The sequence below is a fragment of the Paenibacillus sp. J22R232 genome (genome assembly GCF_056269165.1).
In genome coordinates this window covers 115343-173013 of sequence record NZ_JBWDNK010000010.1, presented here as the reverse complement: position 1 = coordinate 173013, position 57671 = coordinate 115343, and the positions used below count along the sequence as shown (strand labels likewise).

The 57671-nt window shown below is 50.4% G+C and carries 42 protein-coding genes and 5 pseudogenes (2 of these 47 running past the window's edge); 9 read left to right on the top strand and 38 right to left on the bottom strand.

Going from position 1 to position 57671, the window contains the following annotated elements; genetic code table 11:
- The 13 genes from AC0YN3_RS24305 to AC0YN3_RS24245 form a co-directional block, all read right to left on the bottom strand.
- Nucleotides 1-1731, bottom strand: partial view of a sensor histidine kinase gene (locus AC0YN3_RS24305; protein WP_475777520.1) — the 5' portion only. Its footprint begins 72 nt before the window's first position; the window shows 1731 of its 1803 coding nt (coding positions 1-1731); it begins with the start codon at nt 1729-1731; the stop codon falls past the left edge of the window.
- 299 nt (nt 1732-2030) lie between these two features.
- Complete coding sequence (locus tag AC0YN3_RS24300) at nt 2031-3047, bottom strand: HD-GYP domain-containing protein (RefSeq protein ID WP_475777519.1); 1017 nt, start codon at nt 3045-3047, stop codon at nt 2031-2033.
- 104 nt (nt 3048-3151) lie between these two features.
- Entirely contained in the window at nt 3152-5083 is a 1932-nt protein-coding gene (gene abc-f, locus AC0YN3_RS24295) for a ribosomal protection-like ABC-F family protein (protein WP_475777518.1), read from the bottom strand.
- A gap of 233 nt (nt 5084-5316) precedes the next feature.
- A complete protein-coding gene (locus tag AC0YN3_RS24290; RefSeq protein WP_475777517.1) occupies nt 5317-5460 on the bottom strand; it encodes an RAxF-45 family protein in 144 nt (47 codons plus the stop codon).
- An 87-nt stretch (nt 5461-5547) separates the two neighbouring features.
- Entirely contained in the window at nt 5548-7107 is a 1560-nt protein-coding gene (locus AC0YN3_RS24285; RefSeq protein WP_475777516.1) for an SMI1/KNR4 family protein, read from the bottom strand.
- A gap of 278 nt (nt 7108-7385) precedes the next feature.
- Nucleotides 7386-8414: a glycoside hydrolase family 88/105 protein gene (locus AC0YN3_RS24280; RefSeq protein WP_475777515.1), complete on the bottom strand. Its 1029-nt coding sequence runs from the start codon at nt 8412-8414 to the stop codon at nt 7386-7388.
- A gap of 17 nt (nt 8415-8431) precedes the next feature.
- Nucleotides 8432-9331, bottom strand: a complete 900-nt coding sequence (locus AC0YN3_RS24275) for an alpha/beta hydrolase (RefSeq protein ID WP_475777514.1) — start codon at nt 9329-9331, stop codon at nt 8432-8434.
- A gap of 38 nt (nt 9332-9369) precedes the next feature.
- Nucleotides 9370-13143: a fibronectin type III domain-containing protein gene (locus AC0YN3_RS24270; RefSeq protein ID WP_475777513.1), complete on the bottom strand. Its 3774-nt coding sequence runs from the start codon at nt 13141-13143 to the stop codon at nt 9370-9372.
- 72 nt (nt 13144-13215) lie between these two features.
- Entirely contained in the window at nt 13216-14814 is a 1599-nt protein-coding gene (locus tag AC0YN3_RS24265; RefSeq protein WP_475777512.1) for a type 2 periplasmic-binding domain-containing protein, read from the bottom strand.
- 77 nt (nt 14815-14891) lie between these two features.
- Nucleotides 14892-15764, bottom strand: a complete 873-nt coding sequence (locus AC0YN3_RS24260) for a carbohydrate ABC transporter permease (RefSeq protein ID WP_475777511.1) — start codon at nt 15762-15764, stop codon at nt 14892-14894.
- A gap of 12 nt (nt 15765-15776) precedes the next feature.
- Nucleotides 15777-16727 carry an ABC transporter permease gene (locus AC0YN3_RS24255; protein ID WP_475777510.1) on the bottom strand — a complete coding sequence of 317 codons (951 nt, stop codon included), beginning with the start codon at nt 16725-16727 and terminating at the stop codon, nt 15777-15779.
- A gap of 140 nt (nt 16728-16867) precedes the next feature.
- Entirely contained in the window at nt 16868-19213 is a 2346-nt protein-coding gene (locus AC0YN3_RS24250) for a helix-turn-helix domain-containing protein (protein ID WP_475777509.1), read from the bottom strand.
- 163 nt (nt 19214-19376) lie between these two features.
- The gene (locus AC0YN3_RS24245; RefSeq protein WP_475777508.1) at nt 19377-23024 is read right to left on the bottom strand and encodes a glycosyl hydrolase family 28-related protein; all 3648 of its coding nucleotides are present in this window, start codon (nt 23022-23024) and stop codon (nt 19377-19379) included.
- Nucleotides 23025-23393: 369 nt separating this feature from the next.
- Between AC0YN3_RS24245 and AC0YN3_RS24240 the strand changes: the two genes are divergently transcribed.
- Both AC0YN3_RS24240 and AC0YN3_RS24235 read left to right on the top strand, forming a co-directional pair.
- Nucleotides 23394-23921 carry a superoxide dismutase family protein gene (locus AC0YN3_RS24240; RefSeq protein ID WP_475777507.1) on the top strand — a complete coding sequence of 176 codons (528 nt, stop codon included), beginning with the start codon at nt 23394-23396 and terminating at the stop codon, nt 23919-23921.
- A gap of 138 nt (nt 23922-24059) precedes the next feature.
- Complete coding sequence (locus AC0YN3_RS24235) at nt 24060-25160, top strand: GerAB/ArcD/ProY family transporter (RefSeq protein WP_475777570.1); 1101 nt, start codon at nt 24060-24062, stop codon at nt 25158-25160.
- Here the strand turns inward: AC0YN3_RS24235 and AC0YN3_RS24230 are convergent.
- From AC0YN3_RS24230 to AC0YN3_RS24220, 3 genes are read right to left on the bottom strand one after another with little or no spacing between them, the layout of a single operon-like run.
- Nucleotides 25149-25379 (bottom strand): hypothetical protein, encoded by a 231-nt coding sequence (locus tag AC0YN3_RS24230; protein ID WP_475777506.1) that lies wholly within the window; start codon nt 25377-25379, stop codon nt 25149-25151. The genes AC0YN3_RS24235 and AC0YN3_RS24230 overlap by 12 nt on opposite strands.
- Nucleotides 25376-26557: a Ger(x)C family spore germination protein gene (locus AC0YN3_RS24225; protein WP_475777505.1), complete on the bottom strand. Its 1182-nt coding sequence runs from the start codon at nt 26555-26557 to the stop codon at nt 25376-25378. Before AC0YN3_RS24225 ends, AC0YN3_RS24230 begins: the two co-directional genes overlap by 4 nt.
- A 33-nt stretch (nt 26558-26590) precedes the next feature.
- Nucleotides 26591-28162 (bottom strand): spore germination protein, encoded by a 1572-nt coding sequence (locus AC0YN3_RS24220; RefSeq protein WP_475777569.1) that lies wholly within the window; start codon nt 28160-28162, stop codon nt 26591-26593.
- Between the two features lie 590 nt (nt 28163-28752).
- Between AC0YN3_RS24220 and AC0YN3_RS24215 the strand changes: the two genes are divergently transcribed.
- Entirely contained in the window at nt 28753-29139 is a 387-nt protein-coding gene (locus AC0YN3_RS24215; protein ID WP_475777504.1) for a hypothetical protein, read from the top strand.
- A gap of 280 nt (nt 29140-29419) precedes the next feature.
- On the opposite strand, the gene AC0YN3_RS24210 is transcribed toward AC0YN3_RS24215, so the two are convergent.
- The 11 genes and pseudogenes from AC0YN3_RS24210 to AC0YN3_RS24160 form a co-directional block, all read right to left on the bottom strand.
- Nucleotides 29420-29845, bottom strand: coding sequence for an SRPBCC family protein (locus AC0YN3_RS24210; protein WP_475777503.1), 426 nt, complete (start codon nt 29843-29845; stop codon nt 29420-29422).
- A gap of 66 nt (nt 29846-29911) precedes the next feature.
- Nucleotides 29912-30874 (bottom strand): annotated as a pseudogene (locus tag AC0YN3_RS24205) (sigma-70 family RNA polymerase sigma factor); the annotation flags it as partial.
- A 105-nt stretch (nt 30875-30979) separates the two neighbouring features.
- Nucleotides 30980-31357: a hypothetical protein gene (locus AC0YN3_RS24200; protein ID WP_475777502.1), complete on the bottom strand. Its 378-nt coding sequence runs from the start codon at nt 31355-31357 to the stop codon at nt 30980-30982.
- Between the two features lie 316 nt (nt 31358-31673).
- The gene (locus AC0YN3_RS24195) at nt 31674-32504 is read right to left on the bottom strand and encodes an SDR family oxidoreductase (RefSeq protein WP_475777501.1); all 831 of its coding nucleotides are present in this window, start codon (nt 32502-32504) and stop codon (nt 31674-31676) included.
- 99 nt (nt 32505-32603) lie between these two features.
- Nucleotides 32604-33638 (bottom strand): zinc-binding dehydrogenase, encoded by a 1035-nt coding sequence (locus tag AC0YN3_RS24190; RefSeq protein WP_475777500.1) that lies wholly within the window; start codon nt 33636-33638, stop codon nt 32604-32606.
- 34 nt (nt 33639-33672) lie between these two features.
- The gene (locus AC0YN3_RS24185; protein ID WP_475777499.1) at nt 33673-34653 is read right to left on the bottom strand and encodes an aldo/keto reductase; all 981 of its coding nucleotides are present in this window, start codon (nt 34651-34653) and stop codon (nt 33673-33675) included.
- A gap of 12 nt (nt 34654-34665) precedes the next feature.
- Nucleotides 34666-35061: a cupin domain-containing protein gene (locus AC0YN3_RS24180; RefSeq protein ID WP_475777498.1), complete on the bottom strand. Its 396-nt coding sequence runs from the start codon at nt 35059-35061 to the stop codon at nt 34666-34668.
- Between the two features lie 47 nt (nt 35062-35108).
- Complete coding sequence (locus AC0YN3_RS24175) at nt 35109-35858, bottom strand: carboxymuconolactone decarboxylase family protein (RefSeq protein ID WP_475777497.1); 750 nt, start codon at nt 35856-35858, stop codon at nt 35109-35111.
- A 25-nt stretch (nt 35859-35883) separates the two neighbouring features.
- Nucleotides 35884-35958: pseudogene (locus AC0YN3_RS24170) on the bottom strand (NADP-dependent alcohol dehydrogenase); the annotation flags it as partial.
- Nucleotides 35957-36052: pseudogene (locus AC0YN3_RS24165) on the bottom strand (hypothetical protein); the annotation flags it as partial. The pseudogenes AC0YN3_RS24165 and AC0YN3_RS24170, both read right to left, overlap by 2 nt.
- 35 nt (nt 36053-36087) lie before the next feature.
- Nucleotides 36088-36678, bottom strand: coding sequence for an NAD(P)H-binding protein (locus AC0YN3_RS24160; protein WP_475777496.1), 591 nt, complete (start codon nt 36676-36678; stop codon nt 36088-36090).
- Between the two features lie 206 nt (nt 36679-36884).
- On the opposite strand from AC0YN3_RS24160, the gene AC0YN3_RS24155 reads away from it, so the two are divergent.
- A complete protein-coding gene (locus AC0YN3_RS24155; protein ID WP_475777495.1) occupies nt 36885-37433 on the top strand; it encodes a TetR/AcrR family transcriptional regulator in 549 nt (182 codons plus the stop codon).
- A 208-nt stretch (nt 37434-37641) separates the two neighbouring features.
- Here AC0YN3_RS24155 and AC0YN3_RS24150 read toward each other — a convergent pair.
- The 9 genes and pseudogenes from AC0YN3_RS24150 to AC0YN3_RS24110 all read right to left on the bottom strand — a co-directional run.
- Nucleotides 37642-37772 (bottom strand): annotated as a pseudogene (locus tag AC0YN3_RS24150) (IS30 family transposase); the annotation flags it as partial.
- A 123-nt stretch (nt 37773-37895) separates the two neighbouring features.
- Nucleotides 37896-38127 (bottom strand): annotated as a pseudogene (locus AC0YN3_RS24145) (NADPH-dependent oxidoreductase); the annotation flags it as partial.
- Nucleotides 38128-38176: 49 nt separating this feature from the next.
- Complete coding sequence (locus tag AC0YN3_RS24140) at nt 38177-39280, bottom strand: Gfo/Idh/MocA family protein (RefSeq protein ID WP_475777494.1); 1104 nt, start codon at nt 39278-39280, stop codon at nt 38177-38179.
- Nucleotides 39273-40058, bottom strand: a complete 786-nt coding sequence (locus AC0YN3_RS24135; protein WP_475777493.1) for a sugar phosphate isomerase/epimerase family protein — start codon at nt 40056-40058, stop codon at nt 39273-39275. Before AC0YN3_RS24135 ends, AC0YN3_RS24140 begins: the two co-directional genes overlap by 8 nt.
- Nucleotides 40059-40424: 366 nt before the next feature.
- Nucleotides 40425-40679 carry a hypothetical protein gene (locus tag AC0YN3_RS24130; protein ID WP_475777492.1) on the bottom strand — a complete coding sequence of 85 codons (255 nt, stop codon included), beginning with the start codon at nt 40677-40679 and terminating at the stop codon, nt 40425-40427.
- Nucleotides 40680-40733: 54 nt separating this feature from the next.
- Nucleotides 40734-44447 carry a 3-keto-alpha-glucoside-1,2-lyase-like domain-containing protein gene (locus AC0YN3_RS24125; protein ID WP_475777491.1) on the bottom strand — a complete coding sequence of 1238 codons (3714 nt, stop codon included), beginning with the start codon at nt 44445-44447 and terminating at the stop codon, nt 40734-40736.
- A gap of 36 nt (nt 44448-44483) precedes the next feature.
- Nucleotides 44484-46127: a type 2 periplasmic-binding domain-containing protein gene (locus tag AC0YN3_RS24120; protein ID WP_475777490.1), complete on the bottom strand. Its 1644-nt coding sequence runs from the start codon at nt 46125-46127 to the stop codon at nt 44484-44486.
- 87 nt (nt 46128-46214) lie between these two features.
- Entirely contained in the window at nt 46215-47105 is an 891-nt protein-coding gene (locus tag AC0YN3_RS24115; RefSeq protein WP_475777489.1) for a carbohydrate ABC transporter permease, read from the bottom strand.
- 24 nt (nt 47106-47129) lie between these two features.
- Complete coding sequence (locus tag AC0YN3_RS24110) at nt 47130-48092, bottom strand: ABC transporter permease (RefSeq protein ID WP_475777488.1); 963 nt, start codon at nt 48090-48092, stop codon at nt 47130-47132.
- Nucleotides 48093-48340: 248 nt separating this feature from the next.
- Here AC0YN3_RS24110 and AC0YN3_RS24105 point away from each other — a divergent pair, with 248 nt between their 5' ends.
- Nucleotides 48341-50101 carry a cache domain-containing sensor histidine kinase gene (locus tag AC0YN3_RS24105; RefSeq protein WP_475777487.1) on the top strand — a complete coding sequence of 587 codons (1761 nt, stop codon included), beginning with the start codon at nt 48341-48343 and terminating at the stop codon, nt 50099-50101.
- On the top strand, nt 50076-51650 hold the full coding sequence (locus AC0YN3_RS24100; protein ID WP_475777486.1) for a helix-turn-helix domain-containing protein: 1575 nt from the start codon (nt 50076-50078) through the stop codon (nt 51648-51650). The genes AC0YN3_RS24105 and AC0YN3_RS24100 overlap by 26 nt, the downstream gene beginning before the upstream one ends.
- Before the next feature lie 64 nt (nt 51651-51714).
- Here AC0YN3_RS24100 and AC0YN3_RS24095 read toward each other — a convergent pair whose 3' ends face one another.
- Nucleotides 51715-54084, bottom strand: a complete 2370-nt coding sequence (locus AC0YN3_RS24095; protein WP_475777485.1) for an FAD-dependent oxidoreductase — start codon at nt 54082-54084, stop codon at nt 51715-51717.
- Nucleotides 54085-54740: 656 nt separating this feature from the next.
- Nucleotides 54741-55667, bottom strand: a complete 927-nt coding sequence (locus AC0YN3_RS24090) for a DMT family transporter (RefSeq protein WP_475777484.1) — start codon at nt 55665-55667, stop codon at nt 54741-54743.
- Between the two features lie 172 nt (nt 55668-55839).
- Here AC0YN3_RS24090 and AC0YN3_RS24085 point away from each other — a divergent pair, with 172 nt between their 5' ends.
- From AC0YN3_RS24085 to AC0YN3_RS24075, 3 genes are all read left to right on the top strand, one after another.
- Complete coding sequence (locus AC0YN3_RS24085) at nt 55840-56739, top strand: LysR family transcriptional regulator (RefSeq protein WP_475777483.1); 900 nt, start codon at nt 55840-55842, stop codon at nt 56737-56739.
- Between the two features lie 256 nt (nt 56740-56995).
- Entirely contained in the window at nt 56996-57289 is a 294-nt protein-coding gene (locus AC0YN3_RS24080; protein ID WP_475777482.1) for a Dabb family protein, read from the top strand.
- 20 nt (nt 57290-57309) lie between these two features.
- A protein-coding gene (locus AC0YN3_RS24075) for a penicillin-binding transpeptidase domain-containing protein (RefSeq protein ID WP_475777481.1) crosses the window boundary here: on the top strand, nt 57310-57671 show its 5' portion. Its footprint extends 88 nt past the window's final position; the window shows 362 of its 450 coding nt (coding positions 1-362); its start codon is at nt 57310-57312; the stop codon falls past the right edge of the window.

The following is a 57671-nucleotide window of genomic DNA, read 5'->3' as shown; positions in this document are numbered from 1 at the left end:
GCTCATTCCGTACATGTTGCCGAAATGGAGCTGGATCCGCTGGTGAATGTTCCGTATGCCGTACCCGGAAGCATGATCCGGCTTGTCGCTGCTTAGCAGCCGGTCCAGCGCGGTATAATCCACTTCCTTATGGCCGTTGTCCTCCACTTTTATCGTGACCCGCTCGCCTTCAACCACGGCGGATACATGGATTTCGCCATCCTCGCCCATGTACTTCACGCCATGAATTATGGCGTTTTCGATGAGCGGCTGCAGCGATATTTTGGGAATGAGAATGCTCCTCGCCGCATCAGGAATGCTCCACAGCACCTGGAACTCGTATTTGTAGCGCTTCTGCTGCAGGCTGACATAGGCCGAAGCGTGCTCCAGCTCCTCTTCGAGCGGGATTAGCTCCCGACCCCGGCTGAGACCGATTTTCATGAGCTTCGACAAATCCTTAATCATCTCCGCCGATTCCGTATTGCCCTCGAGCGAGCTTTTCCAATAGATGCTCTCAAGCGTGTTATAAAGCAGATGCGGGTTAATTTGTTGATAAAGCAGCTGTAGCTGCGACTCCTTCTGCTTAATATCCATATTGTATTTGTAATGGATGAGCACATTCAGCCTGCGGGCCATGTCGTATAAGGCGGCGAACAGCACGCCAATCTCATCGTTCCGCCCTTTGCCGGGCGTCTCCGGCACGAGCTTGCCCGGCTCGTACGTATGCACGAATTGGGCAAGCTTCTGGAGCGGCGTCATGAGCGATCGCCAGAAATAGACCATGACGATGCAGCCGAACAAAATATACGCAATCGAAATGAGCTGGATGACATTTTTAAGCTCGCTCTGCTGCTTCAATAGCGAGCTGACCGGGATTTGATAGACAAGCTTGTGACTCATGATGCGATTGTAGTTGACTACATAAATGAATTCGTCGGTCATAATGTCGAAGCTGCCCTCAGCCTCCATCGTATCCGCGATCGCCATCTCGGGCGGCAGATCGAGCTGCTTCCCCATCAGCTTGGAATCCGTCGCCGCAAGAACGCGGTTATTCCAGTCCGTGAACATAATTTTGCCGTCAGGCAATGAGACCGAACGAAGCGACTCCGCGATCTTCATATCCATTTTGGTCGCCACCAGCACGCCTATGATACCGTTTCCAACAGTGACGTTATTGACTGCTCGAATGTAGGCAAGCGTATTGATTCGCGAAAGGCCTACGTTCGTGTAGATGATATCCATATAGCCTTTGCTCCTGAGATCCACCGCCTTGTCGTACCAATCGGGCTTATCGACATCAGAGAAAAAATAGACGCCAGTCTGCATCAATTGGCGCTTCGGTGCAAAAAAGTAATAATCATTAGGATCATAAATGTATAACGAATAATACACCGCTTCCCCGCCGTTTAGCGGAATCGAGTTGCCCGCAAGAAGCTTATCGACCTTGTCGTATTTGCGTACCCGCTCAATAACCGGATCGCTCTCCAGCGGAATGAGCTGCTGCGTAATCGGATTCTGAATAATCGTTGTCGTAATTTTGCTTATCGTATCCATATCGCGTTTAATGACCGTATAGTTTTGCTTGCTCAGCTCCACGTACGCGCTCGTTACATGGTTTTTGAGCAAATGCTCTGCTTTCATGTTCCCATACCAATGAAGCAGAAAGATCGGACTTACCATTACAAGAAACAACAGAATCAATTGCTGCTTAACGTTTAGCTTCGTCATCGGATTGCTTAGACCCGTTCTCATGCTCGCACCTCCGGCTAATAACTGTACTATAGCAAAAATAACTGGCGAATCGTGTGGCTATTTCTACCCGTTTCGGCCGCTGCCGGAAGTCCAATCGTAGAAATGCACATACTTTTCGTTCAGATGCTCATTCACTCGCACAAGAAGAAACGGCTTCGTCTTCCTCTTCAAGAGGAGGATATCCGTTTCTCGTAGAAATAGAAGAATGCTTTGCTCCGTGAAACCTATAAAGTATTCTATATATAAAAAAAGCTGCTAATCAACGTATGTTGGTTAGCAGCGCTTCGGAGTTCCTACTTTCAAGCAATGACGGACTTGATATGAATTTCCCGCTCCTGGCTAAGATCCAGAAAATAATCGGCGAGCTTAATGAGCGGCGTCTCGATATTATGCGGGTTGAGATAAACGACTTCTCCGGCTCGGCCATCCGTCAGCAGTACTTGCCTGCCTACCAGCCGCTTCATCATATTCTCGATAAACACGGAAATGATCTGCGGGTTTAATGCGCCGAACTTTCCTTTGCTCATTTGGCTGACGATCTCATGAAAGGACAAGGGCTCATGGTAAGGCCGCTTGGACGACATCGCATGAAAAATATCGGCAACCGATACGATGGAGCTGAACAAATCTATGTTTTCTTTCTTTAATCCGAGCGGGTATCCGTTGCCGTCCTCGCGCTCATGGTGCTGCAGCGCTACCCTGGCAATGCGCAAGCTTAAACCGGTCGTTCCCTTAAGCAGCTCGTATCCGTAGATCGTATGCTTCTTAATGAGCTGAAACTCCATCTCGTTGAGCTTGCCCGGCTTATTCAGAACCTCCAGCGGAAGCTTCACCTTCCCGACATCATGCAGGGTTGCTGCAAGCGAGAGGATCGACAGCTCCGAATCATCCAGGTTGAGCCATCTGCCTATAAGCGTCGATATGACCCCAACGCCAACATTATGCTGATAGACGTAATCATCCTTTGCCTTGACCGCTTCGAACAATTCGAATATATCGGGGTTTTTGGAAAGCTGTAAAATCGCAGGCAGCACCTCGTTGCGAATTTCCATTAGCGGAACCTTGCGAGAAACGAGGATTGATTCGAACAATTCCTTCGAAACGCTGACCGTCTGCTGGACGAGCTCGCCGATTTGCATCGTTGTTTCTAGCATTGGTTTATGATGTTCAGCAATAACAATAGAGTCTAAGTCTATCCGATGATTGACCATAAGCTGTAGGGATTCTCTAGTTAGGATAGCGTTAGCCGGTACTATCGTAACGCCATATGCGTTCAAAATATCTTGTTTCATTATTTTCCCGATTAACTGCTCCATTGCTACACTCCCCCGGACTTGGCGCTTCCAACATTTAGTTTACCATATCTGAAACAGGAAGTAAGCGTTTATATGAGAAAAATGAAAGAAAGTGTAGAGCGATGCTATTCTTTTTCAGCGACACTCATCCACTTGTCGAGCAGCAGCTCAAGCCTCGCCTGATCCTGCTCCCAAAGCTCCCACAACTCATTTAGCAGCGCCGGATCATTGGCAGCGGCAAGCAGCTCCAGCTCTTGGCCGGCTGCCGCCATTTTCCGTTCCAGCTCTGCAATCGCAAGCTCTAGACCCTCGAGACTAAGCCGCGTCTCTGTTTCTTTAATCGCGATAGGCATGCTCTCATTCCGATCCCGCGTCATTGCGGCCGCTCTTGGTTTATCCGCAGCATGTTCTGCCGGAATAGCCTGGTTCCTATGCAGCTTTTCTTTGCAATCGTCATAATTGCCAAGATGGTTATGCAGTTGGCCCGCGCTTAACTCCCATACCCGTTCCGCGATTCGGTTGATGAAATAACGGTCATGCGAAATCGCGAGAATCGTCCCCTGGTATTGCTCCAAAGCCTCTTCCAGCGCCTCCCGCGAACGAATATCCAAATGGTTGGTAGGCTCGTCAAGCAGCAGAAGATTCGGCTTACTGCGAATAAGGAGCGCGAGGCGCAGGCGCGACCATTCCCCCCCGGACAAGGCATGAAGCGGCTTAAACACATCGGTGCCATAGAACAGATAGCTTGCGAGTATATGCCTTGCTTCGCCTTCCTCCAGCCTGCCCTCTGCTTTGAAATATTCGAGTACCGTCAGCTTCCGATCCTCTTCCTTTTCCTCCTGAGCCAAGTAGCCAATTGTCAGGCTTGCCCCTTGCATAAGCTCGCCGCTATCCGGCTTCAGCTGGCCGAGCAGCAGCTTGAATAAGGTCGTTTTTCCCGATCCGTTATCGCCCATCAGCACGACTTTCTCACCATACAGCAAGCTTCCAGCCGCATTATCCAGCAGCTTTCGTTCCCCGAATTGCTTCGTCACCTGCTCAAAGGAAATGACTCTGCGTCCGGAACGATCATGCTGCGAGAGCTCAAAGTCAGCTGTTTTCCGCTCTAGAATCGGCCGTTTAACCCGTTCCAGCTTTTCCAAGGCTTTGCGGATCGAAGCTGCCCGTTTGAAAAACTTTTCATTGGAGCCGATTCTTCCCCATTCTTCTAGCTGCTTGATCGTTTCCTTCATCTTCTTGATCTGCTTTTGCTGCTCTTGATAGTGGGCGAACTGCTGGAGCAGCAGCTCCTCCTTCTCCTTCACGTAACCGGTATAGCCCGTATGGAAAGTATAAGCCTCTCCGTCCTCCAGCTCTATCATTCGCGAACATGCGGCATCCAGAAAATAACGGTCATGCGATACGATCATGCACGCTCCTTCATACTGCCTAAGAAATTGCTCCAACCACTCGATGCCGCGTAGGTCTAGATGGTTCGTTGGCTCATCGAGCAGCAGCAGCGCCGGTCGGACAATCAACTGCGACGCGAGTGAAATACGGGTTTTCTCTCCTCCGGACAGGCTGCTGAACGCTCGAGCGTAGAGTGTTCGCTCGATTTGCAGGCCGGTTGCGACTTGATCAACGGCTGTATCGAGCACGTAGCCGCCGTCTCGCTCGAACCGCTCCTGCGTCTGCGCGTAATGGGTAAGCAAACGCTCCATTGCTTCTGGATTCGAGTTCACAGCAGGGTCAGACATTAGCTGCTCCATTTCGGACATTTGATTTTTGCTGCTGATCAATGCTTTGCAGCCGTAAGTCAAAACCTCGTAAACGGTGAGCTTGTCGAAGTCAGCTGGCACTTGCCGCAAATAACCGATCATAAGATCCTTCTTCACGGCCAGCATTCCTTCATCCGTATGCTCGGCACCCGAGATCATGCGAAGCAGCGTTGATTTGCCGCTTCCGTTGGCGCCGATGAGTCCAATCCGTTCTCCGTCGTGCACCTGAAGCGATAAGCCGTCGAACAGCAAATTGGCGCTGTAGTATTTTTTCACGTTCTGTATATTAACAATGATCATGTAAAGAGCCTCCTAATGGATGAAGACCCTAACTCCCCATTACCTTAAGCAGCATGACGGAACCGATTCCGGCATAATAAGAAGAAACGCCTCGCGGTGTTCTTTCTATAGCCGCCATCGTTTCGTCGAAACGTATAGAGAAAGGATGGGCAAGCTCATATCCTTTCCTGTACGTCAAAAAGGGCCGCAGCAACAAGCCTGCGACCCTTCGGAATGTAAGCAATCCGTAGTGGTTAAAGTAGGCGTCTTCTCGCGAATGGTTTAATCGTATGCGCATAATTGGACAGAGCTATCCCGTTCGCGGAAAATGCATGAACAATGCCAGCCATAGCAATCGGCAGCTGGCTAATACGGTTATTGGCCATTTCGTGATTCACCTACTTCACCTCCCTTATCGTTCGTTTTCTAAAAATAACATAAAAGGGCCTTTCTGCGCAACCGCAACCTCCCGTGCCTAGTAAACCTTATCGGCACGAGCTTAAATGCTGATGCCAAAGCTCCGACTGTTCGTCTGTCATTGGACCCGTGATACTGGAGAAATCCACTTGCTGCGCAAATTGGTTTTTAAGCAAGTCAAACTGTGCGTATGAGCCCGTAAACTTACGCAATGCAGGAAGCCTCGCTGCCGCAAGCAGCTCGCCTATCTGCTCGCTTCCTTGGAGTTCTAGGCTGCGAAGGCTGCCAAGCTCCGCGATTGCCGAGAAATCTGCTACAGACAATTGTTCCAGCTTCAATTGCTCCAATGCTCTACAGCCCTTCAGGAAGCGGAGATCTGGCAACTCTGCGCTTTTCAAATGCAAAACCTTCAGGCGGCCTAACGTTCCGATTGTATGCAGCTCCGACATTGCCGCTGCATCCATTCCTTCAATCGTCAGCTCTTGCAGCTGACGGATAGACGCCAATGCTCGAAGCTGCTCTGCACCAAGATCGGATACGGAGAGTATGCGAAGCGCCCTCATCCGGCTAAGGGGAGAATAATCTCGCACGGCTGTTCCCTCTAGCTGCAGCTCCTTCAGCTTCGGGAGCATTTCCAGCGGTGAAAGATCCACAACGCTCGTCTTGGCGATATTTAGAAACTGCAAATGCTGAAGACTGGCAAGCGGCTTAATATTCGATACCGGATTTCCTCCTAAATAAAGCACCTTCACTTGCTCGCAGCCGCTCAGCGGTTCGATATCACCGATATCATTTGCAGTCAGAACAAGCTCTCGCACTTCGGTGCACCGGCTAAGCGGAGCCGCGTCCGTTATGCCTTCACGGATCAGATAAAGCTGCTTTGCTTTGACGAAAGCTTCGATTGAAGCAGCTTTCTTGCTCATGCGCAATCGCCAGTCTTCGCTCAGCGACTGCTCCCATGCCTCAAGCTCCGTCTGCGAACCATGTGCCTGCTCTCGGGAATGATAGAGCGGCAAATTGAAGGAACGGACAGCATCCAAAAAATGGCCGACTCCCTGCTCGCCATACATCCAATAGACGTAATCCTCGTCGTTGTCTACCTTATAGTTGCCGGCCTTGACCGTGTCGCACATAAACCGGAGAAGATCCGCGAGACGGTGGGCAATCACATATTTCGTTTCCTCGTCTCGACCGAAATTAATGACCTGACCGCTGATCCCTTCAGCATCAGGGTCCACATCGATGCCAATATGATTGCCGCCGCCATCCTCGGCGATCGGCAGCCATCCGCGGTTCATATACTTCTCCTTGATCCATCCGGTAGGAACAGAGTAGTGATTCCCTTCCTCCCCATAGTCCGCCTCTAAATCAGCCCAAACCTGCCACTCCGCTGCAAGCTCATCCACGCTTAGAAAGCGAAGTCCAAAAAACAACCCGGCTCCCATGCGTTTCTCGCCGTTAAAAGCCAAATATAGCTGCCGAAGGTCCTCTGGAAAGGTTAAGCCAAGACGCTGCTCAGCCGCAGCCAATTCCAGCGGTGTTGCAGGCGGATTTAAGGAATCGGTTAACGAAGGGAGCTTTTCCTCCAATAAAGCTAAGAGCTCTTTCATATATGGCACGATCATCATCGTATTCCCCTTTCCCGATCAATAGAGTGAGTAGAACAGATCCTTTTAATCATCGCCTAATTCTAGCATTTGGAAATAAAAGCTTGGATGATACTGAATGTACCCAAAATAGCGGGCAGAAGCAAGTTTCGCCAGTAAGAAAAGCAGCTTCGTACATGCGATTGGAAAGCAAAAAGCGGTGATCGCCTTGGACTTCTGATAGAGTCCTAACCGATCACCGCAAAGCAATCTATCACGCAACCGCAGACGCAATGCTTTTCTTATTGTATTCCAATAACTTAGCCTAGCTTCTTTTCCATCCCGCATTGCTGTTCGGATAACAGCATCAGCAGCAAGCCTTGGCCGTACCCTTCCATCCGGTCCTGTGCAATGACATGATATTCGCCGGGATGCTTCTGTACGGCGGTTCCAGCGGATACTCCTTTAAGTGCGCCATTCCAATCGACGTAAGCAAGCACGCTGCGCGCAGCAGCCTCTCCCATTGCCTGTAAGCGCTGATCGGCAAACCCAAGCCTAATCCCCTTGGCAACTGCGAAGCCGATTCCTGCTGCAGCCGACGTTTCCAAATAAGTAGTCGGCTCCGTTATTACCGTCGACCAAAGGCCTGAAAGGTCTTGTACTTGCTGCAAACCGGCCAGTTGCTTGTTTAATACTTTTTTGATATAAGGCCTGATCGTATGGGTTTCCGGTAGCATCTCTAATAAATCAACGGAAACAACAGCAGCCCACGCGTTTCCGCGCGCCCATTGGCAGCCGATATTGCGGTCCGCATGCTCATCCCACCCATGGAAGAACAGGCCGTTTCCTGCTTGCAGCTTTTCTACATGGAGGACATACTGCCGCAGCCCCTCCTCGACAGCCTCCTGCCTGCCTAGCACGATCCCTGCTTTTACAAGAAATAACCCCGCCATGAACAACGTATCTACCCACATCTGTCCCCCGAATTCCGTTTCCAAAAGCGTATGCTCAAAAGCCCCGTTTCGAAGGCGCAACGCGTCATGAAGCAGATAGTCCACGCGTCCATTAACAATCCTTGCTTCATCCTCATTGCCGGTGAGCCCATATAGCTCGAGCAACGCGAAGCATGGGGCAGTCGCATTAATCGTGTTCGGGATTTGTCCGTTATGCAGGTGCCTATCGAGCCAGCTTCTTATAAAACGGATGATATGCTCCTCCTGCTTATCCCGTTTCCACACTGTCATTAATCCGTACAATGCGACGCCTTCGCTCCAATTCCATTCGGACAGCGGCATTCTCATCGTTTCCCCCGCGACGCGGTTCGTTATCCATTCCCAGCTGCGCGACATCCGTCATGCACCTCTCTTTACCTCTGATTATTATTGGTCAAAGCAGTCATTAATCGGTTGGCAACAAGAAAACGATCTATTTCGGCAAGCGCGGCTTCCACTTCCTCATCCGCTGCGGAATATCCGTATACAATAAAGGCATGGCGAAGGCCAGGAAATAATTTCAGCGATGCCGTGTTTCCCGCTTTTTGGTAAGCATCGCAGTAATGAACGGCGTCCTCGGGCATGACGGTAACGTCCAGTAGCCCATGCAGGATCAGCATCGGCGGCTGGCCGTTGGAGACTCGGTAAAGGGGGGACAGCCTTTTCGCGTATTCATGATGCTTCAGCCAACGATCCTGCTCGCTCACTATGTCCTTCTCTCCTGCGGTTTGTTGCACTGGAACGTAAGATTTCCACTTCCGGGTAAGATCGACAATGCCGTTGCAGTTGACGACTAGGTTAACCTGGGATGAAGGCTTTGCTTCTCCGAGCGGTTCCTTCAAGTCATTGGCCAAACCGAGACAAGCCGCGAGATAACCTCCCGCAGAATCGCCGGCCGCCACGATCCGATCCGCATGTATCCCGAGTTCCGCAGCATGCTTGCGAATATACCGGATGGCAGCCCTGCAATCTTCCACGCAGGTTTCAATCGTAGTTGCGCCCGCCTTTAATTCGCCTGCTGTTGGTGCCTGCTGCAGCAGGCGATATTGAACGCTGAATGCAACCGCTCCCCGCTCGGCATAATAGCGGCAATGGGGCAGAAAGAGCTCCGGCTCCCCGCGTTCCCAGCCCCCGCCATGAATCCATATGATTGCTGTTCTCTCCTCCCCGGCATGCCAGCCTCTCGGCTTCACGATTAAGAGGCGAAGCGCCTGACCGTTTATTTCAGCATAGGGCAAAACCTCATGCTGAAGGTTCCCATGCATAGTCGCCATGCCAATCACTCCCACCCGTTTTGCTTTCAAGCCATCAATTATTGCGGATAAGGATCGAGTACTGCGAGCCCGTCCTGAAGCATTGGATCATAGCCTGAAAAGCCATATTCGTGATTGCGAGGGTCGCGGCGAAATCCTTCATTCGGACGCGTATCCCAATCGATAAGTCCGCCATTTTCCGTGCTTCGAATAGAAGATCGTTTGCTCATTCCGATGCCGTTACCCGCAGCAACGCTGTATTCATAAATGTGCGCTAGCGAAACAGAGTCATCCAAGTAAGCCAAAGCCGGTCCTTCATAAACAAGCTCGAAATGCCTCTCGCCTGCTTGCTTGCGGTATAACAAGTAAAAACCCGCTCCGAGAACCTGCCCCCAGCTGAGCCCGTAGCCCCGCTTCGAGCGAACAATACGTAAACCCTCCGGCGCAGCTGGAGGAAGGTCCGTGCCATATACCGGATATTCCTCGCTCCAAGCACCCTCATGCTCCTTGTTGCATGCGCGCACCCTTGCCGTATATTTTGAACCTGCCGCTATGCCGGTTACCGTCATTGCCGAGCCATCCTTCACGACCGTTTCGCTCCGAGCCTCATGATCCAAGCAAGCAAGCTCCAAGACGTACCATTCCGCCGAAGCAGCTTGCTGCCACTCAAGACGGATTCCATCCTGCAAGGCCGTTGCCGATGTGATCTGTATGCTTCCGGGCACGGGCAGGCCGTTTGTCCATTCAAAATAATGATGCCCTGCCCTCATGGCAAGCACGAGCTCGTCACCGATTGTGGCAGGAGCAAAAACCTCAGCACCATCAACGTAAAGTGCATAGCTATGATCGTCGGCGTATAGCTCTCCAACCTTCAGCGCAACGACACAAGGCTGTTCAGCCTGCCACTCGCCGAAGATACGGTTTTTCTCGACTGTCATCGCAAACGCTGCCGTCTTCGGCAATTCAGTGCTTTCAACCGGCGTTATAACGGCAGCAATCTTCTTATAGCGGATAGACTCACCGGCAAATATAGCTAGCTCCGTCCTGTCGCTTTCTTCGCAGCGGCGTATGATGCCAGACTTCCCCGCAAACCCAATATCATGATCTTGATGACCAATCGTTCCAGCCTGACGAAACACATAATCGGTACGACCGCCTACTCGCACGACTGCTCCGAAATCCGCATTCTCTACCTGCAGCTCCTCGCTTCCCTTGTGACTAACCAAGGTTAAGAAATGGCCGTTTCCATCATAATATCGCCCCTTGGCTGGAGCTGGCGGATGATCGTAATCGGGCGAGCTGTCGCTAGGGATTCCTAAGCCCGCTTCCCTGTAAGGAACACCCGGTACAAGCTGCCGGATATTAGGAAAGTCATCGTCTTCATGAACGAACCAAGCGAACCTGCCCTTCGTCTGCCGATCCGCCACCTCGTCATATAGCATGATGTAGTCGCTGCCCGATACCGTCAAGCTGCGGGAACGGTATGGACGATGTTCTGCACGCTCGGCTCTGATAATGGAATGCTGGGCAAAGCCAAAATCATACACCGGCTCTGTCAGCTCGTTTGGCCCAATGCCGCGGAAATGGCGGTTGGCGACCACCGCAAAGCTTGTGCAGGCCTCCGCGTCTCCCCGGTTCAAATCGCCGACATCCTCCGGTCCGTTCCAGCTGTAGCGCTTTTCGGCTGCATAATAGTAGACAACGCCATTCCCGCCCTCTGCTGCCCTTCCCCAGCGGTAGTTAGGCCCTTGATCCAATTGCTGCAAATGAACCGATAGCTCGTTAAGCGTGTGAACGGCAGCACGATGCACGATGCCGTAGCCGGTGAAGCTGGCCGTGGCCAGCTTCGGCTTGATGCCCGGATTCCCGCTCCAGCTGCCTCGGAGCATTTGGCGCCAAACGGCCTCGTTCGGCTTCGGCTCGAAAGCCGCCCCTTCATCTTGTGTAATATGCAGAAGCTGCTCCCCGAGCAGCGGATCATCGTTCATTAATGCTTGCCCAAGGGCGCGTACCAAATAGGGAATGCCTTTCAGCCTCGAATGCGCACCCTGCGGCGGATACGTCCGCTTGCCGTTAACGGGCGCGCTTACCGCATGCAGCAGCCATTCCCCCAGCTCTCGCAAGCGCGGATACAGCAGCGGATTGTCATCCTTTTGGCTGAGCAAATAAGCCGTCTTGAGCATCGGCTTCCATGCCGCCCATGTATAACAGCCCAAGTTTTCCGTCCACCGTCCTCCTTTTGTACCGAAAGCAGAAACGGCTGGGCGAATATGATATTTCATGTTCAAGGCGGATGCCCGCTCAAATCGGGTACGCCAGCGCGGTGCATGCGGATGCTGCGGGAACAATGCCGCCATCATTCCATGAACGGCGGTGACATCAGCGAGAAAATTCGGGTGCCCAGCCAGCATATGGCGAATCGGCATCACATTCTCGTCCTCATGCACATAGGCCATGAACGCGCTAGCTGCCTTCAACCGGTTGAACGCATCCGCCGTCATTAACGGCGCGCTCAGATCAAACAGAGGCACCCAGTCGAAAAACTCCCGTGCGCTCACCGGATTGATTCGCTCCACCTGATTCATGTTATGGGAATCACGATATACAAGCTGCTCCATCCGCTGCGCCGAAGCCGGGAATGACGGCTCCTCTGTGAACAAGCGGGGGTAATCCGCCTGCGGCTCCTCCCATTGCAGTACCCAATCCTTCACTTTGTCCAAATGCAGCAGGGAGTACCAAACACGGAGCCTCTCAATCTGTCTTATCCGCCTATCCCCAAGCTCCTCGCTTCCGGACAAAACCAGCGCGGTTTGACGACGTTTGCCGGCAAGCGGATACGTGCACACGCAAGCCGCCTGCTTGCCGCTCTCCTCCGCCTTCAAGCTGATTGCCGTCGCTGTCGTTGAGCCCCAGAGCGCATATTGCCCATCATCCCACTCTCCCGCATCCCATACGAAAAGGCCTACCGTTGCGGTGTCCGAAGCAAAAGCGAGTGTTTTCTCATGCCACCATGAATTCCAGTTTCGGTACGGGAGCAGTACGGCGGGGAAGCTCCCATCCGCGCTTAAATAGCCGTCAATAGCCTCTTCCTCGCGATTGGGAGAATAGCGCTGCCGAAGCACGCCAATCGACCAGCGTATTTGCAGCCGGTCACCTAAGCACGCTTCCCCAAATGCCGTGAGCTCTTCCCGCAGCTCAACCATCGGCAGCCTGCCATGTATGAGCATGCGCAGCTTATAGCAGCGGCCGTCCTTCCAGCCGCATGTAAACTCGAACTCCGCGAACAGCGGTCCCTCCGCAAGGCATGCGATATGGATGGATACGGCCGTCCCATCTGCCGCCTCAAGAAAACCTTCGCCATACTCTGGCTCATCAGCAGATGCCGCAGATCGCTGCATAACGAACAGCCGTGCTCCGCGCCTGCTATCGGCTACATTGCCGTATTCGCTTCCGCCGTTGCCGAATATGGTCAGCTTCAACATATCGCCATTCACTTCAAATCCCGTCTCATCCCTAGCGACAGCCATGCTGCGAATGGACGGTTTCACTATCGGCGCCTTCGCATAATCAACGTAAAACTCACGTTTGCTCCCAGATGGCAAATCCGCGTAAAAGCATAAAGTCGCTGCCTCCATATATCCATCGCGCACAACCGTTTCCGTAAGCTGGAATCCGATATCCTCAGCAATTCCGCCTGTTCTCTCCCAAAGCCGCAAGCTATGCTCATGTGCCTCTCCCTGCGGAAATGTCACCGGATAACGCAGAAGCGTAAGCGGCCAATGATAGTTTGAATGGCCAAGCTGGTCCTCCAACATGATTCGTATGCTGCCCATTCCGCTGCTCCTCTCAAGCAGCAAGCAGACCCGATTCTTGCAGCACCGGGCCTGCTTCTATGCTGCTATTCGTTATTTCTGCATTTGCGCATAAAGCTCGTTGGCTTCCTTCTCAAGCTGCTCGCCGCCCAAATCATTCCATTGCTTAACAAACTCATCGAAATAAGAAACAGGCTTATTGCCAAATATAATCGCCGTATACGACTCTACCTTCAGCTTGCTGAGATCTCCCCAATAATCGCCGGAGGAAGGAAGCACGCCCGATTTGCCGAATACATCGGTTTTCGGCACCGAGTACAGCTTTAGCAGGTCCAAATCCTTTTTGCTTGCCAGCTTCTCGTACAAAGACGGATTGCCTTGGTTCCCGAATGCGGTGGTCATTCCTGCATCCCGGAGGCCTTCTGCCTGCAGCTTCGCGGTATCATCGAACGGAGCAAGCCGTTTGATACCGCTAGCGAGTCCGGCAGCCGGATCGTTGTAAGACCAATGCTTGCCCTCCTCGCCCCACGCCAAAGCCAAAAACGTTTCTTCGTCGTTATGAATAGCGTTCATGATTTCCAAAATTTTGGCCATTTTCTCAGGCTGGTCCTGAAGCTGCTTGCCGAATGCCCATATATGTCCGCCCGTTCCCCACGCCCAGCCATACTGTCCTCCAGGGCCCTTTGGAAGTTCGCCGAACGCTACGCTGCCCTCCGGGTTAATTTGTTTGATTTTGCTCAGCATGCTGTTTGGATTGCTTTCGTCGAGTGCATTCGTGCCGCCTGAATCGAAAAAGGCAACTTTGCCGTTCGCGAATTTGATGTCCAGCTCTTTGCCTGTCACGAACTCAGGATCGATATAGCCTTTCTTGAACCAATCCGCCAGCAGCGCGAGCGCTTCCTTCGCTTCCGGCTGAATGGCCCCATTCACGACATGGCCATCCTTGACCATCCACTGGATCGGCATCACGCCGAACGCACCGAAAATCGAGTGGAATTGATTGTAATCCGAATTACCGTAAGAGGTCATGCCGTACACGCCGATTGCCTTTAATTTTTCAAAAGCGGCCTCATATTCCTCAAGCGTGGTCGGAATCGTCTCCACTCCTGCTTTTTTGAGCAAATCGTCGCGCCAAATCTGCTTGGAATTGAACTGGCCCGTATAATAAACCGTCGGAAGCCCGTAATTCTTGCCGTTGTAGTTGGAATAATACCAGGTCTGCGGCGCGAAATCGTTAAGCACCTTAAAGGAGTCCGGCGCATGCTGCTCGATCAGTTCCTTCGGCACCTCTGCAATGAGGCCCTGCGCGGCATAGCGATTAATATCCTGAGGATCCGGTACGTAGAACACGTCCGGGATGTCTCCCGAGCCCAATAGAATCCGCTGTTTGTCCATGTATCCGTCCTGCGGATTCAAATACGGCTTAATCGTGATATTAAATTTTTTTTCAATATATTGCTGCGCATATGAATCCGCAACGAGGTTGCCGGGCAGCGGCATCCAGCTGATCGTCATCGGTTCCGCGGCAACGTTCCCATTTCCGTTTTTGGCTCCTGTTTCTGCAGTATTGCCATCCGGCGAGCTCGCCGGTTTATCGTTTGCTCCCGAGCAAGCGCCAAGCGCAGTCACCAAGAGCATGGCAGCGACACTAAGCGAGCCCCATTTTTTTATGGCGTTCCCCTTTTTCGTCATTCAGTAAACCCTCCTATGTTTTCGTTTTACTGCTGTAAGCACGCAGCACGCGCCATACCGGCAGCGCCTGATTTGCCTTAGCCTTTCACCGAACCAAGCATGATGCCTTTTACAAAAAAACGCTGAACGAACGGGTAGACAAACAAGATAGGCAGAGACACGATCATAATCGTCGCGGCCTTCAGCGTTTCAGGCGTGTAGTGGGATGGGTCGAGCAGTCCCTCGCCAGGCGTTAGGCTGGCGTTCTCCAGTACCGTTCTGCGCAGGAAAAGCTGCAGTACCTGCTTCGCCGGATCGTTAATGTAGATCAAAGCATCGAACCAAGCGTTCCAGTGGCCGACCGCCGTCCAAAGCGAGAGAACCGCCAATACCGGTACGGACAATGGCAGCATGATCCGCATAAAAATCGTCATTTCGCGGGCACCGTCCATCCTCGCCGATTCAATGATTTCCATTGGCACCGCCTCGAAGAAATTGCGCAAAATAATGACATTGAAAGCGCTCACCGCCCCAGGCAGCACAAGCGACCATACGGTATCGATCAGGTAAAGCTGCTTGATCAGCAGGTAAGTCGGAATTAAACCGCCGCTGAACAACATGCTGAACACGAATAAAAAGGTAATAAATTTGCGATGCGGAAACGTTCTGCGGGATAACGGATAGGCAACCGTCGACAGGACGACGATAACGAGCACGACGCCAATAAACGTCCGGACGATCGTGTTCCCGTAAGCGTCCCATAGCATCGGATGCTCGAATATTTTGGAATAGGCCTCGAAGGTCGGTGCTCTAGGAATGAAATGCAGCGACTCGCGGGCTGCTTCCGCCGGTGTGCTAAGCGAGATCGTCAGCACGTACATGAACGGATACAGCGTGCATAGCCCAAGCAGCAGCAATACTATGATGTTGAGTACGTCGAACGCTTTCTCACCTTTGCTTGCTTTAATCAACGGGACACCTCCTCACCATAATCCTTGGTCTTTGTCATAGGCTTTCACGAGTGCGTTTCCAATCAGTACCAAGGCAAGGCCTACGAAGGATTTGAAAATGCCCGCTGCCGTACCGAGCGAATAATCAAGGCTTAACAATCTTCGCAGCACGTACGTATCGAGAATTTCCGCGACATGCGCGGTCGTCGGCGTCATCAGGTTGTAGATTTGATCGAAGCCGACGGATAGAAAACCGCCAATTCCAAGCAGGAACATAATTATGACCGTCGGCATAATGGAAGGGACGGTAATATACCATATCCGCTGCCAGCGGCTTGCTCCGTCTACAACGCCCGCATCATACAAGGTCGGATCAATCGCAGACAGTGCTGCGAAATACACGATCGATCCCCAGCCGATGCTTTGCCAAACGTCTGATGCGACGATAATGCCATAAAAATATTTGGGGTAAAGCAGCCAACTGACTGGCTCGAGGCCAACCAGCCTCAGAAGCTGATTAAAGCCGCCGTCCATGCTCAGGAAAGCGAACAAGATTCCGCTGAGAATAACCCACGAGAAAAAATGCGGCAGATAGGAAACCGTTTGGATCAATTTGCGAAAAAACAGCACCCGCACTTCATTGAGCAGCAGAGCTAATACGATCGGAGCCGGAAACACGATGACCAGCTTCAGCAATGAGATAATAACGGTGTTTCTAAGCGCTTCCATAAAACCAGGGCCGGTAAACAATCGGCTGAAATGATCGAGGCCGGCCCAAGGGCTAGCCCAAACCCCTTCAAGCAGCTGATAATTTTTGAATGCGATAAGAAGGCCGTACAAGGGTACGTAATGAAACAGGACAAATAATAAGAAACCGGGCAAAAACATGAAAATCAAACTTTTGTGCAGCTTATACGACCGCCATAATCGGCTTGCTGTGGAAGCTTCACGGTGGTCGTGCAAGGCGGCTGCCGGCTGCGGCATTTTACCACTCCTTCTTCCGTGTTGGGTTAGTTGCGACTCGGCAAGCCAAGCATGTGCTCGGTTAGCTTCGATTCGGTAAGCCCATCGTAGAATGAAGCGCATTCCAGTTCAATAATCAGGTTTTGAAGGTTGGTTTCCGCTTACTGCGGCGCGGAAGAACGGTATTCGCCTGGCGTGCAGCCCTCCAGCTTCTTGAATACGCGGATCAGATGCTGCGCATTCGCATATCCGACTTCCTTCGCTATCTGCGTTACCGTCAGCTCCGTTGCCGCCAGCATTTCCTTTGCTTTGCCTACTCTGTATTTCGTTACGTAATTAATGAATGTGTCGCCTGTCTCTTCTTTAAAGATAAGACTCACGTAGGAAGGATTCATCTGCAGCTCCTCGGCAAGCAGCTGCAGGGAGAGATCCTGAGCGTATCGTTCTTCTACCATTCGGAAGGTTTTGCCAACAACCTCCTCTTTCCGTTGTTTTTTGGAGGAGTGGATCAGCTGAATTATCGGCGGAACGATCGATTGCCCGAACCAGTCGAGCATTCTGCTTTGGTCGGCCAGCTTAAAGAAAGCATCATACGGGTTCGTTCCATGAAAGACGAGGCCGAGATCCTCCTCGTATTCCTGCGCGAGCCGTATCATGGCTACGAGCAGCTGCAAATAATAGGTTTTCGTCATATGAAAAGCGAGCGAATGCTTGGAAAGCTCTGCCGTGAAACGGTGCAGCGCAGCGGGAACGCCGGCTCGGTCGCCTTTACGGATGTGTTCAAGCAGCTCCTCCTCCGCAAAAGAAGGATAGCTGACCAGCTTGTTCGTCTGAATGCCTCCTGCTCCGCCTGACAGCACCTTGTCGCCGAGCTTTAGCCAGTTCAACCGCAATGCTCGCAGCGCTTCATGATAAGAGACGGACAGCTCCCTGAATTGATCGACGCAGCTTCCCGTTCCGATCGTGACCGTATGGCGCGTATATCGCTTGATCTCCTTCCGAATTTGCTCGGCTGCCTCATCCACGAACGCTTCCCCGGCATCGGCTGGCAAATTGAAAATAACGATGACATGGTCATGGGTAATGACGGTCTCCACGCGGGATTTCTGCTCAAACAGCTCATTAATGATATTGGAAACCGCGAACAGGAATAAGGGAGCGTCTCCGTCCGAGAATCTGGCATCGCTGCCGCCGGCATCCATCTCGACGATGTGTACGGCAAACAGCGGTGACTGAAACAGCTCAAACTCCTTGTTGTATCGCTCGACCAGCTTATCGAGCGAGCTCATATTGCCTACGATGGCAGACAGCAAATAATGGGCCCGCAGCAGCGGCAGCTGCTCCTTCCATGAAGCACGCACCTCTACGACTTCATTCATAAGATGCGTAATATTGTCTGCTATGTATTGGACTTGTCCCGAGTAATCATGCTGCTGCGGCGCTGAATTCCTCTTGTCGCCGGGAGTACCCGAGTCAAACAAACGCAGCAGCCGCTGAACGCCCGTTTGCAGCTTCGAGAAGCTGAAATACGCCGTAATGAGCGCAAGCAAAGAAAGTACAACCGTGCTGATGATAATAATTCGTTTAAGCAGAAGCGTGCTTTGACTAACAGAATCAACCGGTATCAACATTGCATACACCCAATTGTTGCTCTGCGATTTCTTGAATGTGACGAATTGCTCAGGCTCGAACAGACGGTAGGTTTTCTTGTCCCAGCCGTCGTCGCCCGTCTCCTGCTTCTCCCGGATCAGCGAGGCGAGCTTCTCGCGGTATTCGTCTTCCAGCCCCATGCTGCCTTCCTGCACAATAACCTCCTGCTGCGCGTTGAATACCAGAATCGAGCCCGCGGAATCCGTTGGCATCGGACCGATTAAGCTGCGCACATAATCCAGCTTCAGGTTGACGAGCAAGGCAGCTTTCGCGTCGGAATAAAGAATAGGCAGCAGCCGTGCATGCGTGATGACCTTGCTCTGCTGCTTGTCTATTCCTTCAGCGTTGCGGGGCGCGATCCAGAAGCTTTGGAGCTTGCTTGCTTCTGCCTGATGAATGTCCGGCATCCATGACAAATCTTTGTAATAGCCGTTATCCAGCGAAAATATGCCTCTTGAGGAAATGATGAGTTCTTGGTCAAAGTGGTAAAAATCAACGGAATCTATGCCTTCAACAGATCCGACAAAAGCATTGAGATCGTTTCTTAAATCATTGCTGGTAATTAGCGTACCTAGTCCCGGAGACTGTTTTATTTTCGTTAAGTTAATTAAGTTCGTCTGCATCGCAAGCTGGGTCGTAAACTGCTCAATTTGATCGAGCGCCGCGTCCATTTGCTTGCTCATCTGGGTCATTACGGTAAAGGAAGAGCGATGGGTTTCCGATTTGACTATATCGGCTCCCATAAAATAAACGAACGTGCCAAATCCGAGAACGGGGAGAATGGATAACGCGAGCAGCACCGTAACCATGCGCAAGCGCCATATTTTTTCGGTCCAAAGCTGTTGAATTGTTTGCATTCGCTTTCCTCCTCCAATCATCGGAAAGTATACAGGATACAGCATGATAAATCGATGATTAATTCTTGAAAAACAGCTAGCGGCTTGCGTTTCAAGGGATTGCAAAGAGCTCCCGAGGAATGGAATCCCGGGAGCTCTCGTTTCTAATAGTTAGGACGCAGAACTATTCCACGGCAAATATTTTAACCCCGTTATTGCTGTTGGCCATGTAAATGAGTCCGTTATCAATGACGGTATCGAACACGCTGTTGTTAGGCGTCGTTATTTCGCCTGTCCATGCAGGTGCGGCCGGGTTCTGCACATTCGCTACCATCATCTTATTGAGGTAACCGCCTACGAATGCATAGCTACCAAGCAGCGCAACGTCCACAGAGGCTGATTCCGTGTTTAGACGGCTGACGAAAGCAGGCGCATTCGGCGTACTTACGTCAAGGATTAATAATCCCCCTGTGCCCGTATTGAGCGAATCGGCTACATAAGCATAATCGCCGCTGACTATTACATTTCTAGCGGAAATGACCGAAGAATAGGTCCCCACGACAGAAGCCGCCGACGGATTCGTTATATCAATAACATGAACACCAGCAGAGGACGCTGCGGCATATGCATAGTTTCCTGTTATATGGACGCCTGCTATGTTCCCGATGCTGCTAATCTGCTTCACCTGTACGATGGCAGACGGGACAGAAACATTATAGATGGCGAGTCCGCTCGTGCCTCTGGCTACGAAGGCTAATCCATTCGCAACGGTTAGATCACCTGCGTTTTGAACCGATTTACTGCCAATCACGACCGGCTGCTCCGGATCAGATACGTCGATAACATAGAGCATTCCGCTGTCTGTCGCATACAAACGGTCTCCCTCGAGGAACAAATCCATCGCTGCTCCGCCGAGAACAAGATTGCTGAGTGGCTGTATGTTCGCAGGATCAGTAACGTCCAGTACCTTCAAGCTGTCTCGGTCCGCAACATATGCGATACCATCCCGGACAACAAGCTGGAACGAGCGGCCGGTCGTATCAAACGCCCCTTGCTGAGCAAGCCGAAGCTTGGCCTGAAGCAGATTCGAAGCGCCTTCCGCATTGGCTGCATCCTTGGCTGTCAGCCTATAGAAATAGGGAGTTCCTCCGGCTGCATGATCCACGTACACGCTTCCGGTAACGGTTGCCAATTCGGTGAAAGGCCCTTCTTTATAGACGGAGCGCGCTACGGTATACGAGGCTGCGAGCGGAACGGCGGTCCAAACTATGCGCACCGAACCGTCCAATTGCTGATTGGCTTGACCGAGCGGCATGTAAGGAACAAGCTGTGAACCGTTCCATAGCTGCGTGCCGACGCTCCCGCTATCGGCAAACAGAGTGCCGTTCCCGCTAAAATCATTTTCAGCCAGCAGCGTGTGATAGGAGCTATTAGCCAAATGCACGCCTGCATAAGCATCGCGGACCTGATTGCCTTCCACGATCATACCTAACGCCATTGGATAGCTGATCTGCCCGGGCGTCGAGACGACAATACCGCTTCGCGTCACATAGCTTTCTTGAAAAGTACCGCTGTAAGGGGTATCCTTCCCGATGGAAGTAAGCGTATTGCCGCGAATCTCGTTTCCATAGATGCCTACCGATGGCAAGGCCGGATCCGGCTTTGCAACAATTCCTCCATCTACTCCAGGACCGATCGCGAGCGTATTCCCTTGTCCATGGCCGGGTTTTGAGCTTCCGCTCAGCGTATTGTTTTTGACCAGCGTAAAGTAGGAGTAGTCTGCTCGCAGCCCATTATTTTCTTGATTCGCTGCCAGCCAGATGCCTCCCGAATGGGTTAGCGTATTTCCTTCGATAATGTTGTCGTAATCCTTGGTATAGAACATAATGCCGCCTTTGTTCGTCTGTCCCTCCAGTACGTTATCAATGACGATATTATGGGTGGCTGCAGCCACATCAACCGTGTACGCGCTGGATGAATCGGGGACGATGTCCCACTCGCGGTCAACCTGGAGCTCGTTTACGGTAAAAGCCGTTATCTTTCTGTGTTGTCCGAGTCCCTTTCCGCTTGTAATTGTAATTTCCTTGCCTACGTAAGCAGAGGTGAACACGGCTGCCGTGTCGGTTAGCGTCTGCTCGCCGGCAGCGGTCGCCTTGCTGTATTTCAGCCGTGCCTGCCCCTGCCACAGCAGACCCTCCCCTTCATTGCCCGTAGCAGAGCCGAATACGCCTTCCGTATGGTTGCCTGCTACATAGCTTTCTGCTTGCGGGAAATCGCCATAACGATGCTCAATCGCCCCGCTTGATTCGTTGAACCGGAAGCCTACTTCCGGCACGTACGTCTCATAATCGATTCCAGTTAACTTATTTCCTTCATACCAGGCGCGCCCTTCCCCTATATGCGTCCCCGGGCGCATCATATTGCTAACCTCGTTGCCGCGATAACGAATCAGCTTATTATCGGATTCTAGACCGCCATGCGTAACTTGAAACTCCGAGTCCTCGATTACGGTTATTCCTTTGCTGTACACGGCTACTCCCGAGCCGTCCGCGATCTCGACATGCACGTTTTTGACCAAATATCCAGCTGAATTGCTTGGAATAGGCTCGCTTCCGTACGCATCATGTCCGCCTCTAGCGATTCCGAGAAACGCAATCGGTACGACATAGCCGTGAATTCTTCGACGCGTATCCGTCTCTGGGCGAATAATATCGCTCGTAATTCCCAGATTCGCTACGCCGGAGAAGCTGCCGTCGCTGAAAATGAGCTTTTCGGCTTCGCCGTAAGTCCGAACGGTAAACGACTCTCTAGGAAGAATCGAACGCGGATAATTCGGAACGGCTAGCCCGTTATATACGAGCTCCGTCGATTCTTTTCCTGCGCCTGCTAGAATCGTACGGCTAGGCAGCGAGAGCGATGAGAAGGAGTAGGTGCCCGCAGGCAAATAAACGATTCCTCCACCGTCCGCATCGGCTTCGTCAAGAGCCGCTTGAATGGCAGCCGTATCATCGATCACTCCATCTCCCACAGCTCCGAAGGCCGTAACATCATATTGCTGCGTATGCGGAATTTCCGTCAGCCAATGCACGGACAGCCCTAAGCTGGAAGAGAGCGAAGCCGCACTCGCGTTGGACGCGATGACGGTCAATGACTGGTCGTTCTCCAGAACGGCTCTGCTTGCTGCTCCCCCTGCGCCGTTCGACACTTCAACCTGATACTCGCCTGCCGTCGCAGTCGATGGAATGGTGAAGTCTGCTGTGTAGGCGTCGGCCGTATTCACTGTCGCCGCATGCCTTGTTGCATCGGCCTTGTTGATAAGAACCACCGCAGTTCCGGAAGAAGTGCCGCTTGCGGGATCCGCGAAGTTGCGCCCAAACAACCGAACGGCTTGTCCTTCATATGCTGTCGTATCCGAAATCCAGAAAGGCTCCGCACGATTGAACCAGAACGGTTCGCTGCTTCCTTCCGCTGTGACAACCCATACGGCATATGCATCTGCCGGTGCAGAATCGGGCATTACGGCTTGTATGAGCTGGTCCTCTGCTTTAACCACTTGAAGCTGAACCGTTGCGTTGCTTGGATCGATCGGAAGCCCCAAGCTAAGAGGCAATGCTTTTACTTCGGTCGCGGAATCGTTTAACTGTCCTCCATATATCCCGACTACGTCTCCCGGTGCGACATTCCATGTGGCATGGATGACGACGGGGAGCTCACCGGCGGCAGCTCCGACCTTCTGCGCTGCGATTGGAAATATCATCGTCAACAGCAAGACAGCAGCGATAAGCACTGCCAGCCCCTTCTGGCTCTTTCGAATACCGATTCGAGCATTCATTTGTTATTCTCTCCTTTTCAATACGTTTATTGGACCCCGTTCAATCGGCAGCAACCGAAATGATTCACCCCCTTTTTATTGAAATAAAACCACGCTTGCAACCGCTTTCATTTCAATCTCGATGAGCATTCTTGCTGCTCCCCTCACATTAAAGACATGCGCGTTCCAGATCAATGATCAATATTCAAGTCACTGTTTACGCCTATTCATAGACTTAAACAGATCTAATCCCTTCGCCGATCCAAGAGATGTAACGCGTCTATCGGATGATACTCAGATGTCTATGACCTATATTTTTTTCCTTTTTATGCATAAAAGAATGAAGTCTGCGCATCCTATCCCCAGATTGTCATAAACTAGGAGGATAAGATGAAAAAAATCATCATGATTGTTTGTTTGCTGCTTCTCACGCAGGCTGCCGGTGCTGCGGCTATGTCCAACTCCGAGCCAACTGCCCTGCTGATCCCGATCATCAATGGTGAAGGTAAGCAGATCGGATCGGCCCAGCTCGTACAAAAGGCGGATAAAGTGTTCGTACATATCGAAGCAGAGAGGCTCTCCCCCGGCAAACACGGCGTGCACTTTCATAGTGCCGGCAAATGCGATACGCCTGACTTCAAATCGGCAGGCGATCATTTCAATCCCGGCGGCAAGCAGCATGGCTTCAACAACCCTAAAGGCTATCACAACGGAGATCTTCCGAATATTGAGGTAGGCGCAAATGGCAAAGTCATTGCCGACATCGCCAGCGCCGACGTTACGCTGCTGAAAGACAAACCAAACTCCCTGCTAAAGGAAGGCGGAACGGCGCTCATCATTCACGAGAAAGCCGATGACTATACGACCGATCCTTCGGGAAATTCAGGCAACCGCATAGCATGCGGGATAATCAGCTAAGCCAAGGAAGTGGAAGAAGGCGTGAAAAAAGGAGAGAGCAGCGGTCGCTGTTCTCTCCTTTTCAATTAACGTATATATGAATACCGGAAAGTAAATACTTGGAACAACCTCTATGAGGCAAGGAGAGAGTGTGTGAAGATGCAAGAAACAGAGAAAATTACGGGAACCCAGCTTGGCTTTTTACTAATCACGTTTGTTATTTCCACGATTATTTTAACGGTTCCCGGGATTATGGTGATGTTCGGCAAACAAAACGCATGGATATCGATTATACCTGCATCCCTGACGGGCTTGCTAAGTATTTATGTGATGATTACGCTCTCGAATCGTTATCCCGGATTGACGATCACGCAATATGGATCCAAAATCGTCGGTAAGTGGTTAGGCAGATTACTAGGAATCAACTACATTTATTATTGGTTTGTATCGATTTCAACGATTATCATGCAGCATTCTGGATTTATTAACACGCTTTTATTGCCAAAAAGCCCTCCGATCGTAGCGAGTCTGACGTTCTTGATTTTATGCTGCATTGCCGTTATTGCGGGGATTGAGGTTATCGCGAGATGCAATGAATTTCTCACCATCATCATCCTGTTTTTTTTGATCCCTTTATTAGTTCTGTCGGCCGTGCAAGGGGACGCCAACCAGCTAAAGCCTATTTTAGGAGATGGCATCATCCCCGTTTTGCAAGGTTCAGTGAGTCCAGCAGGCGGATTTATGAATCAGCTATTTATACTTGGATGGCTCCTCCCTTATTTGAATCAGCCTAAAAAGGCACGCAAAGCTTCGTTAATTGCGCTTGCCGGTATTTCCGTGCTTATTATCACCGTCATTATGCTTACCATCACGGTCCTCGGCCCGTTAACGGGCAAACTGACCTATTCCTTCTTAAGCGTGATCCAATATATCGGGATTGCTGGCTCCTTTGAACGTCTGGAGGCACTCGCTGTTTCTATTTGGGTAATGGGATGTTTCGTAAAGGTAGCGGTATCGTTGTTTATTTTATGCTTATGCGTCAGCCAGCTTTTCGGAATCCGAAACTATCGAGATATCGTTTTTCCAATGTCGGTGTTGTCGCTCATCGGGTCGGCATGGATATTCAAGAACGCGTCGGAGCTTTTGAACTATCTCGCATTTACTTTCCCGCTCTTGGCGTTTTTTAACCAAAGCCTATTGCCGTTGTCGCTTCTAATGATTGATACTTTAAAAAGAAAAACGCGTAAATCACTGCTTTAATAGCATTTTCCCGATGGGCTCCAATATCATTTTGGCCGGTACCGTAAAGCTTGGCAGATTTATTCGTGCGATTAGCAAAGAACCCAATATAGCGGATACGCCCATTAAACTACCGTAAACCGCTGCTTCTTTGTGTTTTTCCTTACTCGATAAAGCTTGTATTCTAACAACAGCCCATACCGCCAAAAAAAGCACATATCCCACTATATATATGATCATTTTATGGTCTCCTTTTCTTTCAATTGCAGGGGAGGACCTGCCATCCCGGCTCCGTTAATACTCAGCTTAACACCGACCGAAATATCGACCTCGGGATACTTGCTATCCCATTGATCCTTTAATGCTTTCCACTGTTTTGGCTTATTGCGGTGTATTTCTTGGCCGAAACCCGCACTGTCTACTTTGTATCGCTTTTGGATCTTGGTTAATGCCTTCGTGATTTGTTGCTCAACCGATTTCTCCAAGGCATTCTGTACAAGCAGAAGATTTTGAGGCCGGCTAATATCCAAACGGGTATTATTTTCGACAAAGCTTCCTTGCCCTTGCAGTTGAATGTTAACCTTGATTTTATCCCCGCTTACCTCTGAGGTCATTTTTCGCTCTGCATGAGACAAAACGATTCCCACCGTTCCGCCGCTATCAGGTAAATCGGCGTTTATTCTGCCAAACTTCATTCGGTCCGTAGCCCACATCAACCCGCTCGTTTCCGTATCGTTTAGAAAACCGATTAATTTCAAATCTTTAAACACAGCCGTTCCGGATAAATTGAATATTTTATTTTTGTTTCCTTTTGCGACTTCCGAAAAGCTCTCAGGCGCTATGACTCCCATTACTGGGCTGATGCCATCGCTTGATGCTGCTATAAAAAAGTCACGCAAGGTAACGGCCAAGCCGCTTCCCGATATTTCCATCTCCTTTACTGCTTCGGTAGGCACATGTTCAAAAGGATATTTTGTTAGGAGAACGTCCTGCCCTTTTCCGCCCTTTACAATCATGATGTAGGTTTTCAACCGTTGACGCGGATCGTGACTGAAAACATCGAGAATATCATCAATCCCGTGCCTACCTAACGATTCGCCTATAAAAATAACGCTCCGATGAGCGGTGAACAACTTGCGGGAGCTTTTATTTTGAATTTTATAAAACGCCTCATTGGCATTCTTTCCAGCGGCCGATAAGACAAAAAATGTATCCTGCTGGCCGCTCCCTCCGCCCCCAATCCCGCCCCGACCGGAAGAAGGGATGGCAATCTGTAACGATAATAAATACTCCCCCTCATCGGATAAATCAAATGCCGCGCCCAAAATAAAACCAAGATCGTTGATTTCCGTACGGTCCCAACAGCCGCTTGTGATCAATACGGCGAATAATAGCCCGAGGCATAGAAATAGTTTCATATTCAAGTCCCTTTCTTCGACACTTCGAGATGCCTAATTGTTCTCCGACGGCTGTTTCCCTTGGGATGGGCTTGGTTTCTGGCCTGCCGGCTCACGAACCGAATTGTTCATTGCCGTCGCATGCGGACGGCGTGTCCTAGCCCATATCGGCGCTCGGATAATGACATCCTTCAAACTCGTGAGGGTAAGCGGTGCGATTGGCGTAAAATAGGGAACGCCAAAAGATCGAAGCATTGCAACATGCAGCAGAATGCCCAAAAACCCAAGCACGATGCCATAAAGCCCAAGCGTTCCCGCCAAAAAAAGCATCGGAAATCGGAGCAATCTAATTCCGTTTGCAAAACTGTAACGCGGAATCGTGAATGCCGCAATACCAGTGATCGATACGATGATGACAACTGGAGCAGATATGATTCCCGCTTCCACGGCAGCCTGTCCAATGACCAACGCACCTACGATGCTAACTGCCTGGCCGATTTGTTTCGGCAATCGGATCCCTGCCTCCCGCAATGCCTCAAATATGATTTCCATTAACAGGGCTTCAATTAATGCCGGAAACGGAACAGCCTCTCTGGAGGACGCGAGGCTTAAAACGAGATTAGTCGGAATCATTTCCTGATGGAAGGTCGTTACCGCAACGTACAGGGGAGGCGCAAATATCGCAATGATCGTGAAAATCAATCGAATCCAACGTACAAATGTTGCGATCGGCCAGCGCACGTAATAATCCTCGCTTGCCTGAAGCCCGGTCCAGAAGGTCATAGGGGCAACTAATACAAACGGGCTCGTATCAACAAGAATCGCTACTTTCCCTTCCAATAGCTCTGCCGCTACAACATCGGGCCGCTCCGTATTGTGCAAGAGCGGAAACGGAGAATACGGATTATCCTCGATAAATTCTTCTATATAGGCTGAGTCAAGTATTCCGTCGATTTCAATGCGGGATACTCTTTTTCGAACTTCCTCAACAAGTGATTCGGAAGCGATACCCACGATATACGTGAGGATGACTTCCGTTTGAGAAAGCTCACCGAGCGTAACGGATTCCATTTTCAGCCTCGATGATTTAATTCTGCTCCGTATTAACCCTATATTCGTAGAGATATTCTCGATAAATCCATCCCTCGGGCCGCGAACAACGGGTTCAGAGGAAGGTTCGTCTAAGCTTCGCTGTTTATGGCCATTAACCTTAACCATCATCGCATTGCTGTCCGCTCTCGTAAGAACGATAGCGTGACCTTTTAGCACATGGCGAACAATCTCGGCGACGTTTGATGACAAGCTCGTTGACGCTGCGGAGATCATCCGGTCATCCAGCTCCTCTGCTTGTGCATCTAACTCTTTATGTTTTGTCGTATTGGAAATCAAAGGTTTCAATATATGTTCGTCAATCATCTGTTCATCAACTAAACTTGCGAGGAATATGACAAGCCATTGCGCTTGTTCAGCCATTCCGGCTTTACGAAATACGATATCGGAGCTGTTGTTGAAAATACGTTTGAAAATCAATTCATTTTGCTCTAAATCCAAAGTTAGCTTGGGGCTCTCTTCATCTTCAGAATGATAATTCTCCGGTATAGTTGGATACTCGGGCTTCATCTGCATCCATTTCCTAAACCTTTTCACTGAATAAACCTCCCCAGAAAAAGCGATATTTATATCTTCCCATTATTCGGAAATAATATGCTAAAGCTTGAGAAGGCCATAGTCTCGGGCAGGTCAAACAAGGAATTGGTTTCTCGATTAATAAAAAGAGCAGCTGAGCCTATGCATATAGGTTCAGCTGCTTTTCACATTAACCGTTTCATTCGCGTACCCTCATTTAACTCTAATTCTTCGAAATCTGATCAAGAAATCTCAAATTCTGATTGATTAGACGTAATTTCAACTATTTCACCGATTGTCCTAGTAAGCACCATGTTTTATTTAGAGACACATGAATTTGCATCTCTTCGCTTATCCTACCTTCTAACCATATACCTCTTTATTGAACTTAAAAGTCTTTTTTTTGATTCAACTTACCGATAATGCCAGCAGCCTTGATGAATTGTGCTATTGTCTCACTGCATAACGAAATCCAGAAATGATTTAATTCTTTATCACTTACTTTGTGACTAAAAAACGTCCCTTCTAACGAACAGTATTATATAACAGCACTTTATAAAATTATTCCCGTTACTAGGAGGGGAAAATCTATGACTATCCAACTCGCTGATAGTATCAATCACTCCGTTCAAAATAATCACCATATACTTTCTATTATGGCAGAAATGATCGCAACTATGGAGAATGACGCCAAACTCAAAAGAGAAATTCTATTTAAAGTTGATGAAATCAGTATGGAGATTTCCAGAAAAGATAAACTCTGCTATGACGTAGTGAATGCTACTCGTAATAACGGTGACTATTACAAAGCTAAGATGGTATGGAAACAATTTAGAAATAGAGTAGAGCATGCTCTTGTGGAGCTGAATAAGCAAATTCAAAGGACAAGATACCCTGACGAGTGGAACGAAACATATGAACTTCTAAAGCGTCGAGCAGCTTTACATGATGATGAAGTGGAAAGATTAGAGCGGTAAGCGTTATTGAGTGTATCACCTAACATTTAGATTCTGTCATTCCACCACGTGGGAAATAACCTCCATATTTTGGGTTATTTTACCCGCATGGTTATCGAAAAACTATCCTATCCGTTAGCGTATTGCAGCAGCCGCTCATTGTGGTCGGCTGCTTACGTGTTTTTTTTGAAGTATCGTGTCCCGTCCGCTTAATCCATGGTCTTCGTCAATTATCGATAAAAACTCGTCTTATTATCCTATACGTTGAAAGAGGCGCCCTAATGGGCGCCTCGATTTAATCTTATATTGCTTCCGCATATCGTTTGAAGCTATCCAGAATCGCTTGCCAACCCGCCTGTTGGAATTCAACGGGGTTAGTGCTCTCGGCGTCGAAGATTTCAATGATCTTAGTGGTCTCCCCTTGATCGACGAACGCAATATCCACTTTCCGTTCGTCTCCCAATGTGTACGCAATCGTTTCATGTAGCCTCACTTCGTCGTAAATTCCGCTATAATCAAAACCCATGCTGCCATCCTTCGCTTCCATCCTTGTCAGGAATTCGCCGCCGGCCCGCAAGTCGTTCTCGGCTCTTGGCGCATGCCATTCCTCGGAAGGTTGATACCACTTCGTAATGTGGTCCGGCTCCGTCCAATAACTCCATACTTTTGCTAAAGGGGATTGAATGACGGTCTCTACGGTTACTCTCGTTGGATTGCTTGTTTCCATTGTGAAGGACACCTCTTTACGGGAATTTTATTTCTCACTAATATAGACGAATGCCAATCTCCGAATTCATCGGTCTATTTGCTCCGGAAGCCCTAATCGGGAAAATAATTTTTCATTTATGAAATTTTGAACATGGAATAACCGATTACCTTTCACTTCAATCACGTGAATGCCCCAAGGTACCAGAACGGATGACTCCTTACCCGGCACATACTGCGCCAGAGCGGGATAACCGCCATTCACTGTAGTTGGCAAAAATTTGGACCCCTCGCAATGCCAGCGCGTAAGTGCAAAAAACGCGGACAAATCTTCTTGCCCGCTTATCCACATAGCGAAAGGCGGCATGGACATACAGCCTTCCTCATGGAACAACGACACAAGCGCATGGATATCGAATTGCTCAAACGCTTCCACATACCTCGAGAGAAGATTCTGGTCGGGATGGACATCCATCTTACTAAATTCGTCGGAGCGAAGCCGCGTTCTTTCCATCGTCTCCCTTGCTCGTTGCAGGGCGCTGTTCGCCGCTGCCGTCGACATTCCCAACGTTTCCGCAATTTGTTTCGAAGACCATTCAAAGACATCCTTCAGAATAAGAACCGCTCGTTGACGAGGTGGCAACGTTTGCAAGAGTGCGATAAAGCAGAGCTGAAGGGTATCCTTGCGAACGAGAGCATCTTCCGGATTTTCTCCGAATTCGGGTGAGGGCCAAATCCAGGATGAATTTGGCAGCGTTTCTTTCGGTTCGACAATCTTGACCGCCGGGTCGGACAAGTCAACGGGAAGCCTACGGCGCTTCGCTTGCCTCAGCTTGTCCAGGCATAGGTTCGACGCTATGCGGTATATCCATGTTTTAATGGATGAGTCCTGCCTGAATCCATCCCAGCTCTGCCATGCCCGAATATAGGCTTCCTGTACAGCATCGTCCGCATCATCAATCGATCCCAACATTCGATAACAATACGAGGTTAACCCTGGCTTGTAGCTCTCAAATAACTTCATATCAAAAACGGCTTCGTTCATCTTCGCCTCCTTGGGTCGCTCTACATGAAACGTGCTCCTTCCATCATATTCGAATCATCCGGCAGCCACAAGTCGATACGGCTACGCCGTCCTTTGCCATTTGATCTGCCCTTAATCCCAAAAATTAAAGATGACATCTCCAACCGTTTTAGGTTTACAACGAAAGATTTGATTTAACTCCGCCTTATTTAGATTGTTTTCATTTAGCACGGCATGAGTTCTTTCATCGAGTTTTAATCGTTGATTAAGTTCGTTTGCAGATAGTACCCTAAATCCATTGCTCACGGCATCTACTTCGCTAGAAAGTGAGCAGTCTACAAAATCAATATCGAAATATTGAACTGAAGAAGCAAACGCAACAAAGGGATAGGAACTGTTTAACAAGATAAAAGTGCTTCTATCTTCCAAACCAAGCTCTGCTTTATAAAAATTTTGTGATACATGTGGCTCTTCAAAGCACAAAAGCTTCCCTTTAGAATATGTTGCCAACGTGTAACAGAGTCTTTTGAAATGAAACGAATCAACCGTGTGGACATCAACGACACAAATGAAAAGACATGCCTTCTACGATGCCTTCCCTTGTACTCGCTTCAAGTCTTGTTTTTAACGTAAGCCATCTCAAATTATTCAAGTCTTTTCACGAAAAACAATCAGCGTTGCCGGATTAATGGCAACGCTGATTATTTCATTATTTGACGGATTGTAATATGAAGTGCGACAGCTGAAAACAAAGAAGCCCATGCCCATGAATGGATTCGTGTATTGGAGATCGCCTTTGGTGTTCTAACGAGAACGCAATTGGAAACTATTCTACTGGTTTTAGTGATCCATAAAAATAAGAAGCTGTCGCTCCACCGTCGATTAGGAAATCAGACCCGGTAATGAAAGCGCCATGTGGCCCCATCAGCAACTCAGCTACATTTGCAACCTCATCTGCTGTTCCTGGACGTCCAGCTGGGCAATTGGCAAACATATTCTTATAAAACTCTCCTCTTGGACCATTGAACTCGTCAATAGCCAATGGAGTTACGATAATTCCTGGAGAAATGGAGTTGATACGAGCATCTTTTTCACCCCAACGTATAGCTTCAAACATTACACGCTTCACATTGCACCGTTTCGCCATTTGATATGCGTGCAACGAATCCTTGATCTTTTCAGGTTGAAGGACTTCCAAATTAAGGAGCTCCTCAGTTGGTGTCGTAGCCAACTGCTCATCAATTTCAGTTCCCAGTTCAGGCATTCTATGTCCAGACTGACTGGAAATTGTAACACCAACTCCTCCAGGAACTATGACCTTACCTACTTCCTCCAATAATACTGCTGTTCCGTACAAATCCACCTTCAAAACCACTTCAATAGGTGCCTGACTAGGTGACACGCCAGCTGCATTGATAAGCGCAGTGATTTCACCATATTTCTGACCTTTTGCAATCAAGTTTAAAATCGATTCTCTAGAGGAAATGTCTGTTTCGACTGGTATCGCATCAAATCCGGCTTCTGTCATAATTTTTGTAGTAGCCTTGGCATTATCTAGGTTCTTATCGCCAATCATAATTTTCTTACCAAAACCGATTCTTCTGGCTATCGCCATGCCAATCTGTCCGGCACCGGTCCAAAGTACAACTTCTTTCATAGTTTGTTCTCCTTATTTTTTTCCAGGATCACTTCACTTTTTACTTCGCTATTTGTCCTTTTTGGATAACCTCGCTCAGGAGAACCAAAACTCGCTTCATTAAGGTCGGATTAATACTTTGAGCGCTTCACGCTTATCCATAGCACGATAACCCTCCGGAACACCAACCAAATTAACCGTAACGTCAAAGACACGACCCGGTTCAATTTTACTTTCCAAAATGTCGGGTAACAATTCTTCCATGTAAGCACGCGTTGGCGCTGGTCCTCCAGTTAGCGTAATATTACGCCCGAAAAGACTTGCAAAACCAACGGGAGCATCATCATACTGTGGAACACCAACGCGGCTGATAACTCCACCGGCCCGAACGGCTCCAAGACTCATCTCGTAAGCAGGCATCAGCCCGACACATTCAAGAACAACATGTGTTCCTTCACCATTTGTCAGCTCTCGAACTTTCGCGATGCCTTCTTCTCCGCGTTCATTAATAACGTCTGTTGCACCGAATTCAATACCAAGATCGGTCCGCTTCTTATGACGGCCCATAAGAATAATTTTCTTGGCACCGAGCTTCTTCGCTGACAGAACGGCAAGAAGACCAACAGCTCCATCACCTATAACCGTTACCGTCGTATTCTCATTCACTCTTCCCATCACCGCCGCGTGATAACCAGTGCCGTATACATCAGACAATGTTAACAGGGACGGTAACAAAGGAGAGTTTTCATCAATTTCGTCGGGTAGTTTAAACATGCTTCCCTCTGCTTGAGGCACTCGCACAAATTCCGCCTGACAGCCGGTCATAAAGCCCCCATGCACACAAGATGTCATTAATCCTTCTTGGCAGAACGGACAGGTGCTGTCACCATAAGCAAAAGGAACGATGACTAAATCGCCTTTTTTGAACCCGGAAACCTCCGAACCCATTTCTTCAATCTTTCCAATTACTTCATGCCCCATTGCTTCGCCCTCTCCATGCTCATGGGCATGCATGTTGTGATAAGGATGCAGGTCACTTCCGCAAATGCAGGCAGCAACCACTTTTAAAATCACATCCGTCGGTTTTTGCAATCTCGGAACGGGGATTTCTTCTACGCGAACTTCACCAGCAGCATACATCATATTTGCTTTCATTTATCAATTCTCCGCCTTTTCTTAAATTTCGAATTTATTGAGCTCCCACAACCGGATGAGGGATATACAATTCTTCCAGGAATGAGATTTCTTCTGTGGTTAATTTCACTGATAGAGCCCCTACAGAATCTTCAAGTTGAGCGATTTTTGTTACACCGACAATAGGAGCTGCTACAGCTTCTTTCTGCAACAGCCATGCAAGCGCAACATGACTGCGGGGTACGTCGCGCTTCTCTGCAATGGACGCAACTCTCTCAATGATCAATCGATCTGCATCAGCAGTCGAATCGTACTTTGATTTCTGAATTTGATCCGTTTCTGATCTATGGGTAGTTTCTGACCAATCGCGAATTAGTCTTCCCGATGCAAGCGGACTATAAGGAGTCAACGCAATTTTTTGGTCCGTACAAAACGGAATCATCTCTCTTTCCTCTTCCCGGTATATGAGGTTAAGGTGATTTTGCATGGAAACAAAACGAGTCCAGCCATTTTTCTCCGCCACATGTAATGCTTTTTGGAATTGCCATGCATACATCGCAGAAGCACCGATATATCTTGCTTTTCCAGACTTGACGACATCATGCATGGCTTCCATGGTTTCTTCAATAGGTGTTTCATAATCCCAGCGATGAATGATGTAGAGATCTACATAATCAGTCCCTAACCTCTTCAGGCTCTTATCGATTTCGCTCATGATGGACTTCCGAGAAAGCCCTACACCATTGGGGCCTTGATGCATACGTCCCCAGACTTTTGTAGCCAGAACCATTTCATCGCGGTTCGCATAATCCTTTAAAGCTTTCCCAATAATCTCTTCACTGGTTCCGCCTGCATAAATGTTCGCTGTATCAAAAAAATTGATACCCAGTTCTAGTGCTCTTTTGACGATTGGACGACTGTGCTCCTCATCGAGTACCCATTGATGTCCACCGGGAAGCACATCACCAAAGCTCATGCAACCCAGACAAATCCGAGAGACGTCCATTCCCGTATTTCCGAATTTAATATATTCCATCCAGAAAACCTCCTATAGTTTATCAAACCATTCATCATTGACGGCATCAAACCATTCTGTTTCTCCCGGAGTCATAGCCAGATGTACAAACCAACTGTCTTTTGTCGCTCCATGCCAATGTTTCACGTTAGGCGGAATATTAACCACGTCACCTGTTTGAAGCAACCGTGCAGGTTTGTTTTTTTCTTGATACCACCCATTCCCGCCAGTGACTAATAGAACCTGTCCAACCCGATGGGAGTGCCAGTTATTCCGTGCCCCTGGAGCGAAGGTCACATTTCCGATCGCAGTGTTCAGAGGTGTCGTATCTGTAAACACCATTTGTAGGTAGGCGTCACCTATGAAGTTTGCTTGAACCTTTTCTCCTAATGGAAAAATGGTACTGTTGCGAAGTTGTTCATTATTCAACTTTATTTCCTACTTTCGAATGTTATTTGATAAGGGGATTATTCCGATTACGCCGCAGCTTCATTCACACACCGGAGAGCATTTAGACTGCGCGGATAGCCGATGAAAGGCAAGCATTGAGAAATAACTTTAATAAGGAAACTCTTATCATTTCCAAGCCTTATATTAGCGGCAGCATGGCTGGTCAACTGAGGTTCGCATCCACCCTGGGCCAAAAGAAAGCAGAATGTAATCATCTCTCTTTGTTTGTAGTCGAGCCCTTTCCGCGTATAGTAATCACCAAAGCAGTTAGCTGCGAGCCAGTAATTAATGCGCTTGCTCTCTTCCGGTCCTGACTGCCAGAAATCCTGCATATGTTGTCCGAAGATATCTACCTGTGCTTTAATCCCTGCTTCCAAACGGTTTTCTAAAGTGGTGGTTGCTTGTCCTGGCAAAGGCAATTCAACCCCTTGTGAAGTCAAAATCTCATTCACAACATGCAGGAAAGGATAGACTCTTCCTATACCCATATAAGGTACGGACTGATAAACAATCTCTTTTACTTTCACTGGAGTAACGCCAAAGTTTAATGCGGCTGGAACCATAGCTCTAAACTCATCTATACCTTGATAACCAATCAAAACGGACAATATGGCCATCATACGAGTTCTGCCATCCAAGTCGTCCTGATTCACGACTTCATCAAACGCAAAATTATCGAAGCGCTCACTAAATTCCGGATCTGTTTCCAAGACCTTAGATTTGTAGCCTGGAAACATTTTCTCATGATATTTTTGAGCTGCATCCGTAATAGTCATCAATTATTCTCCTTATTTATCAGGGTTACAAAGTGGACATATCGATAACAAATCGATATCGAACATCACTGCTTAGGACACGTTCGTATGTTTCATCAACCTACAGCTGCAACAAATCCTGCAATTTCGTGACCAGGAACCATGGGATAAACTCCACTGCCAAAATCATTATGAACATTATGAATATCTGAATTTAGTTTTTACATTATTTTTTATAAGAAACCATTTTTTATTCGGGTTTATTTACCCCTAGACTTTGGCCAACTTCTAAACCAGGATCTAATGCCAGCTTAACAACCAGATCTGCAACACTTTTACGTGATACAGAATAACCTTTAAAGGGTTCCCCTTTAGGTGTGATCTCGTAATCAATTTCATTATCATTTGTAAACCAGCCTGGTCTTAAAATCGTATAATCGAGATTCGAAGACTCAACGATAGCCGCAGAATCCCTGTAAGGATCCAATATGCTTTTATACTTCTCTTCGGGAACTTCCTCATAAATTCCCATGGAGCTAATAAAAATCAGACGTCTTAAGCCTGTTGAGGACATGGCTGTCACGATGGTTTCAGCCATTTTTTTTAATTGGCCAGCCAAATTGGCATACACGACATCTTGCCCCGCCATAGCTTCTTTTAATTGATCCTGATTTAAAACATTACCTTCAATGACCCTAACTCGATTAGATTCCAAATGCTTTAACCTTTGCGCATTACGCAAGTAGAGCGTTAATTGTGTGTCTGCTTCCCTTAGGAATAACTCAATGGCTACACGAGCAATTCCTCCGTTTGCGCCAAGGATCAGAACCTTACTCATCATAATCGCCTCGCTTTTTTCAAAGTGTATATTCTGGAGTTAACTCACGTTCAAACTTTCGAAACTTAACCTTGATTTATTAATGAACTCGTGTCTAAAATTATAAACGATAACAATAAAGCTTCAATGGTTAGATCTATTCCATTTGTTAATTACTGAACAATAGATGCTAAATTGTCTACTATTTCACTGAATCGAGGTGTTCCACTTTGGCTAAGGCCGATCGAAGAATAAAGAAAACCCAAGATGCTTTAAAAAATGCAGTTTTGGAACTTATGTCTGAAAAGAACTTTGACAACATTACAATCCAGGATCTATCTGACCGTGCTAATGTCAGTAGAGGAACGATTTATCTTCATTACATGGATAAATATGACTTGCTTGATAAGCTTATCGAAACGCATATTAACGAACTCGGAGTTCGTTGCAAGGCGGCAGCAGACTTAGATTTTGTAAGTGGATCCCTTATATGGACAGAGTATTTCGAAGAAAACTACCTTTTTTTTTCAATGATGTTGGCGAGTAAAGGAGCTCCATTTTTCCGCACCCGATTTCTAGATTTTTTGCATGAGGAGTTCAAAGATGAGGTTGATGTAACACAGGGTAAAAATAAAGGACTAAACGAGGATATGGTTATCAGATTTGTAGCATCTGCTTATGTGGGGGTCGTCGAATGGTGGTTTGTGAATGAACGACCAATTACCTACCAAGCTTTAGCGGAACAATTAGGGGCCTTGCTGGAGAGGAATTGCAACTAAATCTACTGCTGTTACTTAATTTAAAACAACAACCGATTTATCGATCAGCTGGTCCGCGAATGGATACCCTCGCGCGTACGGCCATACTACAACAACAAACCGACAACGGTTCCTCTGATCTGCTTCCGCTTTGTTGTTTTGAACGACGAATTGTCAAGCTAAGTGCGACACCTCTTCCAAGAAGGCTTCGTGAGCCGTTTTCCACCCGCCATCTGTAGATCGTCTTGAAACACACGAAAGGTTTCCGTTCGGTACGACGCTTCTCGGCGATCTGCTCAGGGATCAGGTTTCGTGCAGCTTCAGATGGAGTTCTTCGGGAAGTGTCTTCGTATATTTACCGGCTGAACCGCTAAAAAATTCTCCGGCAGGAAGAACGGGTAAACAAATGTTCAGAATAAATAGCGATTCACGCACAAAAAAAAGACCATTCGAGCTCAGCAGCTCTAATGGTCTTTTCGCTAACTAATGATTATTACGCAAGCTCTTCAAAGCTTCGCTCCAACCGACAACCTGGCATTCACATTTTTCAACTGCGCGTCGGCCGGTTTGAACGTTTTGTACTGCTAGAAATCCGTAAAGTGCGAAAAGGTTGGATTTGCGCGGACGTCGCCTACCCCGCAAATGCTCGGCGGCGCGGGCGCCGCCCGCGGAACCGTAAGCTTACGATTCCGGCCGCCTTATTGTTCCACTCTTTGTAAGCAAGTTGAAAAGTCATTCCAGAAATTTGAATCCCTGCATTGCATTTATGCTTCTAGTTTGGCGTCTGTAAGTCCCGTCGGGAACGGGGCTGGTTTCTGGCAAGTGCTTTGCATCGTATAATGAACGCTTTGGGAAGAAGCGTCGAGAATGCCGAACATCGCTTCCAGTACGTGATAGGCCAAGTCGCCGCTCGCGCGGTGGCTGCGACCGGACATAATTGCCTGCGCCATATCCGCGGCGCCGACACCTCGGGCGTTCTCGCTCTTGCCATGCGTCAGTGGAATATCCGACCATTCTTCTTCGCCCATCCGTCTCAGCTTCACGGGACCGGTAAACGTGTTGGGGTCCGGCACCAGCAGCGTCCCCTCACTCCCGTACAGCTCGATCCGCGGCAGAATAGAACCGCCGTTGATATCGAAGCTTGTCAGCAGCATCGCCATCGGTCCGGATGCAAAATCGAGTACGCCCCCGATGTGGGTCGGCGTCTCGACTTTAATCCTCTTCCCGTTAAGCTTCTCGCTTTTGGCGACCCGTTCCGGGAACGAGATCTTCGCTGAACCCGTCACGCGGGAAATGGGACCGAGCAGCGCAACCAACGCGGTCAAATAATAGGGCCCCATATCGAACAGCGGCCCGCCGCCAGGCTGATAAAAAAAGTCCGGGTTGGGGTGCCAGATTTCCGGTCCGCTACCCATCATGAAAGCGGTTGCGCCGATAGGTGTGCCGATCGCGCTCTCTTCGATCAGCTTGATACACGTCTGGATGCCGCCGCCTAGGAAGGTATCCGGCGCGCCGCCCACACGCAGACCTTTGCTTCTCGCCGTCTCAAGTACGCGAATGCCTTCCTCGCGCGTAGCGGCCAGCGGCTTCTCCGTGTAGACGTGCTTTCCCGCTTCCAGCACTTGCATCGCGACCGGTGCATGGGCCTGAGGAATGGTCAGGTTAATGACCATCTGAATGTCCGGATCGGCGAGCAGCTCGTCCACCGAACAGCCGCGAACGCCGAATTCTTCTCCCTTGGCTTTCGCGCGTTCCGCGTCCAAATCCGCGCACGCCACGATCTCCATCGATTCAAAGCGTTTCCCGTTATCCAAGTAAATCCCGCTTATATTGCCGGTACCGATGATACCGACCTTCAATCTAGCCATGCCGCGCCTCCTCCTTCTCCTTGATCTTCTTCATTAGCCGGTCCAAATTGGAGTAACTCGTCTTGACGCATTCTAACGGATCCGTCCTACAGCTATCCTGCTCCACGACGTACCATTCGACGCACGACTCCTCTCCCCAGCGAATAATCGCATCGAAATCGATCGTCCCTGTACCGATCTCTGCATAGGCTTGTTCCTCGTCGTCCGTCATATCCTTCATGTGCAGAATCGGGACTCGTCCGGCATAAGGCGCGAGGAATTCGACGGGGTCGTGTCCGCCCTTTTTCAGCCAGTAGACGTCAGGTTCTGCAAGAATGACATTGTCCTCCTCAGGCGCGATCAGGTACGACAGCCCGTCCTTCCCGTCCACCGCCGTTTCGAATTCGAAGGCGTGGTTATGGTAGCTAATTCGTAACCCCTCGCTTTGCAGACGATCTGCCAACTCGTTGAACCGAAGTTTGAGCATCCGATATCCCGCTTCGTCCCGGTACTCTTCGCCGATTCCCGCACACACGATATCGGGCGTTCCGAAAAACTTCGCTTCGGCAATCGCACGCTCCGGCTCGTTAAGCAGTTCATCCCCGCCGTAATGCAAGCCGGATACGCGAAGCCCCGTTTCCTTCAGCACGGATCTCAGCAAGGCTCGATCGTACCCGTAGAATCCGGCAAACTGGACGGCACCGTAACCGATTCGAGCCAGTTCGCGAAGCACTCCGGGAAAGTCAGCGGCACACTGCTCGCGGAGCGTATATAACTGAACGGATATTTTGTTCTTCACACCTATTTCCTCCCTATTCTCGCTATTCGTCATCAGCTTACACCCTTTAGCTTTAGGAGGTCTGTAGAATAGCCGTTATGATGACTATTAATTTATTTGGCAAAATATGATTTCGATGAGTATTTTAGAAGCCGTTGTATTTGAGCCAACTGCCGCAAGCGTCCGTCCAACCGCGAACATGGACGTCGTCTTCCTCGAGGCCAATGCCGTGCCGGCCATGCGCGTAGTCATGTAAATCGTACAGGACGCTATGCCTTCGAGGCTCCGCAGCAAACTGCAAGCTATTCTAGACCGCACCGCTCCGTAGTCGGACGCATGCTAGAGAAAGCGTATCCGCCGTTAATCGTTCGTCGCTGCCGTGCAACGCTAGTTGCTCGGGGGAATGTCCGATCCTAACAGATTCGTTCCGGAGACTTCATGCGTATGCGGATCGCGCATCGTGATGAAGGTACAGCACTTCATGAGAAGATCGGGCCGACTAGACTGGCGTTCCGCCTCGTCCGCGGCACCGGGCCGGCCCTCGTCGTATTGCGTGCCCGCCGCTGAAGCTCGATGGCCGCCTGCGGAAAAGGAGCTTGAAAGCTTCGGCGTCATCACGCTGGCGCGTTCGAGTAAACGCATAGAGATAACCCCCTGAATGCCGAGGCAACGGCAATTGACCTCGAATAGGACCAATTACAACATCGCCTGGATTTTTACGTCATCGAAATATGCTTTCTCCTGATGAGAGAATACGCCCGCTTTGCCGGTACCGAAGGCGGAATCCGTCCCGCTGGCGAGCAATTGCCCGTCCAAGTACGCTTTAAGCGAGTTTCCCCTCACTTCCAAACGATAGGTATGGTAGACACCGGTCGTCGGATCCGAGAGAACGGGCGATGTCACCAACGTCGTCTCCACGCCGTTCTGCAGCTTAACGATGAACATTCTCTTGTAATAGCTTGCGTAATACATGTAGTAAAAATTGTTGTAATCCACGAATCTCGCAACCAAGCCTACGCGGCCTTGCCAGGTGTCCACTTTCGTCTTGGCCTCGATGCTATAATCCGTCCATGTGCTAAGTCCCGTCACTGACTTGGTTCCGCCTTTATCCGCGTTGTCGGACAAATAGACTTTCGAATTCCCGTCGGTTACGACCGAGAAGTTGCCCCAATTGGAGACGACCGTCCAATCGCTCACAACTCCATCCTCGAAGTTGTCCTCGAATAGCAAGTTCGATGTCGTCGCAATTGCTTCGATGCTGGGATCCGATAGCCGGCCTCCCGGATCGTAAGCTTTAACCGCGTAATGATACGTCGTCACGGCATTCAGTCCCGTATCCTTGTAGTTATAGACCGAGCCGTTAACGGTGGCGATATCCGTTCCGTTCCGGTAGACCTTATAGCCCGCGACGTCCGTTTCGTCTGTGGATTCCTGCCAGGTTAAGTTAATCTCTGAAGAAGAGAGCACTGTAGTGGTTAAGTTTGCGGGAGGCGTAGGAGCCGAACGATCGTAATGTTGGACCAGAACGTTGTCGAATGCAACGGGCTTCTTCGAGCTTGACACAAGACCCGCTTTTCCTTCGGAGATCGATGAGTCGACGGCGGTAATAATTGTCTGGCCGTTCACCGATCCGATTAGCGACGTTCCTTCCGTTTCGAACCGCAGCTTATAGGGCGTGCCGGCTGCGATTGTCGTCAGCCCGGACACCGATTGAATAACGGAGGTCATCCCGCTCTCTCGTTTCTTGATTACAGCCTTACCCTTTTGCGCATTGTACTTGAATACATAATAATGGTCGTTGTCTGCGTATCTTGCCAGTAAGCCGACTTCTCCCTTAGCGGTCGTCGACTTGATGTCGGCCTCCACCGAGTAGTCGCTGCCGTATGTCGCATCGATTACTGTCTTGCCCTTTGCGGCGGAGCGATAAACGGTACTCTCCCCGTCTTGGACCACGCTCCATTGTCCTTTTACCGTAGTCCAACCGCTCGCGTTCCCGTTCTCGAACGTATCCGCGAACAACGGGTCATAGATAAGCTCGAAGGCGAAACCTTTGTCTGTAACGAGCTGAACGACAAGGTCGCTTCCTGAGACCGTCACAGGAATCTCTTCCAGCCTCACGCCGTTAAGTGACAGTTTATAGGCTTTGTATCCTCCCGCAGGGCGGTCGACCGATAACCGGAATTGCGCGGTTTGTTCCTTGGCTAGCGTAGGTAGCTTGCCTTTAAAGTATTTGACTTCGCCGGTGGACAACTGTACCGTCTCTTCGTCCGTAGCTGCGACGTCCGTCGTATAAATAAGCAGCAGCCTGTCGCTGTCTTCCAACGATTTCTCGTCCAGGGAGGAAGCGAAGAACGTGCCCTTGTACACATCGCCGGTCACGGTTGCCGGACCGAGTTCAAGATCGTGATTGTCCATCGTGCCGGCCGCCGCGACGACCGTTGGCGTCCGAACCATATAGGTGTTCAGATTCAGGTCGAACAGAAGCTCTCCCGTGTCGGACAGCAGCTTGTTCTCATTCAGAGCGTCAAGCATTGCCGTCTTCGTCTGGGAAGCGTCGAGTGAGTCGATCATCGCTTCGGCCACTTGCCGATCCGTCATGCCGCTCGTGATCGCGATTCGGTTCACAGCGGGGAATTGACCCGCCTCGATCTGCTGCGTAGTCAGCTCCGGCGTGATCCGGTAAACCGCGAAGGGTACGCTCGGGTTATCCGCATACACGGTTGCCGTGTTGAACAGATGCGGGATATACATCATGTTGGCGATATACGCCTCGATCTCGGAAGCGGCGCCTTTGTCGCGAGCCCACATCTTATCCCATACGATGGCGAACTTCGGCACGCTGGCCTGTATGGCACCGGTCCGGAACAGTAGCGAACCCTCCGCCTCAGATAGAATCGCTAGCGGGTCATTCGCGATAGAGAACGACTCCGGCGTCCCGAGTCTTCCGTTCGTGTAGGCGTCGCCGACGTTCATGCCGAATGAATATCGATTTAACATATCCCAGCCTTGGAACGCTCCTGTCGCACCGACGAAGATGCCAGCTTCCTCGCGCCCCTTGGCTGGGAACGTGTCTTGGAATTCCGTCAGCAAGAAAGGAGTTTCGTACCCTTGCCTTAAAGACAAAGCCGGATAATAGTTTCCGAACAGCCGATCGCTCGCCCAATCCTTCGGATAGTTCGCGTTCGTTGCGCTATCGAACGACATGCTGAGACGCGGGAATTTGAGAGGTCTGAATTGGAAGCCATATTTACCATTCTCGTAAATTCGGTTATCGACGAACTGGTGATACAAGTGCGTCTCGTAGACGTCCGACGCTTGGTCCCGCCAGTAATTCACGTTCGGACTAATAATGTGGTTCAATCCTCCGACCGGCACTTCTACCCCGAGCTCCTGCTTCAAATAATTTCGCATCTCGTTCGCTGCCGAAATGGTCTTCTTCGAGTAATAGGCGCTTAGGCGATCCTTGATCGTGCCGCTCTCATTCCAGTATTGATCGGAGATCGACGAGATGGGAGCTTCGCCGAACGTATCCGACAGGAAGTCGTTGAAATCCTCCATTAGAAAAGTGCGAAACTTCGCTTTCATCGAGCTAAGTCTCATATTGAGGAGAAGCGACTCGTTCCAGGGACTGACGCCCGCGAGCACAGGATCGTCCTTCAGGGCAATCCCCGTATAAGGATTGACATGGGTGAGCCACACGCTCGCGATCTCCTTCCACATTTCCATCGCTTCAGGCAGCGTAGGCAGAAGATAGGCCGAATTATATCCCTCTGCATATTCGCCTAGAACCGGTACGTTCTTGAAGTCATACAACTGGAACAGATCGATCACGACATAGATACCGTGAGCCTTAAGCCTGGAGATGAGATATTCGACCTGATCCAGCCTATCGGCATTCAACTGCGGGGTCGGAGAGTTAGGCTGGAAGATGCCGGGCGCCCAATCTGCCATGGAATCCAAAGAATGAAGCCGTACGACGTTATAGCCTAGTCGTGCCAATCGCTCCGCGGTACAATCGGCATCCTCATGAGAGCCATAGTACATATTCCAGGATAAATTGCCCCCATAAAGCTTTACTTTCCGCTGCGGCTGCTGCTCGAAGACATAATCCCCGTCGGAATCGATCTGGATAAAACCGTGCTTCCCCGCTGGCGCATCATTCATTGCCGACAAATCCAAAGCGCTGCCCTCGGCAATCATCGGCTCCGTGTCTATCGGCTGCCAGCCGGCGGGCACGGCCGCATTCGCCTCGGTTGCGCCGACGTTAAACAGCGGAATCGTGAGTATCAACACTAACCATCCGATCAGACACTTGCGGCTTATCCGTTTGGGCTTTGCAATCAACGTAATCGTTCCCCTTTGTTCCGATTCAGTCGTTTCTCTCGCTCCAATTGGATACGCGGACGCCAAGAATTGCATCCGCGTATTTTGTCTCAGCTCCAGGGCTTATTTCTTCTGATTCGCCGGCCAAGCGAAGGTCATGCCAAGCGCCTTCTTCGCTTCTTGGAACTGTTTATTCTGGTAGTCGTACAGCTTCTGATAACCAAGCTTCTCTTCCCGCTGAATCTCTTCATTAAAAAACTTCTCGATATCAGCTTCCGACTTGGCGAGGATCATCTTGGCCCGCTGCTTCTTGCGTTGCTCCTCGATCTTCGCGTTGATGCCGCCTTCCTCTGTGCCGCCAAGCGGAGTTATCGATTCGAACGGAAGCATATCATATGTGAAATCGGCGAAGTAAATGGTCGACTCTTCCTTGATCCTCGCATCCTCCGTGCTCGTTGCTGGCGTGGTTCTCTGGATCGGCAACCAATTGATCAACCATTGCAGCGTCCCGTTGCCGTATTTAAGCTTGGCTTTGTTCGCATCTTCGGCATTCAGCGTATTGAACTCATCGGTCAACTTCACTTTGCCGCTCTCGTCGTAATTCCATGCCGCGCCTTTCGGACCGTAATTTACGTTTAAGCTCATTTCCTCCGTGGACAAGTAATCGAACAGCTTGATGATGCGATCCGGGTATTTTGTCTTGCTGTTGATCATCGAAAGCGTCCAGCCCGACGAACTGACGGGATCGACATACGGTTTGCTGCCCGAGTCGCCTGCCACCGGTCCCACGTGAACGAATACGGCTTTCGGGTCCGCCTGATAGAGCGCGCTCCAGTCGATCGTCCTATTCGTAAACGCGAAGACAGCGCCGTTCGTGACCTTCTCTTGGATCTGGTTCTTGTCGAGTGTCTGGCTGTCTTCCGGCATCAAGCCTTCTCGGTATAGTCGATTCAGGAACTTGTAAGCTTCAAGCATCTCCGGCGTGCGTTCGCGATCGATCAGATTGCCTTGCGAATCCTCTCGAGGAGCGCCGAAGAAGTTGCCGATAATCCAGCTCTCGAAATACGCGGGCGTTACCGTAAAGCCATTGTATTTCTTCCCTGACTCCTTGACCTTATGCAGTGCGGACACCAGGCCCTCCTTCGTATTGAAGTCCTCCGCCTTAATGCCGAGTTGATCCATGATATCCTGCCTCGCGTATAATCCCTGGTTGCTGCGAATGCGGTCGCCCGGCTGGAACGATTCCTTCGCCCAGAAGAAGCTTGCAAAGCCATAGTAGTGTCCATTCGGATTGCGAAACCAGTCCTGCATCGACTTCGGAACCTGGAAGTCCGGATCGTGCTGCTTAATCAGCTCGTCTAGCGGCGAGACGAGACCCGACTTCTCGAGCACACCGCGCTGCGGTGATCCTTTATCGAGCGTAATAACGTCGGGGATATCGCCGGAAGCGATGATGGCACTAAGCTTGTCGGAGTTGCCAGAGGTGAAGTCGATTGAGATGCCGGTGTCGTCGGTAATCATTTTGTCAAGCAAGTTGTTTTCCGGATCCCAATTCTTCTTGTAGTAATCCTGGTCCACGAACCAAGTGATCTTGATCGGAGACTTGTTCTCCTGCTTCTCACCCGGTGACGCTGTTCCAGACGGAACGGCCGATTCCGAGGACTTCGCGTTGCTCGCGTTTTCGTTGCCGGATGAACAACCCGCGAGAAGTCCACCCATCAGAACGGCTGCCAGCGTGGCGCCGATCCATTTTTTGCTGAAATGCATGTCGTTTTGCCTCCCCTTTGTCTTGTAAGTGCTATATGTTGTTCATTCGCGTCAAGCAGACCCGTACGTGCCTGCTTGACGCGAAAATCAACCTTTGACGGAACCGATGAGAACGCCTTTGACGAAATACTTCTGCAGGAACGGGTAGATAACCAGGATCGGCGCCGTCGTCGCCATCATCATGGCAAGCTTGAGCGTCTCGGGGCTGATCTGCTTCGCTTCTTCCGGCATGACGCTTGCAGCCTGCTCCCCGAACTTCGACGCTTCCGACGAATCCGTGACGATGCGCATGAGGAACAGTTGAACCGGCTCTAGCGCTTCCTTGGTCGTGAACAGCATCGCGTCGGTATACGCGTTCCAGTGATACACCCCGTTAAACAAAGCTATAGCCGCCAAGACGGGCTTGGTGAGCGGCAGGATGAGCTGCAGGAAAATACGGTATTCGCCGGCTCCGTCGATCTTCGCGGACTCGATGATCTGCTCGGGTATCGAACGGAAGAACGACATGACGATAATCATGTCCCAGACGCTGAACATCGTAGGAATGATGTAGACCAGAAAGTTGTTAAGCAAGCCGAGATCCTTGTACAGCAAATAAGTCGGGACAAGGCCGCCGTAGAAAAACATCGTGAACATCATAACGACCATATAAACGTTGCGGCCGGCCAGCGCCCTGCGCGACATGCCGTAAGCCACGAGCGCGGTGAACGCCACGTGCAGCGCCGTGCCGACGATCGTTCGAGATATCGTAACGAAGTAGGCATGAAAAATCGTTTGATCGGAAAAAACCGAAAAATAATTGGATAGCGTAAACGTGCGAGGCCAGAAATAGACCCCTCCCCGCATATAGTCAAGTCCCTGGTTAAACGAGCCCACCAGCGCGAACCAAAACGGGGCGATCGTAAGCACCACGATGGCCGTCATGATGATGACATTAAATGCGTCGAACCACTTATCTCCTTTGGAGCGGATATTCATTCTTAATTCCTCCTTCATCTTACCTTAGAACAGACTGTTATCGGTAAGCTTGCGTGATACGTAATTCGCCCCGAACAGCAGGACGAGCGCGACAAGCGATTTGGCCAAACCGACAGCTGTCGAGTAGGAATAGCGCATCTGCTGAAGTCCGACCTTGTACACGTAAGTATCGATCGTCTCGCTAACGTCGAGATTCAGCGGATTCTGCATCACCATGATTTGCTCGAAGCCAGTATTGAGAATCGAGCTGACAGCGAAAATGAGCATGATGACAATCGTCCCCATGATGCTGGGCACCGTAACATAGCGCATGCGCTGGAGCCTGCCGGCTCCGTCGATTGTAGCCGCCTCGTGAAGCTCTGGATCCACGCCTGAAATCGCCGCGATATAGATGATTGCCCCCCAGCCGATACCCTTCAGCATCTCCGCCCCGACCATGATGATCCAGAACAGCTCCGGATTGCCCATGAAGTTGATCGGTTCATCCGATATATGCAGCTTGACGATTAGCAGATTGAGGATCCCATTCGAAGGCGACAGCACGGTCAGAATCAACCCGCCGAAGATAACCCATGAGACGAAGTGCGGCAAATACGAAACCGTTTGCACGAATCGCTTGAAGCGTACTCCCGTCAACTCGTTTAAGAGGAGAGCGAACAGGATCGGCGCGGGAAACCCAAGAAAGAGCGCGAGCAAATTCATCGCCAGCGTATTGCGCAGCACGTTCATAAAGTTAGGGTCCGTGAGGAACTCCCTAAAGTGGCTAAATCCTGCCCATGGCGAGTCCATGACGCCTAAGAACAAATCGAAATTTTTAAAGGCAATCAGAATACCATACATAGGCACATACGAAAATACGATAAGGAACAGCAGCCCAGGCCATACCATGCTCTGTAGAGCGAATTGGCTCTTCCAATTTGAGCGTCGGCCGGTCCCCTCCGTTCCCGAAGCAGGAGCGCGGCGTCCCGCCTCTAAGGTTCTTTCCACTTCTCGTCCACCCCCGTTCGTTACCGGACCGCCTCTCGAATGGCGATAGCGAGTAACGTTCTCTTTGTTTGAATTTGCTTCAGCGCCGGAAGCCTAATCCAACTATAAGACTTGAAAGCGCTTATAAAAATATCTCGGTTTTTGTTTTGATACCTTCATTTTGGATGATCCAGGCAACGGGAAGGGTTAGCTAGTAAATTGTCGAATACGTGAAGTAGGTCCCATAACCATCGAGAGAAGGTACGACGATGCGCCGCCATTTAAACGCCATAAGCATCAAAAGCAAGGTAATGCTCGCGTTCGTGCTGCTGATTCTGCTTCCTTTTAGCGTACTCGGGCTCTATACGTACGATCAATCCCAGCAGTTCGTCCGCGCTCAATTGGTCTCGAATTCCGCTACGGCGCTGAAGCAGATGAAACACACAATTGAGAACAAGATTGATCTGATCGAGAGCGTCAGCGATTCCATCACTTTCAATTATCGTTTGCAGGAATTTCTGGAGAGCCCCTTCTCGGAGGATAACAATTCGCTGGATACCTACTTCAGTTACGCGGCGCCGCTCATCAACTATGCGATGCTGTTCCAGAAGGTCAATACCGAGAAGATATCCGTCTTCATGAACAACGAGACGATCCCCGAGGGCTTCGGCGCCTTCTACAATTCGTCCAAAGCCAAACGGGAGCCTTGGTACGATTCGTTCGTCCGGTCCGGCTCGAAATCGGCCTGGATCGTCCGCGATAACACGGTGAGCGGCCAAACCTTCGGCTTCGTGCAGAAGATGATCTCATTGGAAGGCAATGATCTCGGCTTCACGCTCGTCGAAGTTCGACCAAGCGATTTGCTGGCGACCGCCCAAGGACCGTCGGAGAGCGGTCAAGATATCGTCATCGCGGACGAACAAGGCCATATTCTATACCCGGAAGAAAGCGAGAACCCTCTCTCTTCCCTACTCCTGCAAACGCTGTCTTCTGGCGACTATTCCATACGCGACGGTAAGTTGTATATCGGAGAGAAGCTGAAGGGCGTCGGCTTGTCCATGCTGATGACCGTCTCTCAGCCGCGCACGGCGAATTCCTTGCAAGCAGTAAGCAACCTCGTCTTCATCGCGACGATGGTCGTTCTGCTGTTCTCATTCTATTCCGTGCTTAAGATGGTGCTGCGCAAAATGAGAACGAGCATCCGCCAGATGGATCAGGCGATCGAAGCCGGCTTCAAGCCTATTCCGATTGACCGGCGGGACGAATTCGGGGTTATTACCGAGAAGTTCAATCTTCTGTTGAACAAGGTAACGATGCTGATGAAGGACATGATTCGGAAAGAGACGATGCAGAAGGACGCTCAGCTCGCCGCGCTGCAAGCTCAGATCAATCCCCATTTCATTTACAATACTCTCGATATGTTCAGCGCGAGGATGGAGCTGGCCGGTCAGTTCGAAGAGTCCGATGCGATGGCCGATTTCGGCAAAATGATGCGTTACAATATGGACGGACAATCGAAGTTCGCGACGCTAGAGTCCGAGATTCGCTATCTGGAGCAATACATGAACCTGCAGAAAATCAAATACGGCAGCGAAATTGAACTAAGCGTTCAGGTGCCGGAGCGGCTCCTTCCGTTACGCGTGATTCGCTTCCTTCTGCAGCCGGTCGTCGAGAACAGCATCCGGCACGGCTTCCCGGCGAAGGGATTGCTGCGCATCGGCCTCGTCGCTTCGCTTCAGTCCGACGACACCGTCCTGCTTTCGATCCGGGACAACGGTCCGGGAGTCGAACCGGCACGCCTTGCTTACCTTAACCAGCGGTTTAGGAAATCCGACTATACGCCGGCTAACGATCAAACAAGGGAAAGCATCGGGCTCGGCAACATCAACGAACGACTGAAGCTGTTCTACGGGGAGGAATACTCGATTCGGCTTATCAGCGTAAAAGGCGAATATGCGGAGACGATCATCAGCATCCCCTACGATGCAGGAGAGGAAGACAGCCATGTACAACGTGCTCATTATCGATGACGAGCAACTGATCGGCGACGGCGTCAGAGCGAAGCTGGAGCGCGCGGGTCTTGCCGAGATCTCGCAGATTCATGTCGCCTGCGGCGGGGAGGAGGGGCTGCAAGCTGCCGCCGATTTGAAGCCGCATATCGTCATTACGGACATGCGCATGCCCGATATCGACGGCATTCAAGTGATCCGTCGGCTCTCGGCCGAGCTGCCGTCGTCCAAATTCATCCTGCTCAGCGGATACAGCGATTACGCTTACGTCCGTGAGGCTTTTAAATACGGCGCTCTCGACTATCTGCTGAAACCGGCAGGGTCGGCCGAATTAGCTAAGCAGATCCGGACTGCGATCGCAGCTATCGCGGAGGATGGCAAGAAGGCCGCACAAGCGGAACGAAGCCGCAAGGCTGAACGGATGATGCTCGCCTCGCGATTGAACGCGGTTCTGAACGGGGCCAGTCATCCTCGAGGCAACGGCGATGCGGTCAGCTCTCCCGATTTTGAGCTAACGGACTCTTATTTGATCCACAGTTCGGCTGCCGTAGCTTTGTTCCATATTAGCGGCGATCCTTATCACTCCGGAGATTTGGACTTAGCACAATCGCTCTTGGAGCGGAATGCCCGCGAAGTCGGGCATCCGGAGGAATTGCGGCTGTTGGCGTTCCACGACGGGGACGGGAGCGTCTGTGCGGTTATCAACTTCACGGATGATGTCTCGTTTGACGCTGCATCTTCCATGATTAGGGAGACGGTAAAGGGATTAAAGGAGGCCGGTGCAGAGCATGCGGTCGCGTCCGTCAGCGAGCCGTGCCGGCTGGCCGACCTGCTGAAACATTATAAGCAAGCTAGGCTTGCCATGTCGTACCGCATTCTTCGAGAGCCTTGCGAAGTGCTGTCGTCGAATTCGGACAATCGGCCCGGCGGAACGGATGCGCAGTTGCCTTCCCGCAAGGATATCGAGGAGCTTCGCCACGCCGTCGATACGTTGCAATTGGAGAGGATCTCTCAATGGATCGACCGTTGGCTGCCCGACAGCCTGATCGGGAGCGAGTCCCTCGACCGGCTAAAGGCGGTTTACGAGCTGCTGCTGACGGAAATCCGGCGACGCTTCGACGGACGTCTGCCGTTTGAAGAGCGCGAGCAAATCCGCGCGCTTGCCTCCTTTCATACGCTAGGCGACCTTCGCAGGTATTTAGTGGCGTACACGGACACCGCGAAGCGTTCCGCGAGCGAGAATGCCGAACCGGCGGACACCGTCATCTCGTTCGCGGAAACATTCGTCAGGGAGAACTTCAACCGCGAAGTGCAGCTCGCGGAGGTGGCGAATCGGGTATCCATGAACTACTCTTATTTCAGCAAGCTGTTCAAGGAGCGGACCGGGCTGACCTTTACCGCCTATTTAATCAAGGTACGGATGGAAGTAGCCAGCAAGCTGCTGCAGGATCCTACCTTGCGCATTAACGAAGTTTCCGAGAAGGTTGGCTACGGCAACCTGTATCACTTCTCTCGCGCGTTCAAAAATTACTTCGGCATCTCCCCGAAGGAGTATCGCCGATCCAGGTAAACGTCAAACAAGCCCCGATCAGCACTAGCCGAATCGGGGCTTGCACGGTTATACTCGTCAATCGTCATTCTTCTTGCGGCGGATAGCAGCGAATCTCGTAAATGGCGGCGGAAGGGTCGCCGTTGGTTGCCTCGACCACGACGCGCAACTTGGCTGTCTCGATCGGCCGCTCCAGCTTATGCCGGCAATGCCGCTGGTAGTTGCCCCGAACGGCTGCAACTTCCGTCCACTCCCCGTCCTCCCATGCTTCGATCCGATAATCCTTCGGACATTGCGGGTCTCGGTAGAACGGCGCATACCCACGGTACTCCCACAGCAGATGACCGGGGAACGACAGCTCCACGCAGCCGATCGGCTGCGTCTGCTCCCACGTTAACTCAAGCCATTGCGACAGCGACTCCGACGGATCCGAACGCCACAGATTGGTGTAGTGATGAGGGCGCGCCACGCCGCTTACCGCTTGCTCTGGACCGAAGCAATGCTGCGGCGGCTCGATGCGGAAACTCCTCGTCGGTCCGTTCCAATCCCTGCGCATCTTCCCTCCGCCCATTTCGTACGCGCAAGTATGCGCAGGTACGATGCCCGACGCGACATGCCAATTAACGTTCGGATTCGAGAGCAGATCGAGACGAACGTAGCTGCCCGGCTTGAGGCCCGATGCCGAAGTCAGACGAACGTCCCAATCGATCCATTCGAAGGCGGCGCCGGGCTTGACCTTGAGCTTGACTGCGGCGAGCGGTTGCAGCTCCGTCCGATAATCCCAGATGTGATCGACGGGCACGATACAAGCATCCACCGTTTGCTCTTCGTCCGACAGATTGGACAAGCAGACCGATACGCGATCCAGCGCCTCTTCGGCGATCGCGAGCCATTGGCCCTTGCGTTGGCGCAAACACTCGCTCGCCGGATCCCGCCGTGCGGTATCCGTCTCCGGGTTTATTCCAACGACAGCCGCCTGGCTGCTCGCGGAGATTCTGGCCGTACGGGCCAAGTCACGCTCATCCTCGTTCACCGAGTTCGGCAGGAAGCAGCCGTCGCGGAGCAATATCTGCTGCACGTCCCGAACCGTTTCGGTCGGAAGGTCATGGACCGCGATGCCGCGCTTAAGTGCGATGGCGGCCGAGGTACCGACGGCCTGTCCGATGAGCGCGGTCGTCCCCATAACCCGTACCGTTCCGAGTGCGGCATGCGTAACGCTGATATTGCGGCCGGCCATCATCAGATTGTCGACGTCCCTGGCGATGGTCGAACGGAGCGGGATACCGTAAGGACCGCAATAGCTCTTGACCATGTACGCGCTCGTCTCGTCATAGCCTTCCGAGCTCGCATGCTCGCTCGTCGGCGCCAGCAGTCCCCCCGGAGTGTGCAAGTCCAGGAACCAACCGCCGTAGGCAATCTCGTCTTCGAATATGGTTCTGTTCTGCGGATCGTGCTCCGTCATTAGATAAAGGCCTTGAATTCTCCGACTCTCCCGCTTGCCGGGCACCTGCCCGATCCAATCGATAGCGTGGTTCGCAGCAAGCTCCTTCGTCTGCGGATCCTTGTTCTTGATCCAATCCCAGACGCCCAGCACGTATCGCGTCAATTGATGCCGAATGTCCTCGTTCTCGCGTATCGTATGCCAAGGAAAGCCGATCTCAATCCACCAGTAGCCGCCCCGCATATCGTTAGGCCTACGGCCTTGCTTGTAGAAGAAGTCCGGGTTATCCATCTTCGCCGCCCATTCCGGCGCCTCGAACGGAGCCGGAGCTCCCGTATCCATCGTCTTGAACAGCAGCGACGATCCCATCACGTCGCCGCTCGCCTGAAGCGGCGCATGCGGTTCGCCATACTCCTCGCGTCCTTCCGAACCCATATGCCATTCGCAGCCGGCAAGATCCGCAACGAGCCCGTCGCCCGTGCAATCGATAAAGATATCGCCGGAGAGTTCCAACGTCGTCTCCGCGTTCGCCACAAGCCCGATGACCGTTTCGATGCGGCGCTCCGCGCTTTTGCGAGCGTCGACGATGGACGTATTCAAATGAAAGGTCAGATTGGGCGTGCGCATGGCCAGATCGTACATCGTCATGTCCCATACGCTGTTCGTCCATCCGTTCTCGAAGATGACCTCGTGATTATGGGCGCGTTCTTCGATCAGAAGCTCCGAGATAATCCCTGTCTCCCGCGCGTACACGTGGAACGCGGCCGCCCCGTGCGGCGTCACTCTGACCTCGGATGAACTGTTGCCACCGAAGACGGGTCGATCTTGAACAAGACACGTTTTTGCCCCATGTCTTGCCGAGGCCACCGCCGCGCAAAACCCGGCCAAGCCGCCGCCGCAAACGACGACGTCGTATCTCTCCTGGCGAATAGTGCCGGAAGGCCGACCTTCATGCGCCTTCCGTATGACGCGTTCCGTCTGCTTCCGTCTTTCCGCATTCGCTCCCTCTACCAATTCCTCTGCCCCCTTGCGCCGTCATTATCCTGATAACAAACCCTTTTGACAGCGTTTTCTTCTGATGCCACCTCACTATAACGCGGAACCGCCGTCGACAAAATAGCACTATTTTTGATTTGATACCTTGATTTTGGATGGCCAAATCAAATAGGACTCCTCCCAGCACCGGCGGCAATAATGCAGGTCGAAGCGAGTGAAAACCCTAACGCCGGCGGCAGTTGCCACCTCCTGCAGATTGCTTCCGGTATAAGGCCGGATATATTGGTTCTCGGCTTATAAATCATTTCTTTAAAGCTCAAGATTTGGAACCCAAAAACAACCAAGTCTATGTCTTGGAAAAGACAAAAGCCCCTGCATGGGGCTTTTTGAGATTCGCATCGCCGCTTCAATCATTCAACTTTCGTTCGTCTTTAGCGTTACAAAGAGCTACCATGCGGCAACCCATTTACATTATACAGGCCTCGCTTAATTGAACTAATGATTCAAGATCCCTTGTAATGAGCGGGCTTCATGTCTGGAGCTGCAGAAGATGTAGCCACCTTTATTTTGGGGGGCTGACCGACAAACTGCTCTTTTTTGATAACACGAAAGTTAAAAAGGAACCCCGCTCACCAATGATATTGAAAAACAAACTCATGGAAAAACACTCCACTTTAGCCCATGTTCGTACTTCGTATGGGTTTCGGTCCCCGTTTGGCTCTATGAGTCCGAGTCATCAGGTTTGCCGACAATAGCATGCCCACTATCACGATAACCCCGCCGACGATTTGGGAGATCAGCAACTCTTTTCCTATCCATACAGACAGGATAGCGGTAAAAACCGGCATCAAATTCATTGTAATGCTGGCTTTTCCCGGTCCAAGCTCCTTTACTCCCTGGTTCCAGAACAGAAATGATCCGATCGATGGAAACAAACCTAAATAGATAATACCCGTTATGCCGAAAACGGAGACTTGTTCTATATGCAAAGGTTGAACAAACAACAATGGTGCCATGCACACTAAGCCGATAACAGCCGTAAACGCAACGAACGTTATGGGGGGAAGATGCTGCGCTCTCTTGCCGATAATCGAATACATAGCCCACAAAAATACCGCTGTTAGCATGATGCCATCACCTTGGTTATAATTCGTGCTAAATACACCAAGCAGATGCCCTTTAGTTAATACCGTTAGTACTCCTAGGAAAGATAGTATCAGTCCTGCTCCATGCCTCGCGGTAATTTTGTCCTTCAGGAACAGAAGAGACAACACAGTCATAACCGCTGGAGTTAAGCTGTTGATCAGACTGCCGTTTGTAGACGAGGTGTGCTGGAGTGCCGTATATGTAAGGATCGTGTAAGACACGACGCCAACCAGCGACAAGAATAGCAAAACGCCCCAGTTGTCTTTCCATACCTTCAACCAGTTCGGCTTTTCCACAAGTTGCGCCATCGGGATCAACACGACGGCCGCAAGAGCCCAACGGAAAAAAGAGGCCCAAATCGGCGGAAATTCTGACGTAACCGATTTGCCAAATATGAGATTTCCCGCCCAAAACAGATTCGCCAATATTAGAAATAGCCATGCTCTTGCATTCATGTTCAAGACTCCTATCCTCATGGTATTCCAGGTCTCGGGACAATTCAGCGCCATGTTCTAGGCCTGGTTAAGTCTCTTTATCCTGTTCTATCTCTCGTTCTATAATCATGATACAATAGGTTTAATCATAAATGAAATGAATATATATCATGAAGGAGATACCAAATCTGATATGAATAAATCTCTTCTACAGATGATCGTCGCTATTTCTGAAACTCGCAGCTTTACGACAGCCGGGGAAAAGATGAATATGACGCAGCCGGCCGTCAGTCGTGCGGTCACTTCACTGGAACGCGAGCTAGGGGTAACCCTACTTATCCGAGATCGGCGTAACGGCGTTGCTCTGACCCCATTCGGAGAGCGAATCGTCAGGATTTTCAGGGAGATTCTTCAAGGGTATGACAAAATCGATCAGGAAATTGCCAGCGAAAAGGGGCTGGAAACGGGCTGTGTCCGCATCGGTGCTTTCCCTGTGGCCGCGTCATATTTTGTGCCGAAACTAATCAGCCATATCAAAAGCCTTTATCCAAAGATTGATTTTAGCATCGTGGAAGGAACTATTATGGACGTGCAGGAGTGGTTGGATAACAGACAAATCGATGTCGGCCTGCTCATACCCTCGGATAACGCAACCGATTCTTTTCCTCTGTATCGGGAAGGCATTTACGCTGTCATGAGAGACGATCATCCTCTAAACGGAAAAAGTCTAATCCGCCCCGAAGATTTACGCGAGGAACCGATGATAATCTGCAAAGCCGGTTATGAACCTCCTGTCCTGAAGTGGTTTGATCGTGCCGGCATGGCACCAAGAATAGAATACATCCTCAACAATTACAGAACCGCTCTTCAAATGGTGCTTGCGGGTGAAGGTTTGGCGGTCATGTCCGAGCTTTCCCTCTTGGACTGTCCTCAAGGCCTAACGTTGAAGCGTCTGTCTCCCGAGGCTTACCGAGATATCCACATTGCCTCCGCTCCCGTAGAGAATTGTACCATTGCGGTAAAAACGTTTATCGAGACGGCTCAGAAATTGTTCCCTTTTCAAACCGCACATGAGTCCTTAATCAAACTTTAAGTATTCGTTAAACGATGGCGGAATCACATTGCCTGAACTTATCAATTTAACTTCATTAAAACAAGGCTGCCGAGCAATCGGCAGCCTTGTTTGGTAGACACTTATGCTAGATAAATGACCCGATTAGGTACTTATTTTGTATTCTCTGAATAATGACTCAACCAGATGTCGAGTAATCACGAAGTACTGGAAAAGCTCGCCTGTTTCATGCTATATTGCTTAAAGTTATAGATGTTGAGGAAAGAGGGATCTTTACATGATCGATCGGATTATTCTCGTGAAATTCGGTGAACAAACGACCCACGCACAGCTGCAGGAAATCGTAGAGCGATTTCAGGCACTGAAGCAGCATTTGTCTGGTGTCGTTGAAGTCAACGCAGGAATTAATTTCTCGGACAATAACAAGGGCTACCAGCTCGTGCTTCGCGTCCGATTCGAAGACAAGGCGGCGCTGGAGGCTTACGGCCCGAATCCGCATCATCAAGCGGTAGCAGCGCTCATCCGTGAGTATGGCCGGGAAGATAGCATCGCGGCGAATATCGAAGTGTAACCAAAAAACAGCGATGCGCTTTGCGAGGCGTTCGCTTTTTTTTTGATTGTGTTAGGTTTTATTTGCGCAAGCTACGTCGGCGCAAGCTTCGACCCGACGTTCGCGTTTACGGCAAGTATGAGACGGAGGAAGAAAGAAAAAGGCACCCTTCCTCTATCGTGCCTCCGGGATCTACGTTGAAGCCATTATCCGTTCTAATTGGATTGAATGAGAAATTGTTTTCCACGAGGGACTACTACACGGATACCGGCAGATTCAGTTACGGTAAAAAAGGCTACGAGACTTATGTTACAAATTCCCAGGGGCATGTGTATGGGAACATAGACGGAGCGGAAGCTATTCAGAATTCATCGAACCCATTCATGGCCGCTATGGTCGGCAA

Coding starts and splice junctions, on each gene's coding strand:
- AC0YN3_RS24265 (WP_475777512.1), bottom strand. CDS start 14,814: ATGACGAAAAAGGGGAACGCCATAAAAAAATGGGGCTCGCTTAGTGTC.
- AC0YN3_RS24285 (WP_475777516.1), bottom strand. CDS start 7,107: ATGATGATCGTGCCATATATGAAAGAGCTCTTAGCTTTATTGGAGGAA.
- AC0YN3_RS24090 (WP_475777484.1), bottom strand. CDS start 55,667: ATGAATGCAAGAGCATGGCTATTTCTAATATTGGCGAATCTGTTTTGG.
- AC0YN3_RS24085 (WP_475777483.1), top strand. CDS start 55,840: ATGAATAAATCTCTTCTACAGATGATCGTCGCTATTTCTGAAACTCGC.
- AC0YN3_RS24275 (WP_475777514.1), bottom strand. CDS start 9,331: ATGGCGACTATGCATGGGAACCTTCAGCATGAGGTTTTGCCCTATGCT.
- AC0YN3_RS24215 (WP_475777504.1), top strand. CDS start 28,753: ATGACTATCCAACTCGCTGATAGTATCAATCACTCCGTTCAAAATAAT.
- AC0YN3_RS24140 (WP_475777494.1), bottom strand. CDS start 39,280: ATGGCTAGATTGAAGGTCGGTATCATCGGTACCGGCAATATAAGCGGG.
- AC0YN3_RS24240 (WP_475777507.1), top strand. CDS start 23,394: ATGAAAAAAATCATCATGATTGTTTGTTTGCTGCTTCTCACGCAGGCT.
- AC0YN3_RS24175 (WP_475777497.1), bottom strand. CDS start 35,858: ATGACTATTACGGATGCAGCTCAAAAATATCATGAGAAAATGTTTCCA.
- AC0YN3_RS24255 (WP_475777510.1), bottom strand. CDS start 16,727: ATGCCGCAGCCGGCAGCCGCCTTGCACGACCACCGTGAAGCTTCCACA.
- AC0YN3_RS24115 (WP_475777489.1), bottom strand. CDS start 47,105: ATGAATATCCGCTCCAAAGGAGATAAGTGGTTCGACGCATTTAATGTC.
- AC0YN3_RS24190 (WP_475777500.1), bottom strand. CDS start 33,638: ATGAAAGCAAATATGATGTATGCTGCTGGTGAAGTTCGCGTAGAAGAA.
- AC0YN3_RS24225 (WP_475777505.1), bottom strand. CDS start 26,557: ATGAAACTATTTCTATGCCTCGGGCTATTATTCGCCGTATTGATCACA.
- AC0YN3_RS24160 (WP_475777496.1), bottom strand. CDS start 36,678: ATGATGAGTAAGGTTCTGATCCTTGGCGCAAACGGAGGAATTGCTCGT.
- AC0YN3_RS24130 (WP_475777492.1), bottom strand. CDS start 40,679: ATGCGTTTACTCGAACGCGCCAGCGTGATGACGCCGAAGCTTTCAAGC.
- AC0YN3_RS24185 (WP_475777499.1), bottom strand. CDS start 34,653: ATGGAATATATTAAATTCGGAAATACGGGAATGGACGTCTCTCGGATT.
- AC0YN3_RS24280 (WP_475777515.1), bottom strand. CDS start 8,414: ATGTCGCGCAGCTGGGAATGGATAACGAACCGCGTCGCGGGGGAAACG.
- AC0YN3_RS24195 (WP_475777501.1), bottom strand. CDS start 32,504: ATGAAAGAAGTTGTACTTTGGACCGGTGCCGGACAGATTGGCATGGCG.
- AC0YN3_RS24220 (WP_475777569.1), bottom strand. CDS start 28,162: ATGCAGATGAAGCCCGAGTATCCAACTATACCGGAGAATTATCATTCT.
- AC0YN3_RS24100 (WP_475777486.1), top strand. CDS start 50,076: ATGTACAACGTGCTCATTATCGATGACGAGCAACTGATCGGCGACGGC.
- AC0YN3_RS24270 (WP_475777513.1), bottom strand. CDS start 13,143: ATGGGCAGCATACGAATCATGTTGGAGGACCAGCTTGGCCATTCAAAC.
- AC0YN3_RS24235 (WP_475777570.1), top strand. CDS start 24,060: ATGCAAGAAACAGAGAAAATTACGGGAACCCAGCTTGGCTTTTTACTA.
- AC0YN3_RS24210 (WP_475777503.1), bottom strand. CDS start 29,845: ATGGAAACAAGCAATCCAACGAGAGTAACCGTAGAGACCGTCATTCAA.
- AC0YN3_RS24300 (WP_475777519.1), bottom strand. CDS start 3,047: ATGGAGCAGTTAATCGGGAAAATAATGAAACAAGATATTTTGAACGCA.
- AC0YN3_RS24245 (WP_475777508.1), bottom strand. CDS start 23,024: ATGAATGCTCGAATCGGTATTCGAAAGAGCCAGAAGGGGCTGGCAGTG.
- AC0YN3_RS24105 (WP_475777487.1), top strand. CDS start 48,341: ATGCGCCGCCATTTAAACGCCATAAGCATCAAAAGCAAGGTAATGCTC.
- AC0YN3_RS24080 (WP_475777482.1), top strand. CDS start 56,996: ATGATCGATCGGATTATTCTCGTGAAATTCGGTGAACAAACGACCCAC.
- AC0YN3_RS24230 (WP_475777506.1), bottom strand. CDS start 25,379: ATGATCATATATATAGTGGGATATGTGCTTTTTTTGGCGGTATGGGCT.
- abc-f (WP_475777518.1), bottom strand. CDS start 5,083: ATGATCATTGTTAATATACAGAACGTGAAAAAATACTACAGCGCCAAT.
- AC0YN3_RS24120 (WP_475777490.1), bottom strand. CDS start 46,127: ATGCATTTCAGCAAAAAATGGATCGGCGCCACGCTGGCAGCCGTTCTG.
- AC0YN3_RS24250 (WP_475777509.1), bottom strand. CDS start 19,213: ATGCAAACAATTCAACAGCTTTGGACCGAAAAAATATGGCGCTTGCGC.